Source organism: Paenibacillus sp. GM2, from assembly GCF_900069005.2.
Lineage (GTDB): Bacteria > Bacillota > Bacilli > Paenibacillales > Paenibacillaceae > Fontibacillus.
On record NZ_LN831279.1, the window covers coordinates 1,501,645 to 1,559,315 of the forward strand.

Below are 57,671 nucleotides of genomic sequence, written 5' to 3' on the forward strand. Positions count from 1 at the left end.
GGGGAGTGGACGATTTACTGCTGGACGACAAAGCGAAATCCAAGCAGGACGTTCTTGATTTCAAGCAGCACGGCGGGCGCACTATCGTGGATGCTACAGCCGTTGATTACGGACGGGATGTTCAAGCGGTTCAGGAGATCGCGGTAGAAAGCGGGATTCGCATCATTGGGACAGCTGGTTTTAATAAAAGCTTTTTGTGGGATGCCCAAATAAAAGAGGAGCTAAAACCACTGATCGGCGATTATGGAAGCTACGCGCAGTGGATCGAAGCGAAGAGCATTAACGAGCTGGCGGATTTTGTCATCCGGGAGGTGGAAGAAGGACTGGAGGGCACGCCTTTCAAAGCGGGCCAGGTTAAATTCGGGACAGGCTATAACCGCATTACGCCCCTGGAGGAGAAGACGCTGCGTGCAGTTGCCCGCGCCCATCACGAGACAAAAGCTCCCATCCATTCCCATACTGAGGTGGGCACGATGGCGCTAGAGCAAATTGAACTGCTGAGAAGCGAAGGGGTGGACCTGTCCTACTTGAGTTTGGGTCATATGGACCGGAATCCCGATCCGTACTACCATGAACAGATTGCAGCCACGGGAGCCTACCTGAGCTTTGACGGCATCGGCAAAATCAAGTATGCACCGGAGAGCACCCGCATCTCGCTCATCCTGGAGCTGGTCGGCAAAGGGTACGAAGACCAAATCCTGATCAGTGGAGATACAGCTCGGAAAAGCTATTACAAGCATTACGATCACGGCCTGGGGCTGGAGTACATTATATCCAAATGGGTCCCGCGCTTTGAGGATGAAGCGAACCGCAGCGGTTATGACGGACGGAAGCTGGTAGAGAAGTTTTTTGTAACCAATCCGGCCAACTGTTTCTCATTTAAGAAGTAAGGGGGGAAGCATGATGAAATTCGAGCTTGAAAATTCGGTTGAGGTGAAGGATAAAATTCGCAGTTTCCGCGCTGCCATACTTCCTATTGGGGCCGTTGAAGCGCATGGTCCTCATCTTCCGCTGGGCACGGATAATCTGCTTGCAACCCGGTTGGCGGATAAATTGGCGGAGCGGACGGAAAGTTTCGTGCTGCCGCCCTTCTCATATGGTCAGGTATGGAGCCTGCGCAATTTTCCGGGCAGCATCAACGTCTCCAACGAAGCGCTCATCCGGCTGCTTGCCGATATCGGCGAAAGTTTGTATCAGCAGGGATTTCGTATTTTTATTTTGCTGAACGGCCATCTGGGCAATGCGGTGGCGCTGAAGGAAGCTGCAAGAATGCTATACGAACGGGTACCCGAGCTGAAGGTGTTTTATTTCTTTTATCCGGGTACTAAGGAAGTCACCGCGCAGGTACGGGAAGCCACGGCAGCTCACAGCACCTACATGCATGCCGATGAAATCGAGACATCCTATATGCTTTACCTTGCGGACGAATATGTGGATATGACCAAGGCGATTGATGGGGCTCCGCAGATCCCGTTCGAAGCCGATTTCACACCTACGCCGTGGGAGGAAATGACATCTTCCGCCGTACTCGGGGATGCAACGCTGGCCACGAGGGAGAAGGGGGAGGCCATAATCGAGCGAAGCCTGGAGGTTATGACAGAGATCGTTCTTCGGGCGAAAAAGGGCATTATGAACTGAACCCTGTTCACAGCCGGAAAATAACGGATTGGAAAGTCTACTCAAGAACAACGAGGTGAAAGCAATGATGATGAATACCTATTTTGATGTTATTGACGGATTGTTTGAAAAAGTGCGAAACGAGCAAGCCAAATCGATTCATGAAGCGGCGGAGAAAGTAGCAGCCTGCATTCAGCAGGGCGGTATCATCCATTTGTTCGGCTGCGGGCATTCGCATATATTGACCGAGGAAGTCTTCTATCGCGCAGGCGGACTTGTGCCGATTCGCCCGATTCTTATAGAGAAGTTGATGTTGCATGAGGGTGCGGTGCGCTCGTCTGAACTGGAAAGACAGAACAACCTTGCTGCCGAATTTATGAAGCAGCAGGATATCCGCAAGGGCGAGGTCGTATTTGTGCTATCCACCTCGGGTCGCAATCCCGTTCCCGTGGATGTTGCTCTGATGGCGAAGGAGAAGGGAGCCTTCACAATAGGGATTACCTCCCTAGAATATTCCAGGAGTCAACCGTCCCGGCACAACAGCGGCAAACATCTGGCAGATGCCGTTGATTTGGTCATCGATAACTTCTCGGTCAAAGGAGATGCCGTATTAAGCCATCCGGACCTCCAGGTGCCGTTCACACCCAGTTCAACGGTTATCGGCGCCCTGATTTTAAATGCTCTATTCGCGGAATCCATTGAGATGATGATTGAGCAAGGTTTCAATCCTCCCGTGTTTCTTAGCGGCAACATCGATGGCTCCGACAAACACAACCAGGCATTAATTGAGGCTTATAAAGAACGGATTGCTTTATTGGCCTGATCAGAATTTACGGCGGGTAACCATCCGTTAATGATATACGAAAGATTATGGAGCATGATCTCCAACAACAAATAAAAGAAGCCGGCCTGGCAAGGATGGATGACATCCGGGAGGAAAGCTGCAGCGAGAAGCCTTGAGATTCTATGATCGCTGCAAGCTGCAAGTGATCTTATTCTCCGCCCGGGACGGTGACAGGATGAGGAGGAAAGACATGTTCGCACAAACCGTTACCATACAGAATGAGCAGGGCTTTCATGTTCGTCCGGCTCAGCTCTTCTCAGAAAAAGCAGGATCGTTTGAAGCAGAGGTGCGTCTAAAGACAGGCGAAGGACGCGCGGCGGATTGCAAAAGCATGCTGGAGCTGATGACACTCGGCATTGAACAAGGGGCCGTCGTGACCATTGAAGCCAGCGGGGATGGGGAACAAGAGGTTGTCAAGGCTTTGGTGCAGCTTATCGAAAGCAAGTTCGGTGAAGGCTGATGAAGAGGCTGCACATACAAGGACTTGGTGTTTCGGAGGGAATCCGCATCGCAAAGGCATATATTTACAAGCCTGTACAGGCAGTTATAGGCGAGGGCGTGCCCCCGGAAGATTGTATTCCGGGCAATCCTTCTGCTGTTGAAGCCGAGCTTCAGAAGCTTCGGAAGGCTAAAGCCGACTGCGTGGAGCAATTGGAAAAGCTGATCGGGAAAGCAAAGGAAGCCGTAGGCGAAGAGCAAGCCGGCATTCTGGCGGGGCAACGGAAACTTCTAGACGATCCCGCCTTTTATCCGAAGATGGAAGCCAGGATAAGAGAGCAGTTGGAGCCTGCACCGCGGGCCGTTGCCGAAATAGTTCGCCAGGTTGTTACTATGCTGGAAGGCATAAATAATGATTACATGAAGGAGCGCGCGGCGGATATTCGCGATATCGGCAGTCGTCTTCTTGCCTGTCTGTCACCCGGGCAAACCGGGAGCCTGGCCGAAATCGAAGGTCCGGCGATACTGGTTGCGGATGATCTGGCGCCGTCGGATACGGTGCAGTTGGACCCTGCTATCGTTATCGGCTTTATTACCCGTACCGGAGGAGCTACCTCGCATACCGCTATTCTTGCGCGTTCCCTCGGTATTGCCGCTGTCGTCGGGGCCGGTGACGGCGTAGGCGAGATTAAGGACGGGGATACCCTCGTCCTCGACGGGGCAGCCGGACTCTGCATCGTCCGGCCGGAAGTGCCGGAAGCGGAGCATTACCGGCTCCGCATGCGGCAGGAACTCGAGCGCAATCGCTCGCTCGAGGAGTACGCGGCACGCCCGGCCGTGACGGCCGACGGTACGCGTGTGGNGATACCGGTGCCAACGGTAATATATAGACAGCTATCCAATCCTCTGGCCGCTCCCCAGGTGGCTTCTCCCAGCGCCGCGGAGGCCGAAGCTGCCGTCCGGCAGGGCGCGGACGGCGTGGGGTTGTTCCGCACGGAGTTCCTGTTCATGAACGCCCAGGCGATGCCGGGCGAGGAGGAACAGTTCCGTGCGTACCAGGAGGCGGCCCGGAGCATGGAGGGCCGCTCTGTGATCATCCGCACGATGGACATCGGCGGTGACAAGGAGCTTCCGTATCTTCAGCTGCCAAAGGAAATGAACCCTTTTCTGGGTTATCGAGCGATACGGATAGGGCTTGATCGCCAGGAGCTCTTGCGTACCCAACTGAGGGCGGTACTGCGGGCCAGCGCCTTCGGAACGGTGAAGGTGATGTTCCCGATGATCTCCGGCCTGCAAGAATGGAGGCAGGCTAAAGCCATCCTTACGGAAGTGCAGGCTGAGCTGAGCCTGGATGGTGTGTCGTATGACAAGAATATGAAGGTTGGCATCATGGTGGAGATTCCGTCCACCGCCGTGTTGGCAGGAATGTTCGCGAACGAGGTCGATTTCTTCAGCATCGGCACTAACGATCTCGTTCAGTACACGGTTGCAGCAGACCGAATGAATGAGCACGTCGCGCATCTGTACGATTATTTCCATCCGGCCGTGCTGCACTTGATCCATGGGGTTATTGAGGCTTCCCACGCGGTCGGCAAATGGACTGGCATGTGCGGCAGTATGGCAGGTGACCCTTTGGCCGCACCGCTCTTGCTCGGTCTGGGGCTTGACGAGTGGAGCTTGGAGGCAAGCCGTCTCGGCGGGATGAAGGAAAGACTCGCTAGCCTGGATCGTCAGGAATGCCGTGAGCTGGCAAAGCGCATTTTGTGCCTTGATACACCTCAAGCCGTTCGTCAGGCGCTGGAGGAATTTCTCAACACCCGGGGGCAGAGAGATAACCCGTTATCCTTTCGGTGATCTTAGTGATGCAATATCCGTAATATAATCCGCTTAACAGCATAACCGTAAATGACATACTCCCATCATAGTAGCCATTGGAATCTATGAAATGAGTAAACATATGTTAATTGAAGAAGAGCAGGCTTGATTTGTTAACAGGCTTGCTCTTCTTTTTTATGAACAGGACGGCATTTTTATATTATAATTGAAAATGATTATCAATGATAATCAGCGGATAAAACGCTGAATCTATATACGCTGAAAAGAGGATGTTTATGAACAATATCGGACAACAGGCTTCCCGGATGCTTCGCTTTGCAGGTATCCATTCTTTCGAGCTCCCGATCGGAGGCGAAGTAATCTATCCGGCTTTCGATTCGCAGGCGGTTGTCCTGGGTTTAAGCGGGCGGGGCACGCTTGCATCCGTTGAAGAAATAAGGGCATTCGGCGAGGGCACAGCTTATTTTCTTGGGCCGGGAAGCTCGCTCAGATTATTCGCAGGCGATGAGCCTCTGATCGGGAGATTGATCTGTTTCGAGGCTTATGAATACTCTGATGAGCAGGATCTGCAGCGGATGGATTCATTTATCGTCGGGGCGCGCCACAGCCGTCATTTCAAACAACTTGCAGCCCTGGCTGAAAGCCTGCTTCAATGGCAGGAAGAAGGAACAGCACAATTCTACGTCGCGCAAGCGGAGTTATACAAGCTGATGTCCCTGCTTATAGAAGAGCCATCGATGCCGCAAGAAAATGAGACGACCGCGGCAGCCATTGCCCGGGTATCCAGATTTATGGACCAGCATCCGGAGCTAGAGCTGACACGACAGGAGCTGGCCCGATTAGCGGGGTTCAGCCCTGGCTATTTTACACGGATGTTTCAGCAGTATACAGGTCAGACCCCAACGGCCTATTTGATGGATTTGCGAATGGGAAGAGCGAAGCAGATGCTATTGTCCGGCAGCGGTGTGAAGGAGACGGCGTCGCGGCTCGGGTTTGAGGATGAATTTTATTTTAGCCGCCGTTTTAAACTGAAGACGGGCAGCTCTCCGGCGGCATTTGTGCAAAGCCGTCGCCGCAGTATCGCCAGTATCTCCGATCCGCTCTCCGGCAGCTTGCTTGCCCTTCATATCCTGCCGAAAGCCGCTGCATTCTATCCCCATCATGAGCTGTATAGGCGCATGATCCGGCTTCACTCTTACGAATATGGGGAGGGGCCGATTTGGGAGAAAAACCTGGAGATGCTGCAGACGGCTGCACCCGGGCTGATTTTCTGCACGGACACCCTGCCTGCTGAAGCCAAAGATCAGTTGAAGCAAATTGCGGACACGGTGGCGATTCCCTGGTTATCCGCTGACTGGCGGGAGCATTTGAGGATGATTGCAGAGGTGATGGAGCAGTCTGCGGAAGCCGGTCAGTGGCTGGCGGAGTATGATCATAAGGCAGCTGAAGCCGGTCGCCAACTTAGAAACAGCATTGGCGGAGCTACGATCAATATTTTACGCGTAACGGACACGGAATACCGAATCTATGGGAGGCGCAATGCCGGCGCTGTCATTTATAACGATTTTGGTTTACAGGCTACGCATCAGCTGGATCAGATTCAGGTGTTTCAACCCGTTGCAAGAGAGGAATTGCCCAGCTATGATGCCGATATCCTCCTGATCATGGTGGATTCCACGCAGCAGGCGGCCCGGCAATGGAAGGAGCTGCAGACGAGCCGAAAGTGGAATCAATTGACGGCTGTGCGCTATAGCCGGGTACATGTAATAGGAACGGAGAAGCTGTTTGAATATTCGGCCTGGTCCCATGACAGGGCTGTCTCTTATCTGGGCAAGGTTCTTAGTAATCAAAAATCCAGATGATAGTATCTTTAAATCCATGTTAAGCAAAGCGGAGGAATGCTATGCTCCTTATTGAGAAAGAAAATCATTATCAATAGAAAAAAAGGGGTGACCTGTTTTATTCCGATTATGCTGCCATGGGAAATGGAAAAATTATATCGCTTACCGGCCGTCTATCCGTTGCAACAGGATCAGAATCCGGAAGTCAAGGCGATTTTCTATCAAGGATTGCCTTATCGCGGGAAAGAAACTCGGGTATTTGCCTGTTACGGGGTTCCGCGCAGCGCATCTGCGGGAGAGCCGGTTCCCGCTGTAGTATTGGTCCATGGCGGGGCAGGGACAGCTTATCCGGTATGGGTTCAGCGCTGGACGGAGCGAGGGTATGCGGCTATCGCGATGGATCTTGAAGGGCAGCTTCCTTTGCAAGAAAGCAGGTTCGTGAATGTGGATCAATGCACAGTCCATCCCTGGAGCGGGCCTGTGAAGCAAGGCGTGTTTGCCGACTATCAGCTGCCGGTAGAGGATCAATGGATGTACCATGCTGTCGCCGCGGTCATCCTTGCTCATACGGTCATTGGTTCGCTGCCGGAGGTGGATTCGAGCAAGGTGGGCTTAACGGGTATTTCCTGGGGCGGGATCATCACAAGTCTGGTGGCAGGTATTGACCGCAGGCTTTGTTTTGCTATGCCCGTGTATGGCTGCGGATTCCTGTATGAGCCAGGCACTTTGTATGGACGGGGATTTGCGGCGATGCCTCCCGCGGATGCGGAGAGAATTCGCAAGCTTTGGGACCCGTCGTCCTATTTGACGAACAGCGCTTTGCCCATGTTATGGCTGAATAGCAGCAACGATACTCACTTTCCGCTGGCTATTTTTGATAAGTCATTTGCGCTTCAACAAGGGGGCCATACACAGAAAAGCATGATGAGCCTGCATTGTGGACTTAACCATTCCTATGCGGACGCTTGGACCTGTCAGGAGCTTTACGCATTTGCCGATAGCATCGTCAAGGACGGCCCTTCGTTGATTCAAGTGCTGGAATATGAGCAGCGAGGGGATTGGCTTGTCGTGCGATATGCTTCGCTGCTTCCCGTTGTCCAAGCCGTACTGTATTGGTGCGAAGATGAGGTGGACTGGAGAAATGCGAGCTGGGAGGCATACGCCGTCTGTCTATCGCAGGAGGATCATTGTGCCCGGGTCAGTTTGCCTCAAGCACGGGGCAAATTTTTTATGAATCTGACCAATGACAGAGGCTGGATAACCAGCACCCGGGTCCTGTCGGATAACAGGGAAACAAAAATTTAATATGCCGAAATAAGGAGAACTGACCAAACATGAAACCACATAAAAGAAAATTGTTTATTTTAACTATACTGCTTCTTGCCCTGTCGCTTACCGCTGCATGCAGTCAGCAATCGAAGCAAGCCAACTCGGACGGAGCTGCGGCTGGACAGGAGCAGAGCGCCACAGAACAAACCGCCACAGAACAAACTGCAGCCGGTGCCTTTGCATTTAAAGATAAAAACGGGAAACAGACTTTGAAGGAGCAGCCACAGCGGATCGCTACAACCGTGACTTATTTGACCGATCATATGATCGCTCTCGGAATGACCCCTGCCTCCACGGTAAAATCTCAGAATGAAGATTTTCCGGAATATTTGCAGCCTTATTTGAACCATGTGGAGATCATTGGAGAACAGGGCAAGGTAAGCATGGAGAAGCTCCTGTCGCTATCGTCGGATCTGATTATTACGGATACGAACAGTGAGGATATTTATGATCAATACGCCAAAATTGCTCCGACGGCGATGCTCGAGAACGGTTATATGGCACCGGATTGGGAGGAAGCCTTCCGTTGGACGGCCGCTGCGTTCGACAAGAGCGATGAAGCGGAGAAGATCATTCCGGATTATAACGAGAAAAAGGCGCAGTCCATCGCCGGCATCCATGATAAAGTGGCAGGGAAAACATTGATGGTGCTGCGAATCCGCAATGATATCCGTTATTACGGGGATATGGACTATAAGTGGCTTTATGATGATTTTGGGTTCTCCAGACCGGCCGTGTTCCCGGAGACAAGCGCGGATAGCCGCTATGAGGTACTCTCGAACGAGAAGCTGCCGGAGATTAATCCCGATTACATCCTGCTTATCAATGATAACGAGGAGCTCTATAACAAGCTGGAGGGTTTGGGAATTTGGAAAAATTTAAATGCGGTGAAGAATAACCAGGTGTACCGGGTGGCATCGGATTCCTGGTTCGGAGGTTACGGTCCGAATGCGGCCAGCTCGATGCTGGATGATCTCAACCGGATATTTAACCCGTGATGCCTGCGACACTATGGGAAGGGCTTGCTGAATTTTACAATATTTCGTTGGAGCACTGCAGCGGAGCTGTTGCATCTTTAGGCGGGACGGATCTCTACGACAGGGAGGCCATGGCCATTTTTCTGAACCTGTACAATCGCCGGATTGAAGGGATAGATACTACGGTAGCCGCAGCTTATTTCAGCAGCTGGTTCGGCGATATCGCCGCTTCACTTCATTATGCGGTGTCGGTTCATCATGCCGCGCCTGACTTTTCCGCGGAGAAGCTGATGGTTCACTTGATCCCGGAGACTGGCTACACCCGGCTCGGCTTTCAATTGACCCTGGCAGAGCTTGAGCAGGCGCCCCGGGATGCGGCAGAACGGGCCGCTTGGCGTGAAACGGTATTCATCGGCTTCTACAGCCGGACCGTCCGGCCGCTGATCGAGTGTCTCGCCGAGGCCTCGGGGTTAAATGCAGGCTTACTCTGGGGGCAGCTGCCTACAGCGCTGCAGAACCACCGCGAAAGGTTCCATGCGGCCTTTAAAGAAAATCAGCTTGCCTTGCAGCAGTATGGGGAGGATGAGCATTTTGTGCGCAACGGGCTGGACGCTGAGTGGTTCGGCAGAAGCCGGAACCCGCTGCGGGTGAAGGTCCGCTGGATCGATCACCCGCTAGAAGAGGGCAAGCGGCTGGCCATCAAAAATGTGTGCTGTATGCAATATTTACGCCATGGCCGCTCCTATTGTTATACTTGCCCACGCATTAGCCAGCAGGAGCGCAGTGAGTGGCAATGGTGATCCTACTCTATCGCATTGGACTACGCAGAAGGGTTATAAAAGAACCCTGGGCTAATTTAGCTCAGGGCTCTTTGTATACTATGTATACTATATATGGCTGCGCCAGCGAGAATTAAGAATGTAGTTGGCAAACCTTCTGGGTCTAGTCACGTACAGCTTACCCGCGGCAAGTGGAGTGGCAAATGAGCGGCTTGCATAATAGGCTGCATGCGATGTTGACCACATTCCCTTGCATCGGCCGGATGCTTATGACTTGTAGAGCAGAAAACGCGACGTTCTTTCATTCTAATGGTTACTTAGCCCTTTAGAGCAGAAAATGCGATATTCCTTCATTTTAATGGACACTTTTGTCTCTTAGCGGCTGACAGCAGTCTTCTACAGAGGATTTTATTACGTTTATGGCCATTAATGTCCGTAAGCCACCAATTCTGTTGGAAAGTTCCCTTTAAGGGACAGGAATGTCCGTTACAGCGATACCCCAGCTTTAGTTAGCTTTCTTCACTTTTGGATTCCAAGGAGATTCCAAAAATTCGGCAGGTTCTTCGATAATGGCTATCGCCTCATCCAAGCGGCGGCTTTTGAATAAATGAATGATGTCCTCAAGATCCTCTCTGTCCAACAGCTTGACACCGTTCACTGCGGCAAGGGTACGGGAACCTTCGGTATAGCGGCCTGAAGTCAGCACCAGTGCTCGATCCGCCTCGTAATAGCGCATGGAAGCATAGATTTCCTGAACGGCACCGAGCCCAACCGGATTGCTCTGCCCGTAGCGTTTGGCCTGCAGTACGTTCCTTCTTCCATCAAGTCCTCTGAATACCAGATCAGCTCCGAAATCCCGGCTGCCCGTCGTCTGATATACCTCTTCATAACCAAGCTCGCGGAACAGATGGAACAGGTATAGCTCAAACTCCGAACCGTCGGACATCAGATCTATGTCCTTAAGGGTAATTTTGCGCGGGTTGGCTTCTCGGCGGATGCGGCGCCGCCTGTTGCTGACCAGTCGAATTACGATCAGAACCAATAGCAAAGCGAGGATCGCGGCGGTTAATATCGTTGTTGCATTCCAGATCATTGGCATTGCGGTATACCTCACTATTCGAATGTATGTTCCTATTAATATACCAGACTGAGTGTAGTTGCGAAAGACCTTGCTTAGCCAACGGGGCTATGGAGACGGTCGCTCTATTTTTTTGTATGTGAAAAATCATCTTGACAAGAAATAACAATACATATAATATGATGAAAAAATATCCGAGTTAACTGATGGGAAATGTATTATATACAGAATAAACCGGATAAATTCAAACGGAAAAACATCCTCCTGCGGATTAACGGTATTGCTCCTTCCAAAGAGTTTATGGTCGAAGCGCAAGGGATGCACTGAAGAAAGGGGCTTTAAGATGGCAGAGATCTACCGAGTGGATTCAGTATGGCAATTGGCCGGCGTCTATGAAGTACGAACGAAGACTTTTGTTTACGGTCAAGGAATACCTAAAGAGCTTGAATTCGACGAAATTTATGGTCAGGTATACTGTTACATTCTGCTTGAGCAGGATCACACCGCTGTTGCTGCGGCTCGCATTAATACGAGTCATGCTGATTATGCCAAGATCGAAAGGGTCGCCGTCATTCCGGAGCTTCAGAATAAAGGTTGCGGGAGGCTTGTTATTGAGGCGGCTGAACGTTGGATTAGGGAGCTTGGATACCGCAAGATTGTCATTACAAGCCAGCAGCAAGCGGTGGGATTCTATGAAAGCCTGGGGTATGCTGCCAGACCGGATATTCGAGTGGAATCTACGATTCCTGTCGTCTATACCGAGAAAGAATTCTTGTGAAAAGAGGAGATCAAAATGACACAAAAGACCACCGCACTGGACACCCACATTGCCAATCATGAGATTGCCCATGAAATGACCCGGGAGGGTGCTTTTAACCGTCAGAAGAATCGCTTTACCACACCTTTTGGCGATCAGCCGGGGGAACTTTCGGTAGAAGCGGGACGCTATCGTCTGCTCTGGGCCAGGATTTGCCCTTGGGCGCATCGGGCTGTCATTGTACGGGAATTGCTGGGCCTGCAGGACGTAATTAGTCTGGGTACGGCAAGCCCAGTTCGTACAGAGAATGGATGGGAATTTTCCCTTGACGAAGGCGGTGTTGACCCGGTGCTTGGAATCCGCTATTTGCCTGAAATCTATGCTGAGACCGATCCGGAATATACGGGGAGAGCAACTGTTCCAACCGTGGTGGATGTGAAGACGAGAAAGGTCGTTAACAACGATTATTTTAGACTGACTAACGATTTTGAAACAGCGTTTAAGCCGTTCCACAAGGAAGGGGCGCCGGACCTATATCCGGTCGAATTGAGGGCAGAAATCGATGAGTTTAATGATCTTTTATTTCACGAGGTGAACAACGGGGTATATAAGGCGGGATTTGCCCAGTCCCAGACGGCCTATGAACAAGCCTATGATGCGTTATTCGCCAGATTGGACCAATTGGAGGAGCGCTTGTCCGGAAGCAGATATTTATTTGGCGATCGAATTACGGATGCCGATGTCCGCTTCTATGTCACTCTGGTTCGGTTTGATGCGGCCTATTATTCCGTATTCCGAACGAACCGCAACCGGATTATCGATTTCCCAAACATCTGGAATTATGCCAAGGATTTATATCAAACTCCCGGCTTTGGCGATACCACGGATTTTGACGCGATCAAGAGAGGTTATCAGCTTGGCAACCATGCGGAGAATCCGTATCAGATTCTGGCCAAAGGACCGGATCTGTCAATATGGAAAGAGGCTCATGACAGAGACAGATTCCAGGGGGGAGCCCAATGACAACGAAATCGGCTGAGATCGAGAACAATGGCAGCTTCAAGCGGCAAAGCAATCGCTTTGTCACCCCATTTGGAGATCAGGACGGAGAGCTTCCGGTCGAAGCCAATCGGTATCGCTTATTGTGGGCCCCGGTATGTCCCTGGGCGCATCGGGCGATGATTGCCAGGAAGCTGCTGGGTCTGGAAGAGGCCATCAGCGTAGGGACGGCAGACCCGTTGAGGCCGCGAATCGATCGGGTCGATTGGGCCTTTACCTGGGATGATAACGATGTAGATCCTGTGCTTGGCGTGCATTATATCAGCGAGGTATACCTGAATGCAGACCCGGAATACGCCGGCAGGCCAACCGTGCCCGCAATCGTTGATATCGCCAGCAAACAAGTCGTCAATAACGACTATCATGAACTGACCTATTATTTAGAGACGGTGTGGAAGCCATTCCATAAGGAGGGGGCGCCGGATTTATTTCCGGAGGCCCTGCAGCGGGACATTCGCGAGCTGAACGAACGTATTTTCCATGGAATTAATAATGGCGTCTATAAAGCGGGGTTCGCCCGTTCCCAGGAAGCTTATGAACAAGCCTATGACGGTGTGTTCGAGCTATTGGATGAATTGGAGGCAAGGCTGGACTCGCAGCGTTATTTATTTGGGAATCGGATCACAGATGCGGATATACGCCTCTACGTTACGCTTGCCCGCTTTGACATTGCCTACTATACCGCCTTTAGAGTCAATCGCAATCGGCTCGTTGAATTTCCGAATTTATGGGCTTATGCCAGAGATCTGTATCAAACTCCGGGATTTGGAGATACCACAGATTTTGCAGCGATCAAGAAGCACTATCATCTATCTATCACTCATGATCCAAACTATACCTTTTCCAGATTGCTGCCCAAGGGCCCGGATTTGTCCGGGTGGCTTACGGACCACGGCAGAGCAGAAAGGTTCAAATAAGATAAGCAAATCAATAGATTTGGAGGGGAAGCCATGACAAAGGAAGCAAATGTACGTATCAGACCGAAAGAGACCGAGCATGAAATCGATGAAAGAGGTTATTTTGTACGGCAGAAGAATCGGTTTACGACGCCGTTTGGAGATGGGGAAGGCAAGCTGCCTGTTGAAGCCGGACGCTATCGGCTGATCTGGGCGAAAGGCTGCCATTGGTCGAATCGGGCTTCGATCGTCAGAGAGTTGTTAGGACTGGAGGAGGCTATCAGCATTAATCTGGTGGGTCGCGGGCAGCATGTGCAGAACCTGGGCTGGGAATTTATCGATGACGAGGACCATACTGATCCGGTGCTGGGCGTGCAGTTCCTGAGCGAATTGTATGCGAACAGCGATCCTGATTACCAGGGCCGGCCAACTGTGCCTGCGGTCATTGATATTACCACCAAGCAAGTCGTGAATAATGACTACGTCTGGCTGACGAACTATTTGGAGAACGAATTTGCTCCTTTTCACAAAAAAGGCGCTCCCGATTTGTATCCGGCTCTGCTAAGGACGGAGATCGACAAGTATAATGACTTCCTGTTCGATAACGTCAATAACGGTGTGTATAAAGCGATGTTCGCCCAATCCATAGAAGCTTATAATGACGCGTTCGAGAAGCTCTATGCCGCCTTTGATACCATCGAGGACCGGCTGGAGTCTAACCGCTTCCTGTTCGGAGATTATGTGACGGATTCCGATGTGCGGCTCTTTGTAACCTTGGCTCGCTTCGACACTTATTATTTTAAGAACCTTGGTCCGATTCGCAATCGCATCGTGGATTTCCCTAATATATGGGGGTATGCCCGCGATTTATACGAGATCCCGGCGTTTAAAAATAATACTTACCTGCGGGATTTAGCGAAGTCAAACGGCAATAAAGATACGATCTTTATCGATTATAACACCCGGTTCTGGGATCAGATTGATTATGAGGGAATTTGGTCACAGCCGCATCACCGCAAAGAGAAGAGCTCCGATCCGGAGCATAAATTTAAAATTGGCTAGGTCAAATAGGGGGAAGAGAACATGGCAGCATGGAGAAAAGTAGGGTTGGGTTTGGCGGCAATAGTCTTACTGGTTGGAGTAGTAGCTTGCGGCAAAGAGAATTCATCCGCCAAGAATGGAGGCAGCGATGCGGCTGGCACTGATCAGATTGTCGTAAATATTGCGACAGGCGGTTCACCAAAACCGTTCTCTTATGTCAACGATAACAATGAGATTGACGGGTATGATATTCAGATTGTCAAAGCGATTTTCGAGGGCTTGCCGCAGTACAAAATTAATATCGAGAAGACGGAGTTCCCGTCGATCTTCGCCGGACTTGACTCGGACCGCTATCAAATTGGCGCCAATAACTTCGCCAGCAATGCGGAGAGGAAGGAGAAGTATATTTATTCCGATCCGATCTTCAAGAATCAATTCGTAATTGCCGTTGCTGAGAGCCGGGACGATATTAAAACTTTCGCGGATCTGGAAGGCAAGAAGACAACAGTAAGTCCCAGCGTGAACTACACGGTCGCTCTTGAAAATTATAACAAGGACCATGCCAAAACACCGGTGATCCTGAATTACTCTGAGGCGGAGCTGGCCACTGTACTGCAGAATGTGGAGAGCGGGGCCGATGATTTTAACTTGATCGACGCTGCCATGCTGCAGCTCTACATTAAAGAGTACGGCCTGAAGCTGAAAGCCATTCCGCTCTCGCAGGAGGACTCGGACCGCATCGGTGTGCCTTACAGCTACCTGATCCTGAGCAAAGGGAAGAACAGCGAGCAATTAACCAAGGATGTCAACGAGCGGATCAAAGCCTTGGTCCAAGCCGGGACGGTGTCAAAAATTAGCGAGAAGTACCTGAACGGTGACTTTGCACCAGACGTACAATAGGGGATGCATGCCTTATGCCGAACATATTTGATATTGAGCTAGTATTTACACTCATCCCCAAGCTGCTGAAGTATTTGCCGGTTACGCTCGAACTGACCGCGATATCGATGCTGGCAGGACTTTTGCTCGGCCTGCTGTTGGCTATTGTCCGAATCAAGAAGATCCCGGTTTTGTACCAGTTAAGCGTCGTATTTATCTCTTTTATTCGCGGAACGCCGATTCTGGTGCAATTATACCTGTCGTATGCAGGGATTCCGCTCCTGCTGAAATACTATAATTTCTATCATGATACGAGCCTCAACGTGAATTCGATTCCTTCGATCTTCTATGTGCTGCTGGCCTTATCTCTAAATGAAGCTGCTTATAACTCGGAAATCATCCGTGCTGCACTGCTGTCGGTGGATAAAGGACAGATCGAAGCGGCCCACTCTTTGGGGATGACCTATGGCCAGGTACTGCGGCGGGTCATACTTCCCGAAGCCTTTATCGTGGCGCTTCCGACGCTGGGCAATGCGTTGATCGGCCTAATGAAGGGGACCTCTCTGGCATTTGTCTGCTCCGTGGTGGAGATCACCGCGCAGTCGCGAATTTTAGCGGGAAATAATTTAAGATTTTTTGAATCCTATTGCTCGCTGGCCTTGATCTATTGGGGGATGACGATTTTGATCGAACGGGCGATTGCGCTGCTGGAGAGACGGCTGGACATCGATTTCAAGAGTCTGAGAAAACGGAAGGGAGAGGTTATCCTTGATTGAGATCCGCGGATTAACGAAGTCTTTTCATGGAAATCCCGTTCTGGATCACATCGATCTGACCATTCAGAGAGGCGATGTCGTTGCGGTCATAGGTTCTTCTGGCGCGGGCAAATCCACCCTGCTGAGATCCATCAATCTGCTTGAGACACCTGACGCAGGAACGATCAGGATTGATGAGCTTCGCGTAGATACAGCCAGAAAGACAAAGAAGGAAGTGCTGGAACTAAGGAAGAGCACAGCGATGGTGTTCCAGCAGTTCAATCTGTTCCGGCAGAAGACGGCTTTGGAGAATGTGATGGAAGGCCTGATTGTCGTCAAGAAGCTGGCGAGGGAAGAAGCGCGAAAAATAGCAGTGTCTCAGTTGGCCAAGGTAGGCTTGTCCGAGAGAGCCCATCATTACCCCAAGCAGCTCTCCGGCGGTCAGCAGCAGCGTGTAGCTATCGCCAGAGCTCTGGCGATGCAGCCGAAGATTCTGCTGTTCGATGAACCGACCTCGGCGCTTGATCCCGAACTGGTCGGAGAAGTGCTTGATACGATCAAGAAGGCAGCGGAGGAAGGAAATACGATGCTAATTGTATCGCATGAGATGAATTTTGTGCGCAAGGTTGCTACGCGCGTACTGTTCCTTGATCAAGGCCTGATCGTAGAGGACGGCACGCCGCAGGAGGTATTCTCCCAGCCGAAATCGGAGAGGACGAAGCAATTTCTGGCCAACTATTATCGGGATCAAGAGCCTGAATTTGCGATATAGAAGAGAGGTTTTCTATGGCATACACTTTTCAGAAGCACCGGGAAAATATCGACTGGGTGCAAGTGACGAATATATTGAACGGCTTCGGTCTCACTGATTTCACGCCGGAACAGACCCGAACGGCGTTCGAGAACAGTGCCGTGAACGTGTTCATCCTGGACGGGAGCAAGGTGATCGGCTGCGGCAGAGCGTTGTCCGATGGCATCTCCCAGGCAGCAATTTATAATATCGCGGTTGAGGAATCCTATCATCATCAAGGGCTTGGCAAGAAGCTCATTTCGTTGATTTTGGAAGAGACCTCTAGCTGCAACGTCGTGCTCTACACCCATCCGAATACGGTATCCTGGTACGAAGGGCAAGGCTTCCGCAAGATGAAGACGGGGATGGCGCTGTATCATCCCTCAAGTATAGAGGAATTAATCAGAATGGATTTTATCTAACAGCCTGCTATAAAGCTGTATATTAGAAAGGCCGCCCCATCAAGCTAATTTGCTTGGGGCGGCCTTGATATTATGACTTGAAGCTTTGCACCTCGTGGCGCCATTGATGCTGAGGCTGCCAGCCGAGCAGGCGCTTGGCTCTCTCATTGCTGAACAGCGTCTCGTAATCCTCTAGCGGCGCTCTGAAGTCCGTAACCTCCGGATAGCGTTGAGCCACCAGCTCCCGGCTGCGGATCGCCATGCTGGAATCGTCAGCGGCAATATTCAGAGCTACTGCTCCAAGGCCATCTGCCTCAATAGCCAGACGGCAGGCTGAGGCCGCATCACGAGTATCGATGTAGCTCCAGAGAATACGTTCCCGCTCCTCCGGCTTATGGATAAAGGAAGGGAAGCGTTCATACCATTCCGGCGGGATGACATTGCCGAGCCGCAAGGACACGACCTGCATTCCCGTTCGCCGATGGAACATCTCGGCCGTCTTCTCATTGACGATCTTGGATAAGCCATAGCTGTCTTGCGGCAGCTGCGGATGATCCTCGTCCAGCGGAACGTATTGTGGCGTAATTCGATGCTCGGCAAATACAATTCCATAGGAGGATTCGCTGGAAGCGATGGCTGCTTTGCGGATACCCAGTCCTGCAGCAGCCTCCAGCACGTTATAAGTCGACATGACGTTGTTGCGGAATGTAACGTCTGGCGTCCGAATATGCATCGCCGGAATCGCCGCCAGATGAACGACCGCATCGGCACCGCTCAGCACGCTGTAGGTCTCGCCGAGATTCTCGAGGTCGGCGATGAGCGTCGGGCATAGCGCTTCCTCCGGCCGACGTGTATCGACGTTCAATACCTCATATCCTTGCTCCACAAAATGGCGTACAACCCAGCGTCCGAGCATGCCGCTTCCGCCTGTAACGACTACCTTTTTCATATATGAATCTCCTTGTAAGAGGATTACTTCAAGATTTCTTCAATACGGTTCAGAACGTCTTCACTCAGCTCGATGCCGGATGCTTTGGCATTTTCGATCACTTGCTCAGGACGACTCGCACCGACTAGCGCACTTGCTACATTGCTCTGACGCAGAATCCAGGCCAGCGCAAGGTTGCCTACGGAGATGCCCAGCTCTGCCGCGATGCCTTCCAGCTGTTTCACCTTGGCGATCTTCTCTTCGGTAATGCCCTTGCGAACCCAATCCAGCTTAGCTGCACGGCTGTCTTCAGGAATGTCGGAAGCCGATGTATATTTACCGGTCAGCAGGCCTTGTGCCAGCGGTGAGAATACGACCTGACCGATGCCATGACGTTCACTGAGCGGGATGATCTCTTTCTCTATATAGCGCTCGAACATATTGTAGATCGGTTGGTTTACAACGATGTGATCGAGCAAGTGCTGATCGGCTACGCCAAGCGCCTCAGCAATTTGCGAAGCTTGCCACTCGCTTACGCCGACATACAGCACTTTGCCTTGACGGACAAGATCGTCGATAGCGCGAAGCGTCTCATACAATGGCGTCTCCGGATCATGACGATGGCAATAGAAAATATCGACATAATCATGGCCGAGCCGCTTCAAGCTGGCATTGGCCTGCTCGATGACATGCTTGCGGGACAAGCCGCGGTCATTCGGTCCATCGCCCATAGGCCAGAAAGCCTTGGTAGCCAGCACATAAGATTCGCGAGGGTACTCTTTAAGCGCTTTCCCAACGAGCTCTTCGGCCGCGCCTCTCTCATATACATTGGCCGTATCGAAGAAGTTAATGCCAAGATCGTAAGCGGTCTTAATAGAATTCACCGCATTCTCGCGTTCGACATAACCGCCATATGTAAGCCAACTTCCCAAGCTGATCTCACTCACTTTTAATCCGGTTCCGCCTAGTCTTCTGTATTTCATTGCAAAGGCCTCCTTTTTTAAACGCTCATTTTTAGTAAATATTCCAACACTTCTCATTCTATAGAATTTCATATACAATTTAAAGAAGTGAAATGTTTTTCACTTAATTATATCAGCTATAGATACTATATAATGTATAGTTAATATATTGGAGGTTGAGACGATGACCACAACAAAAAGCACGGCTAAAAAAGCAAGCAGCTATATTCCAAAGACACCGGAGCATATCGAGTGCAATATCGAAAAAACACTGGATGTGCTAGGGGGGAAATGGGCTTTCCTTGTTATTCGTGAACTGTTCTGCGGCACTCTTCGATTCGGTGAGCTGCAGCGCAAAATTCCAAGTGTCAGCCCGCGGGCATTAACGAGCACCTTACGGCATTTGGAGGAGCAGGGAGTTCTGGAGCGGAAGGTCTATCCGACGGTTCCCGTGACTGTAGAATATTCGTTAACCCCAAAGGGACAAGACCTTCACGTGATTTGCCATGAGATGAAGCTGTGGGCCGCACGCTGGACCTAGCGAATCTGCCGGTTGGCGACAAACCTACTGTCGGGTAAAAGTTTGTTTTAAGCGGAAACGGATTATATTGTGAGTCAAAAGTCCAAAGCTATGAGACAGATACATGAGTAGATGCATGAGTAGATACTGAATAAATGCATGGGTAGGTACATGATTAGAATAGATACATGAATAGATACATGAATAGATGCATGAACTAGTTGCATGAGTAGATGCATTGATAGTTGCGGGCAAGCGCGCTTTTGTTTTGCAGGATTTTTTATCATAATGGAGGCCTTGGAGTGGATAAAGTTGTTCCAGAGTGGGTAGAGTCCCGCTTCCCATTATATGCTGTCAGCAGCATTCATTCGCTATATTGCACTTCGAATTTGCCGGAGCATAACATGATTGATGAGCTGACCGTGCTGGTTGCTATTGCGGCAGGGAAGGGGACGCTGCGAATCGATGAGCGGGCGTATAAGCTGGAGACAGGAAGTATTATTGTTCTGCCGGCGCACGCTGATGCTGTTCTGGTCGCGGAGCTGCCGCAGCCGCTTCATGCCTACAAGCTGGTGATTCGAGGAGTCGAGCAGCATTCGGGTTCGGCTGCAGGAGCTATGATGCGAAGCAGCGAAATTGCCTCGACTGCCGCTGTACAAATTTATGCGGATGAACCTGGCATCGTTGCCGACATCGAAGAACTGTACACCCATCGTCTGCCTGTAAGCGAGATGCGTCATGTGCAGAATCAGATTATTTTCCATCAGTTGATTTATCGGATATTAGAGCGTCAGAATACGGAGCTGGAGAGCGACGAGCAACCGTCGATGGAGCGGAGTATCGCTTATCTCGAGCACCACTTTGCCGAGAAAATAACGCGGGAGCAACTGGCCAAGGCGGCCGGCGTTAGCACCTCTCATTTCTCAGTTCTGTTCAAGCAGCATACAGGTTTTTCACCGAGTGAATATTTATCGCGACTGCGTGTGCACCGGGCGAAGGAGCTGTTGATCAGCGGATCGGGCACGCTCCGGGAAATCGCGCTGAAGGTAGGCTATAAGGATGAATTTTACCTTAGTCGTCGCTTCAAGCAGCATACGGGCATTTCACCTTCCGACTTTACCAGGGGTAAAGTTCAGCAGGTCGCTGTGCTGCTCGCACCGTATGCCAGCCATCTGCTACTGCTGGGACTTGCGCCTACCGTGACGATTACGGAGACAAGTGAATATGTGCACACTGTGGAATCAGATCCGCAGGGGATGAATTTCATTGATATTCGCAGCTCTGCAGAGCAGATGAAGACGGTGCTGCTAAGCCGACAGGTTGAGCTGATCATTGCGGCAACGGAGCATCTTCGGGAGTATGGGCTTAACGCTGAGCAGTTGCGCGTGGTTGCCCCGGTTGTGGAGATAGCCTGGATGGAGATGGGCTGGAAGGAGCATTTGCGGTTGATCGCCAGGGCGATTCAGCGAAGCGAACGGGCAGAACAGTGGCTTGCCGAGTTCGAGCAGGAGGAACAGCAGGCGAGGCAGCAAATCAGGAACAACCCTGCCGGCGAAGAGATCATTTCGATCTTTGTTATCAAGCCTGAAGGCGTGTTCGTCTATGGTGCGCGTAATGTCGGTTATGTCTTCTATCGCTCATTAGGCTTGCGGCCGCCGGCGCTTATTGAAGCGGAGATTCGCAAGCAGGGGGATCAATTTCACTCCGTTCCCGTTGAGCTGTCTGAGTTGGATCTGTATGCGGGCTCGCAGGCGCGAATTTTGGTCATTGTGTATCCTGATGAGAAGGGGAACACCGTCCATTCGGAGCAGTTTTTTGAATCCTCCTATTGGAGCGGTCTGTCTGCCGTCAAGCAGAAGAAAGTGGACGTGCTCCATGTAGATGATTGGGTTCCATACAATCCGGTATCAGTTCGCCTTCAGCTTCAACGTGCGGTCGATCTATTGACGAGCTATCAATAGTGCAAGCTACTTTTCCAACAAAAAGGCATGGTTCGACCGTGGACGGCTCCATATAATAAATCTATGTAATTGAGAATGATTTTCATAATCAAAGATTAAATCATTCATCACATAGTATTCATTAAAGGGGAGAGTCATCATATGAAGAAGCTGTTTATTCCGATTGCCCTTGTGCTGGTCCTGGCACTTAGCGCTTGTGGCGGGAAGCAGGCGAACGATGCAGGCAATAGCAATAAAGGGAGTCAAGCGGAGACACCGGCTGCGAATGCAACGAATGGTGCGAATGAAGCGAGCGGAGAATCCGGTACATTTACTTACCAATCTGAAAATGGTCCTGTCGAGGTTCCAAAAAACCCACAGCGTGTCGTTGTGATCACAAGATTCCTGACGGGTAATGTGATGCTGCTCGGCGTACCTCTGGTCGGTGTGGATGAGATGTCCAAAGAGAACCCGAATTTTAAAGATAAGTTAAAGGACGTTGAGACGGTTACCGATGAGAGTCTGGAGAAAATTATTGAGCTGAATCCGGATCTGATTATCGGGCAGTCCGATATTCAGAATATTGACAAATTGAAGCAGATCGCACCAACGGTAACTTATACTTACGGTAAACTGGATTATCTTGCGCAGGAGCTTGAAATTGGCAAGCTGCTGAACAAGGAGAAGGAAGCCCAAGCCTGGGTTGATGATTTCAAGGCCCGGACGAAGAAGGCTGGCGAAGAGATTAAAGCCAAGATTGGCGAGAATGCAACGGTATCAGTGATTGAGACATTCAATAAGCAGCTCTATGTCTATGGTGATAACTTCGGCCGCGGTACAGAAATTCTCTATCAAGCATTTGGTCTCTCCATGCCGGAGAAGGTCAAGGAGGCGACAGAGAAAGATGGTTACATGGCCCTTTCGACAGAAGTGCTCAAGGACTACCTTGGCGAATACGTTATTTTCAGCAAAAACTCGGATGAGGACAACTCATTCCAAAACACAGAATCCTATAAGAACCTCCCGGCAGTCAAGAACAACCACGTCTATGAAGCCGACGCCAAAGCGTTCTACTTCAATGACCCGCTCAGCATGGAGTACCAACTGGACTTCTTCATCAAGAGCTTTCTTGGGGAGTAAATGATCGAAAACTCACGTTCGCAAGGGCGTGGGTTTTTTGTTGTTTGGTGGGGAGTGGGAGAGTCCCAATACGGGCATGCCGATGAAAATTGCTAGCTCTACGATATCGTGAAGGAGCTTTTTCACATCTAAAAATAAAAAATCGTTCATAAAGGTATGTCGCGTAAGGTTCAGTTGTAGAGATCATGACTGGCGACGTTCGACCGGCCTAGCGAGCTAAATCGAACGAACTCTTGGCCAGATTAGACTAACTTTGGGGAATGCTGATGCGAACTCAAAGCTAACATAAGATCACATGGCGGATTCGATATACGCAAGAAGGGCCTTCAATGGAGTAGTCAAATATTTATCCCGATGGTGAACTGCGATCAATTCATTTTTTAGCGCAAGCTCTTGAACAGAAATGGCAATCAATTTCCCTTGTGATAGCGACTCATTTACGAGAACATCGGGCAAAATCGTTATGCCTAACCCGGCCTTGGCAGCCTCTATTAATGCCAGAGAATTTACGCTCGTCCATACGGGTTGTACGGTATGCCCGGACAAATAGAGAACGCTGTCCAACGTATCGCGGATCGCACTCCCTTTTTCACGCAGCAATAGTTTTTCAGCGCAAAATTCTTGCAGAGTCAACTCCTTGTTCGAGCTGAGATAGTCAGGAGCGCACACAATAAATAACGGATAGGCTGCAAATGATGAACACGTAAACGGCCCTTGGGGCGCAGTTCCTTCAAGTAATGCAATGTCAGCTTTGCCGTTTCGCAAAACTTCAATCGCATTTGCCGCGCTGACCACATCAACATGGATCGGTATATCAGGCCAATCTTTTTGAAAGGCGGTCAGTATTTTGGGCAACCAGAACGCAGCAATTGTAATGCTGGAAACAATGTGAAGGGGCGCTCGATGTTCCAGACAGTTGAGACGTGATTCTAAAACCTCGCACGAAGACAGGATGGGAATAATCTCTTCCAGCAAAAGCCGGCCGCTTCTTGTAAGTTGTACGCTTTTGGATAGTCGGTCAAATAAGGCTGTGCCTGTCTTCTCTTCCAGCTCTCGTATGGCATGGGAGACCGCTGATTGGGTGATATACAGCTTTTCCGCAGCCCGTGTAAAGTTCCCCGTTTCCGCTACCGCCCGTAATATTTCAAAATGCCGAAGCGTTATCATAGCTGCTTCTCCTCCCATGAATAAAACTAATCATTATCGCAAAATATTATCATTTTACTAATCGATTGACAACCTCCATAATAGCAGGACGACAGGAGGCGGTTAGATGATAAGCCAAAGAACCAAACTGTATGTCTGGCTTCTAGGCATCAATTTGTTTATCAGCACATTTACGTTTGGAGGTGGGTATGTTGTTGTTCCAATGATTCGGAAGTATTTTGTATCTAGAAAAAAACTGCTCAGCGAAGCCGAGCTTATCGATATGGCCGCAATTGCCCAGTCTTCACCCGGAGCCATCGCAATCAACTTGTCAACTCTTGTAGGATTTCGGTTAGCGGGGATGGCTGGCGCTGTTATCAGTTGTATCGCTGCTGTCCTGCCATCGTTCGTCATATTGATATTTATCTCTATGTTCTATGCAGCTTTTTCGGCGAATCCGACCGTCATTTCAGTATTGAGGGGAATGCAGGCAGGTGTAGCCGCCCTGATTGTAGATTTCGTTACTGATATGTGCAAGATGATGATCAAGGAACGTTCTTTATTTCTTACTTTGTTGATACCGGCTGCATTTTTGGCGAATTTTATCTTTGGGATCAATGTGGCACTTATTCTTATAGCGAGCTGCTTCTTATGCTTTGTACGAGTGTGGCTTCACGAAAGGCGGGGGAAATAGTGGGGGAATTATGGCAGCTGTTGCTGGCCTTTTTACAGATCGGTTTGTTCAGTATCGGAGGCGGCTACGTAATCATCCCGTTCATTCAGGAACTGGCGGTTGAAAAATATGAGTGGATATCGCAGCAGGTTTTTACCGATATCATTACGATTTCGCAGATGACACCTGGCCCATTAGCAGTGAACACCTCTACGTTTGTAGGGCTTCGGATAGCAGGGATACCCGGGGCCATGATTGCTACCTTCGGTTGTGTGATTTCGGGTGTCGGTATTTCTATTTTGCTATATCGTTTCATTCAAAGATTCAACAAATCTGTCTATGTTTTTGAAACCTTAAACGTCTTGAGAGCAGTTACCCTGGGGCTTATTATTTCTGCTGCCGCAACCATATTGCTGCTCACGTTTCTGGGGATACCAGAAATAAGCATGGCCGCCAAAGTGGATTGGATGGCCGTAGCTTTTTTTGCGGTATCTTTGTATGTATTGAGAAAATGGAAAATCAACCCGGTTCTGCTCATGATTCTGACGGGAATGCTGGGAGGGATGATAATCCAATAACATCGGACTGTTGTAAGGAGGTGCGTGAAAGCCTCTTTTCGTCTGTAGTGCTGAACACTTGGGGATGCAGGTGCAGAGTGTACAGCTCTTGCGCAGCTCTAACGAACTCTACGGAACTCCAACTATTAAATTCTAACGAAACTCCATAACGCTATTGCCCCGCATTTCGAGCTAAAAAAATTCTAACGAAACGCCATATCGCTATTTGGGCGAAATGCGGGCTAAAAGTCGCTAAATTGTCCAAATAACGATCCCTTGTTTCGTTAGAATTTTTAGAGGGCTGTTTTGCTGCCAATAGCGATACCACGTTTCGTTAGAACGTTTCGCGGCGCTGGATAGGGCTGACAGCAAACGAACGAAACGTGGGCTTTGCGTTAAGCACCTGTGACGAATAAAGCACCTGAGCGAATAAGGCATATCCGAAAGAGTTTCTCAGATAGGAGGTACTCTTTTTTGCTTGGCTAGAGAGTTAGTCTTCTGGGTGAGGATAGCGAGTGCTGAACACCGGGGTGCTGGTGCAGAGCTGTATAGCTCTAACGAACTCTAACGAAACTCCATAACGAAACTCTAACGAAACTCTAACGAAATTCTAACGAAACTCCATAACGCTATTGCCCCGCATTTCGAGCTAATAAAATTCTAACGAAACTCCATATTGCTATTTGGGTGAAATGCGGGCTAAAAGTCGCTAAATTATCCAAATAACGATCCCTTGTTTCGTTAGAATTTTTAGAGGGCAGTTTTGCGGCCAATAGCGATACCACGTTTCGTTAGAACGTTTCGCGGCGCTGGATAGGGCTGACAGCGAACGAACGAAACGTGGGCTTTGCGTTAAGCACCTGTGACGAATAAAGCACCTGAGCGAATAAGGCAAACAACTCTAACGAAACTCCATAATGCTATTGCCCCGCATTTCGAGCTAAAAAAATTCTAACGAAACGCCATATCGCTATTTGGGCGAAATGCGGGCTAAAAGTCGCTAAATTGTCCAAATAACGATCCCCCGTTTCGTTAGAATTTTTAGAGGGCAGTTTTGGTGCCAATAGCGATACCACGTTTCGTTAGAATGTTTCGCGGCGCTGGGTAGGGCTGACAGCAAACGAACGAAACGTGGGCCTTGCGTTAAGCACCTGTGACAAATAAAGCACCTGTATGAAAAGGCACCTGTGCGAATAAGGCAAACCTCTGTGAATAGCCACCTGTGCGACTAGGGCAAACCCTAAAAAAGAGTCTTTCCTTATCTTTTAGAAGGTAGGAAGGACTCTTTTTGCTTAGATTAAGACCCATTTTCAAGGAGGTTGGAGGGGAGCAGTAGCTATACAACGCGCATGTGATATGTCAATAAGAATAGTATATAGAACTAAATGACATATATATATTGCAAAATGTCCAGTATATCGTTATACTCAAAATCACAAAGAGGAAATGATTGTGAAGGTGGTATGAGAGATGAAATGGTTTCAACGGAAGTCCGTGAAGGATGAGCGGATTGTGAATCTGAAGAATCAGATTGCGAAGGAAGCATGGGTACTGACATTGATGATCTGCAGTATATCGGTGATTGTGAAGACGTTTTTCTTCATGGAGGAGCAATCGGTATGGGTGGAGCTTGTTATTCTAATCGCAACGGGGCTTTACTCTATGATCCGGAGTGTCAGTTCAGGGGTATATTCTGACGAGGTGGAGGTGCATGATCAGACGCATCGATTCTCTGTGAGCAAAAAGCAGCTTATGACCGGACTTGCTTCAGGCCTGTTTCTGGCTTTGTTCTTTGGGTTCCGGAGTGCATATCTTTATGCGGATGGGGATGGTGCGCTGCAAGTGAAGTACTTTCTTAGTGTCTTTGCCGCCAGTCTGATTTTGTACATCCCTTTCTTCGTCATTCTTACGGCGGTTAGCCATCTGGTGATGAATAAGCTAAGCAAGCGCCGTTCAACCAGCGATCTTGATGATAACGATCTTAATGAATAAGAGCGTGGAGGACCGACATCATGAAAAATTTGAAAATGAAAATGGCGCGAGTGGAGAAGGATCTGTCCCAGGATGAACTAGCGCAGATTGTTGGTGTATCGAGACAGACGATAGGGTTGATTGAGCTTGGTAAATATAATCCTTCGTTAAGCCTTTGTGTTTCGATATGCAAAGCGTTGGGGCGCACGCTGGATGATCTCTTTTGGGAAGGTTAGAGTTTAACCGGATGGGGAGTATCGGGACTTTCTATGCACGTTAGTTTATCTTAAAAAATTTCGCAATTGAGGGATTACGATCATCACTGGCATAATGGCCGGCTAGCGTAAAACGTGTGACTGGTGAATGGCAGTATGAAAATAACAAGCGTAACAAAAGAAGAGAATCGTGCGCTGAGAGGGACATATTGGGTTGGAGAAATAAATTGGTATAGGGAAGCACATTGGGATAGAGAAGCACATTGGTATAGGGAAGTACATTGGGATAGAGAGACACATTGGTTTTGAGAAACACACAAAGAAAACACATTGGGATAGAGAAACACAATCGTATAGAGAAACACATCGCTTTGGAGAAACACACTGGTATAGAGAAGCACATTGGGTTGGAGAAACATATTGGTTTGGAGAAACACATAGAGAAAACACACTGGTATATAGAAATAAATTCGTATAAAGACACACATTGGTTGGAGAAACAGAGGGCGGAGACTAGTCAACAGGGTAACTTCAATAATCTTAAGGGGATAATTCATATGATGCAAATGAGTAAACGTAAGGTAGCTGGAGTTGTAGCAGCGGCTGTATTAGGCGCACAATTATGGGCAAGTGCGGTTCCGGTGTATGCCCAAGAGGTGAACTCGCTAAGCGAGACACCGACACACCAGGTTGCCCGGACCACCCAGGAGACGCTGGCTGATTGGGAGGCGTGGACCAGGGATCATGCTTATCGCCTGGAGACGATCAAGCCGGTGGAAGGAAAGATCGAGCCGGGAAGCTTCAAGGATCTTGACATGCTGAAGCCGCTTCTGCACGATAAGCGCATCGTATTTCTGGGCGAGAGCTCCCATGGCGTTGCCGAGTTTAACCAGGCCAAGACGAGGCTGATTCAATATCTTCATGAAGAGATGGGCTATAATGTGCTGGCCTTCGAGAGCGGACTAAGCAATACTTCGATTGCTTATGGCAATGCAGCCAGTCAGAGCGCAGAACAGACGATGAAGGATTCGATCTTTGGCGTGTGGTGGAGCAAGGAGATTCTCCCCTTGTTTAACTATCTAAAAGATACACAGACAAGTGAAAATCCGCTTATGCTGACAGGCTTTGATATTCAGATGCAATTTCCGCTCATGAATGGCAAGTGGCTTCAGGATGCGAAGCAGGCTGAACGATTGAAGCAGGCGGAGGAGAAGCTCGCCGCCTATGCGGGAGGAACCGACCTGGAAGGCTATCAGAAAGATAAAAACCACTTGATGGGTATCTACAACGAGACTCTTCGCACACTTAAAGCGAAAGGGAGCGAAGAGCACATCAAAGCGTTGTATCCGTCTAATCCTGCGCTCATAAAACAGCTGGAGCGGAGCCTTCAGGATCGAATTCGAGCAGCTGATGAATATGTAGAGCTATCTATAAAATCGAATCGCGGTTATGAAGAGGAGGACTATGCTGTTTATGCCGAATATCTGCTGAAGTCGATGGAATGGCGGGATCAAGCGATGCAGGATAACCTGATCTGGCTTGCGACCGAAGTATATCCGAACGAGAAGTTCATCGTGTGGGGGCATAACGATCATATTCAGAAGGCGCATAGTGAAGTGATGGGAACCTATTATCCAGTCAAGCAAATGGGAGAGCTCCTGCCTGAAGAGTGGAAGAAATACAGCTATGTGCTTGGTTTGTACCCGGTGAGCGGAAAGACGGCCGATAATACAGGTGCGATCCACGATGTTCTCCCATTTGAAGAAGGCTCTATTGAATCGATCGTATCCAAAGCCAGCCAATCTCCTTATACCTTTATTGATCTTAAGTATCGCAATAATGAGCGCGGCAATTCATGGATGTTCGAACCAAGGTATACCTACAGCTGGGGGATGATTCCGGAGAGTCTTGTGGCCAGAGATCAATATGACGGCCTGCTGTTGATTGATAATGTGCATCCGCCACAATATATACGTAACCACAAATAGTCTGATCCAGCTGCAAGGCTGGTAAAACACATAGTAGATCGTTCACCTTAATAGGGGGGCGGTCTATTTTCTTAGCTTAATTTACTTTGGTTCATCTTCCGATACTTTAGCGGCGGAATACCTACAATGGACTTGAAGATGCGACCGAAATGGGTTTGGCTTTCGAAGCCGACAAGCCCGGAGATTTCCGAGACGGTGAGTTTGCTGTTTTTCAGCAAGGTGCAGGCTTCCTTCATCCGGACATTGTTGACGTATTCAATAAAGGTGAAACCGGTGGATTCTTTAAAGATGCGACTTAAATGGGACAGACTCAAGTAGAACTTTTTTGAAATATCCTCCAATGTCAGACGCTGATTATAGTTTTCATGGATATGGTTGATAATTTGTGAGATTTGCCGATAGGTGCGGTTGGACTCGATAAAATAATCGTTTTGCCCGTTAACGCATTTTCGCTGAATGAAGATTAGCAGTTCCATCAGCCTCAGCCTCACGTAAAGCTCTGCTGAAGCGGACGGATTCGCGGGGTTGCTTGCGTTCGTATTTTCACGGATCAATTTATCAAATAGCTCCTCTACAAAATTTTGCTCATGGCCCCGCAGCTTGATCGCATTCGAATCCGAACGGAAGCAGCCAAACAAGTCAAGGTTTTCCGCTTCCGGCAGCAAAGATTGAAGAGCTTCTTTCTTGAACAATAAAGTGACCCTTTCATACTCGGCCCCGTTGGAATTGATTAATCGATGCACCTCATTCATATCGATCAATAGCAGGACCCCGCCGACCACCTGATAGGTCCGGTCCCCGATGAAATAATACAGCTCACCGGAAATAATATATAAAATTTCATAAGCATCATGATAATGATGGGAAGGGATGCTGGATTGAGTCTTTTTTTCACGGCTGATATAAAAGAGTTCTGATTCGTAAAAGTTTATTTCCACTTTCAATCCCTCCTTATGTCCAAAAGGCAGAATGCGCTTACATTGATCATAGCATGTCATGGTCCGGTTGGAATCACCTTTACACAATTTTACTGGCCAATCATCTCAAGCTTACATTCATGGTGGATAATAAGAGATCGCAAACGGTTGATGATTTTAGCAGGAAACGTTGAAAACCGGGGTTTTTGAGAAAATACGTTGAGAATATTTGTGAGCGCTTACGTTATAGTAAACTCAAGATCCGGCGAATCAACGTTGGCCAGCTTGCGAATATCTGATGAAGGGGGGAGGCAGGCCATAGAGAGGGCGCGTTATCCTGTAGTCGCCTAATCAGCAGAATCCTTTTTTGTCTCAAAAGTTAAAGCGCTTTAATTTTCAGGAGAGTGAGGTAATGAATGGCTAATGAAGAACCTAGTGAAGCCAAAATGGCGACGGCACCCATCTCTGTTACTAATCTTTATGCTGCTGTTCCAGCTGGCAGGAGTCGTATCTGCTGACGGGCCGCCGGTAGACCATGCAAAGGGTGTTGCACCAGAATATCTAGCGAACAATATGGAGGAGTGGATAGGGGAAGATGCCGCAGCTCCAATACTGGAATCCGTACAAAATGCGACGACTGATGCTGTATATGTTGCCCAGTCTCTTGACCAGGAGGTTATCGCGCAGTGGGTCTTTCAGAATGGCGGGGACAACGGCACGTTTGTTGCTACAGGCGGTCAGTATCAATCGGCATCGATACTGACCAATGTTGGCGGTGTATTCGAGAACTATAGCGGCAGCAAGCAGGAAATCAGCTACCAGGGCTGGGATCAGGGCAACGGCAAGAAGTACTGGTTGGTGACGATGTCTACGGCCGGATTTGAAAATATCGCCATATCCTCAGAACAGAATTCATCCGGTTCCGGACCTAATGATTTCAAGCTGCAGATGAGTACGGATCAAGCAACCTGGACAGATGTGAAGAACGGCATCATTCAGATGAATACAAGCTCCAGCTATAACTGCCCGCAAGATACATGCAAGCTGAAGAATCTTCCGCTTGATGGCGCGGACGATAAAGAATTGCTGTACATCCGCTGGGTTGTCAATTCTAACACACCGACGAATACGGTGGATAATCCGTCAGGCATCGGTGGCGGAGGCTCTAGTAGAATCCGCAATATTTACGTAACTGGCGATCCGATCGCAGGAAAGACCCCGGTCATCCCTACAATGGATCTCTCACAGCTTCCTAAGCATGGCGCAGAGAAAGTTGCAGTGGATGCGCCGTTAACTGTCAAGTTTAATAAGAATATTTCGATTAGTAAGCCGTCCGTAAGCATAATCGACGGGAATGGTCATGAAATTGAAGCGACCGCGGCAGTGAGCGGCGGCCATACGCTGCGCATTAATCACCCGGAATTTATGTATGGGGCTACATATACCGTGTCCATTCCGAGACAAGCGATCATGGCCGAAGATGGAGTCCCACTTGTCCGAGATATATCCTGGAGCTTTACGACACAGGATTCTCCGCTTATTCCAAAGCTGATTAACATGACCTTTAATGCGAAGCCGAAGACGGGAATCGCTTTTGCATGGTACACAGATATCATGACAGCTACGAAAGTACAGGTTGTTGAGGCTTCCAGAATGACGGGGGGAGCATTTCCGGAGCAAGAAGCGATGGAGTTTACAGGCACCGGGGAAGAGATCGGGACCTTTATGTCCAAGGCAGATCGCTCGACCGGGTATAAAGCGAAATTCATCAGCCACAAAGCAGCAGCGAACAACTTGAAGCCTGGCACCCGGTATCGCTTCCGTGTTGGCAACGGCCAGGAATGGAGCAAGGTGGGGTCCTTCACGACCGATACAGCGCAGCATCAGCCTTACCGCTTCATTGTCGGATCGGATTCACAGGCTTCCAGCAAGGAAGATTTCGAGCCATGGGCCGATACGTTCAAGAAGGCCCGCGACTATATCGGGGATCCGAAGTTCCTGATCAATGCGGGGGATTTGGTCGATAACGGAGACCTGGAGGAACAATGGCAGTGGATGCTAGGCGTAGCCCAGGATGAACTGCTGAATGTGCCGTTCGTCCCGGTTCTTGGTGGTCATGAGATTCAGGACTATGACGGGGATGAGACGACACCTAACAATAACTTCTACAATCATTTCAATCTGCCGCGGAAGGTGGTCGCAGCGACGCATGACGGTTCTGTCTATGCTTTTGAATACGGGGACGCGCTCTATATGGTCTATAACTCGCAGTTTGACGGCAAGCTGAATGAGGATGGAACCGTGAATTGGGACGACGACCAGCATGAGCAGTTCTGGAACCAGGTTGACTGGATGAGAAATACGGTTGCCAAGTCGGATAAGAAGTGGAAGTTCGTTACTTTCCATAAGTCCCCTTATGCGGCTGGCGATAATTCAGCTCAATGGGAAGGCGAGCGCATTGAATTTTATAAGAAAAATCTGATCCCGGTTTTTGATGAACTGGGCATCGATATGGTATTCGAAGCACATGATCACATGTACATGCGGTCATTCCAAATGTACGGCGATCAGATTATCGATCCGACCAGCCTGGATAAGGACGGGGAAGGCAATGTCATCAACCCGCAGGGTACGGTCTATCTTATGTCGAATGCTTTCGGGAATAAGTTCTACTATAAAAATTATCAGTACGAGTTAGATGAAAATTGGGAACCGCAGCTCATTTATGATGAGAACGGGGATCCGATCTGGTATGATGATTATTTTGCCGCGGTCGATGAACAGCCGGAGAAGAAAATGTTCACGGATGTCTCGATCTCCGATCAGGTAATGAAGTTTACAGCTTATACGGCTGCGGTGGAGGATGAAGGGAAAGCCGAAGCCGTCGGAAACGGCTTAATCGATTACGACCATTACGGGATCAAGCGGACAGATAGCAAACCGAACCCGGTGGAAGCAGCCAAAGTCACCTTGAAGGGGAGCAAAGCGGTGCTTACCTGGACGGTGCCTAAGAACAGCAAGGAACCCGTAAGAGGTTTCAGAATCTACGAGAAGAACGATAAAATCAAGACATATTGGAGCAAATATATAACGGTTAAAGACGGACAGACGGAATACAGTTACACTGTAGAGGGCATTAATCCGGAGAAAAACTATGATTTTATGATCAAATCCGTGGGCAGAAGGGATAATTCTGCTCCCGTTGAGATCAGCACGTTAGGAGGGCCAGTCAACCAGGAGCCGCCGTCCGAACCAGGCAATCTGAAAGGCACAGGAGCATCGGCGTTCCAGATTAATCTGACCTGGGAGGCATCTCCAGGCACAGTCAGCCCGTCCGGATACCATATCTATCGTGATGGGTCGCTTGCAGGAACAACGGAGGCGACATCCTATAATGATATCGGTCTCAAGCCGGATACGTCTTATCGTTATGTTGTCAAAGCTTTCAATGCCGAAGGCATTGAATCGCTGGGCAGCAATGAGATCGTGGTGAAGACAAAGCAGGCGCCAGCAGGGGAAGGGCCGCACAAAGCCTTCCCGCAGCACACAAGTTATGTACAAGGCTCGATCAAGCCGAATCATGTGACACAATCGCAGATGGATCAGACGGTAGGACGTTTGTATGATGAATGGAAGGCTAAATATTTGAAAAAGCATCCTTATCTCCAAAAAACAGATCCAGCCCAATATTATGTATGGTACGCCGATGGGGATTGGTTTGAAGAGGAGTATGATGAGGAGCTTGGTGTGGACTATATGGCCACCACAGTATCGGAAGCGCATGGTTACGGGATGCTGATCACGGCTCTAATGGGCGGGCATGATCCGGATGCGAAGCAGTACTTCGACGGCTTGTTCCGCTACTTCAAGGCGCATCCAAGCGAAATAAACCCGAATCTGATGGCCTGGAAGCAAGGCGATACAGGGACGGCGATCGTTGATGTCGATGGCGTCGATTCGGCAACGGATGGCGATATGGATATCGCTTATGCGCTATTGCTGGCTGACAGCCAATGGGGCAGCTCAGGAGAGATCAATTACTTGGCAGAGGCCAAAAGAATGATCAACGCCATTATGGACAACGAAGTGAACCAAAGCGATTGGATGCTCAGAATTGCGGATTGGGCCACGAGTGGGAAGTGGGCGGCCGCTACACGTCCTTCTGATTTTATGCTGCAGCATATGAAGGATTATCGCAATGTAACGGGCGATAGCAAATGGGATCGGGTCGTAGACACGACATATGGAATGATTCATGAATTGTACTCCGGCTATAGTCCAAATGCCGGCTTGCTTCCTGATTTCGTATTGAAATCCGGCGGCAAGTTCGTTCCTGCAGAGCCGAACTTCCTCGAATCGGATTATGATGGAGATTATAGCTATAATTCTTCACGGACGCCATGGCGGATTGGCACCGATTATCTTGTAACGGGGGATGTGCGGGCGAAGGATCAACTGAGCACGCTTAACCGCTGGATTCGTGGGATGACGAACGGCGATCCTGATCAGATCCTGGCCGGTTACAAACTGGATGGTTCCCAGGCCCTTGAGGAATATGGGGATATCACCTTCTCGGCTCCGCTTATGGTTAGTGCGATGATCGATTCCTCCAACCAGGAATGGCTGAATAAGCTGTGGGATCATAATGCGGCGGTACGGACCGAAGATGACGTCTATTTCGGCAATAATTTGCGCTTGCTTAGCATGATTGTGGTCTCCGGCAATTGGTGGACACCGACCATCGTTGATACCGAGGCACCTGCGGAGCCGACGATCGATAGAGCGGAGGCCGTGTCCGGTACGGCGGTGGACTTAAAATGGACACCGTCCGGGGATAATTTGGGCGTAGCCGGTTACAAAGTATACCGCAATGATCAGGTCATAAGCACGACGACAAAGACAGAATATCGAGATACAGGCCTTTCTGCGGGTACAACCTACAAGTACTTTGTCGTTGCATTTGATGCCGCGGGCAATCTGTCAAAGATGAGCAATATCAGATATGTTACGACGCTGCAATCTCCGGGCGGCGGAAGTCCTGGTGACAGCACAGGAGGAAGCAGCGACGGCGGCGCGAACTCTCCACCGAAGACAACAGACCCGGGGGCAGGCACGGATCTAACGTCAGAACCGGATAAGCAGCCTGAGACCTCGACACCGGCGAAGAAGAGCTTCCGCGATGTAGGGGAGAAATATGCGTGGGCGAAAAACGCGATTGAAGAACTTGCTGGCGCAGGCATCATAAAAGGAAAGACGGAGTCTACCTTTGAGCCGGGTAAACGTATTTCGCGGGCAGATTTTATAGTCCTGTTAGTTCGCGCACTTGGTCTGAAGGCCGACTTCGACGCTAACTTTGCGGATGTTGCTTCAGGCGCCTATTATTCCGAGGCGCTGGGAATTGCCAAGCAGCTCGGCATCGCTGTGGGAATCGGCGGCAATAAGTTCGAGCCAATGGCGCATATATCCAGGCAGGATATGATGGTGCTGACGGCAAGAGCGCTCAAGCTGGCCGGTAAAATGAACGAAGCCGGCAGCGCTGTTGATCTGGGTAAATTTACGGATAGCTCCAAGCTCGCTGAGTACGCAGTAGAGAGCGTGGCTTCTTTGGCCAAAGCAGGTATTATTCTGGGTGACGGCCGGGCGATTCATCCGGCACAGTCAGCAACCCGAGCAGAGGTTGCCGTGATGATCCATCGGTTCTATACAAGACCGTAATCGCTTATATGAACAGAACCCGAGGTTTCGACCTTCGGGTTCTTTCTGCTTCTGTACGTTTTCCTTACATTAGCGATCGCCTTACCTTACCGGATCTTCAGAATTAATTCAGATTTTTCGCAGCTTGATCTGAAGAAGTTTTCGTTATGATGATGAAAATGGTGAGGGGGAGACGATCAATGACTATAACTGTTAGTGAATTCATTCAAGAAAGAGCTATGTTTTTCTATAAATTTCTACGATCACCTGCACAGATTGGCAGCGTGACACCCAGCTCCAAATTTCTGGCCCGAGCGATGGTTCAATCGATATGCTGGGATAAAGTCAACAGTGTAGCCGAACTTGGCGCAGGAACAGGTGCGATTACAAAGTATATTCAAGCGGCGGCTAATGCGGATACCCGGGTGCTGCTATTTGAGAAGGACCCAGCTTTATACAGGGAACTGAGATTTCAATATGCACAATACGGATGTTACAGGGATGCCTGCCGCCTCCAATACATCATGGCTCAGGAGCAGTTGGAAGGAGCAGCACGCATACTACTCCCAGAATACAGTGATGGTCCATATTCGCAACCTTCGCGAGAAGATCGAAGCCAACCCGAGAAATCCTCAATATATTAAAACGGTATGGGGAGTGGGGTATCGCATTGACAAATAAATTTTGGGTAGCCCTCAGTGGCAAGAAGAGTATTCGTACCCAATTGACTTGGGCGATTTTTCTGAGCTTTCTGGTTACAACCCTTGTGATTTCCCTATTTCGGAATACCGTAACAAGCCTGATATTATTTATAGCTATATTTATCGTTTGTTTTATTATCCTTACTCGTCCTATCGTTAGATCGATCTGGCAAGTGGCGAACGGATTGATGGTCATTGCACGCGGGGATTTGAGTTACAGGCTTCCCGTGTCGAGACAGGATGAATTAAGGATCGTCTCCCAGAACGTAAATCATATGGCCCAGCAATTACAGGAGCAGGTTGAGCGTGAACGACAGCTGGAGATTTCACGGATGGATCTTATTACAAGTGTATCACATGATTTGAGAACTCGCTGACCAGCATTATCGGATATCTCGATCTGCTCAAGAAGCAAGCCTTTCAGGATGAGCAGGAAGAGGCGCGCTATATTAACAATGCATTCAACAAAACCCGGCAGCTCAAGCAGTTGATCGATGATCTGTTTGAGTATACGCGTCTATCCCATGGCGATGTTCAGTTGAATCTCCAGGAGGTAGATTTTCATAACCTCATGGAGCAATTGGTCTCGGAATTTGAACCGGTTGCGAGGGAACAGGGAATTACTTTGCTTCAGGAGCTAAGCCCCGAGCCGGTCATCATAAGTATGGATGTCGAACAGATGGTCCGGGCGATAGATAATCTGCTCATGAATGCAACGAAGTTCTCATTGCTGCCCGGTGAAGTGAAGATCGGCCTGATTACCGGTGAGAAATTTATCCAGCTATCGATCGAGAATCAAGGTCAACCGATTACTAAAGAGCAGGAAGAATTGCTCTTTCAACGGTTCTACAGGACGGAGCCTAAGCGGAGTGATATGTATATGCCTCCCGGATACGGATTAGGCTTATCCATCGCCCGAAATATTATCGAATTGCATAGCGGCCGGATTTGGCTGGATCATCAGCAAGGGGAATATCGATTCTGTATTGAAATGAAGAGGCCGATGCATGCAAACGCAGTACAGCAAGAGATTAGGCAATAATAAAAAATCCCAGGCACCTGCTCGGTACCTAGGATTTGTAGTTCTTCTGGATTTATGCGTGCAGCTTCTATACTCTAAATGATTCAAAAAGTCTGCATTTCAGCACTTTAGAGGATTGAATGAAGTTAGGGTCTGAGGAGCAGAACGTACATTATTGTAGGTGAGCACCGGAAGACCCAGCTTGAATTCAAGCTTCGATGTCGGATCCATTTCTTCATTCACTCGTGATCAAAATCGGACTAACCGATAAATTCTTGAACCCAGTAGCCGTTGTCATAAGCTACACCAATCTTGGTGAAGTTTGGACTCATAATATTTTGACGATGGCCTTCACTATTCATCCAGGCATTCATTACTTCAGCCGGGGTGCGTTGACCCTTTGCAATATTCTCGCCTGCGTAGCTATAGCTGACTCCAAATTGCTTCATCATATCGAATGGGGAGCCGTAGGTTGGCGATTGATGGTCAAAATAGTTGTTCTGACGCATATCCGCTGCCTTTGCTGCAGCCACTTTAGTCAGATTATCCTGAACTGTTAGCGGCTTAAGGCCGGCTTTGCTGCGTTCCTGATTAACCAGATTCACCACTTGCTCTGCGAAGGAAGCATTATCCGTTTGGCCGGAAGTGCCATTGTTATTATCGCTTGGTGCTGTTGGTGTAGTCGGCTTTGTTGGTGTTGTAGGTGTAGTTGGTTTTGTTGGTGTTTCATTATTATTGTTATTGGATGAGTCCGATCCTGTCGACGGCTTTTGGTCCGGGTTGCTTGGTTTCTCGCTCGGAGTAGTTGGCTTTTGAATCTCCGGCAGGTTAGACAGATCAAGATTAGGGATCTGCGACAGCAGAGATTTCAAATCATCCAGATTGCCATTCCAGTTTAATTGCACTAATTTTTGCTGAACCTTTTGAACCTGCTGAGTTGGCTGATTGCAATTTATATTAGAAGCAGAGGCTGCTTCCGCTTTTCCTCCTTGTGGCAAGACTACTCCGGCTGCAATAACTGCTACCGCCATACTTCCTGTTAATAGAGTTTTCAGATTCTTATTGGTCATATTCTTAATTCCCTCCAAGTTATCGAATTGAGTTCGCGACGGAATTCAATAATGACATCCCGGTTACAATGTTGTAACTTTTCGCAATTTCATTCTAACATGTCCGGAAGGAGAATAGGGCAGGTAAGTTATGGATGGGAGATTCTCTCATTTACCTCAGTGTTAATCCTAGACTTATAGGAAGTCCATAATCCCGGTACAGAATAATTCTCAGTACGCTTGTATCGCGACCCAGATGGCAAAGCCCATACAGAATATTCCGCCAGCTTTACACATGAAATAATAAAAATCACTAGGTTCAGGGTCTTTCACCCAAAGCCTTTGAGCTGAGAGGTTGAACATAATGTCCTGAAATTTCTTATATCGAAAAGAGCACCATCCATAAATGAGTATAGCTAATGCCAGAAACAAAAACCCCGGTGCCCCTGGAGTATTATGATATTCCGGGTAAGCGGCCGTTACAAGCATCGCAGGGGTAAATTCCTCTTCGCCTTCTTGAATGATTCTTTGGTTGTTCACATAAGCGAAGACCTCAAGCACTAAATCGCCATTTTCATCGAAACTCCATAAATTACCGGATTCATCTCTTACTTCGTAATTACGACCGTTTGGATATGCCACGTTATATGTTGTATTAGAACTGTATTTCGTTATGTAATACTCCATATGATTAATAATTACTGTGCGCCCATCATCTTCAATACGCACCTGAATCGGCGCAGCCGTTTTACTTTGATAAGCGACCAGGTTGTCATGCTCGCTCGCGAAATGGTACTTATTCAGGTTTATGGAGTAGACAGGCTCTGTGAAGTAAGGTCTGGACAATACAGCGACGATCACGGACAGGATGATGACACAGGTAAAGAAAATAACGGTGGGGGACAAGACTTTTCTGAATTTCGCCGCCATATCGATCTATCTCTTCCTTTCGGTTTTATACAGTTAATACGCCAGAGCTTGAAATTGGTTTCGATGGCTGGGCATAGATTCATGACCTTAAAATGACCGGAATTATGACCATGACTCGACAGACAAAGAGGCTCTAATTTGTGAACAAAGTTTGTGAAAGTGATAACATTCACAAAATAATGTGGAATATTGTGCTATCCTTTGTTTCTGTAGTGCACAGTACTGTAAAGCTGCAAATAAAATCAACAACTAACAACATGGAAAGACAAGGGGAAAATCAGAAAATGATGAAGATGAAGAGGATTGGGAGCCTTACTCTTATCCTAAGCTTAGTCGTAATGCTGGCAGCATGCGGCAGCGGGAACAAGGGCAAGGAGGCCGGTAACGGAGCCGGCCAAAACGGCATCGTTACTTCGATCGGTGAAGGCGATGGCAAGCATGGCACGATTAAGGTAGAGGTTACATTTGAGGACAATGAAATCAAGAATATTAAGGTTCTTGAGCAGAAAGAAAACGAAGTTCTGGCTGAGCCTGTATTTAAGGAGCTCGGTGATACGATCATCGCCTCCAACAGTGCAGAGGTGGACGCGATAAGCGGTTCAACAGTGACGAGCACAGGTTATATCAATGCAGTTAAGGATGCGATTGCGAAGTCAGGATTAACGCTGCTTGCGAAGCAAGCGGCAGGCAAGACGGAAACTGATGAACCGACAGAACAAACTTACGATGTAGTAATTATCGGGGCTGGCGGCGCCGGATTCAGTGCAGCTCTGGAGGCCAAGCAGGCTGGCGCATCTGTAGTTCTGTTGGAGAAGATGCCAAGCGTAGGCGGCAACACATTGATCTCCGGTGGCGAGATGAATGCGGCCAATAACTGGGTACAGAAAAAAATGGGCATCAAAGACAGTGTGGATTTGTTCGCGCAGGATACGCTAAAAGGCGGCGATAATGTCGGTGATCCGGAAATGGTTCGCGTACTCGCAGAGAACGCAACAGCGGCCGCAGAATGGCTGAAGAATGATATCAAGGTTAATTTCCTTGAAGATAACCTGTTCCAATTTGGCGGTCACTCTGTGAAGCGTGCGCTTATCCCTGAAGGACATACCGGCGCTGAGTTGATTACCAAGCTGAAAACAAAGCTGGACGAAATGAAAATTGATCTGAAGACAAACACGAAGGCTGATAAATTGCTGACAGATGATCACGGCAAGGTAGTCGGCGTAGAAGCAACGGGAGCAAATGGAAATACGATCACTTTTCATGCAAACAAAGGTGTTGTTATTGCATCGGGCGGCTTTGGCTCCAATATTGAAATGAGAAAGCAGTACAATCCTGAATACGATGAGAAATATATGACTACAGATGCTCCAGGTTCGACTGGCGACGGACTCGTAATGGCGCAAGCCGTTGGCGCTGCCTTGACGAATATGGAGAGCATCCAGACTTATCCGGTATGCGACCCGGTGACAGGGGTTATTTCGCTCGTTGCAGACAGCCGTTTTGATGGAGCGATTCTCGTTAACCAGAGCGGCAAACGCTTTGTTGAAGAGCTGGAACGCCGCGACGTTATCTCCAAAGCGATTTTGGCTCAAGAAGGCAGCTATGCTTATCAATTGTGGAATCAGGAAATCGGAGACATCAGCAAGACGGTGGAAGTTCATAAGGACGAATATGATTCGCTTGTGAAGGAAGGCGTGCTGTACAAAGCGGATACGCTGAAAGAAGTTGCCGAATTCTTCAAAATCGATCCGAAGGCGCTGCAGGAAACGATCGATCGCGTCAATAAATTTGCGAAATCAGGCAATGATGAAGACTTCCATCATCGTCAAGGTTTGCATGATATGAGCAAAGGTCCTTACTACATCGAAAAAGCGGTACCTTCTGTTCACCATACCATGGGCGGACTTGTCATTAACAAGACCACGCAAGTTATGAACGAGAAGGGTGAGCCGATCCCTGGCCTGTTTGCTGCCGGTGAAGTAACGGGTGTCATTCATGGCACAAACCGTCTTGGCGGTAATGCGATTGCCGATGCTATTACATTCGGACGGATCGCCGGACAAGAAGTGGTTAAATAATATTTAATCGGGCCGAACCGTTGGAAGGGGCTGACCTGCTATTTGATATAGCGGGCCAGCCCCTTTTTGGGATTAAAAAAACCGTTACACGCGTTGATGGAGGATTGCTGAACCATCTTCTCATGGAACGGTTTTTTATTTTGAGAGTATCAGTTATTGTTCACGGCTTAAGCTTCTAACGTCTGCCTCTGCCGCCGCCGCGATTGCCGCCTGACGGATTCTGGCGACCGCTGCCTTGCCTGCCACCTTGTCCGCTATTGCGTCCGTCATTACCGCGGCGTCCTTGCCGTCCGGCGTCCTGGCGTTCACCACGGCCAGCGCGTCCCGATTCCCGGCCTCCGGGACTGGAACTGCGGCTGCTGCGAGAATAGTCGCGCTCGCCGGAACGTCCTGATCCGGAGCGTCCGGCGCTGGAGCCGCGCTCATCTCTCGACGGTCCGCGTTTTGCACTACGTCCGGCACCATATTCACCTGTACCGGTGTTTCTGCCGGTACGTGCGCTATCGGCACCGCTGTTTCTTTTGCGAGAATCTCTAGCTGGCGCAGCTATGGAGCCTTCAATACGTCTCAGCCCTGATTCGCCAAGCTGGCGCTTCGGTATCGTCATTTTGATGCCGCGTTCGATCGCTTCCAGGACTCCGCGATCATGGGCTGTTACAAATGTGATCGCCACCCCGGTGTTTCCGGCACGGCCTGTTCGTCCGATGCGGTGGATGTAATATTCGGCATCGGCAGGAATGTCATAGTTGAATACATGGGTAACGCCTTCAATATCCAACCCGCGTGCAGCCATATCGGTAGCGACTAGGATTTGCAGCTTAGCCTCCCGGAATCTCTTCATGACCTGTTCACGCTTGGCCTGCGACAAATCGCCATGCAGCTCGTCCGAAGCGTAGCCTTGCTCCTGCAGCTCCTGATTCAATTTGCTGGCCCGCCGCTTGGTACGGCAGAAGACAACTGCAAGATAAGGATGCTGTTGTTCAATAAGAGTACAGAGATCCTTGAATTTGGAGCGATCTGTGACCTGAACCGCTATTTGCGAAATTTCCGTGAGCGTTATCTGTTGTGTCGGAATCTTCACTTCCTCGGGCTTCTGCATGTATGCTTGGGCCAGCTGTCGAACCTGGTGTGGCATCGTCGCCGAGAAGAGCAGCGTCTGACGGCGCACAGGGGTTTGCTCCACAATATTCTGGACCTCAGGGAGGAAGCCCATGTGCAGCATTTGATCGGCTTCGTCAAGGACGAGCATTTTCAGCTTGCCGAAGTGGATTGAGCCGCGCCGCAGATGATCCAGCAATCGGCCGGGAGTAGCGACAACGATATGGATTGCGCCCTCAAGCTTGCGCAGCTGGCGTTCCACATCTTGACCGCCATAAGCGGCAAGCACGCGTGCTCCAACCACGGATGCCAGCTTCTTGAGCTCGCTAGTAATCTGAATGGCCAGCTCCCGGGTAGGGGTTAGAATCAGCCCCTGAACCTCCGGACTGTTCACATTGATGCTCTCAAGCATCGGCAGGATGAATGCCAGCGTCTTGCCGGTACCGGTCTGTGCCTCGCCAATAATATCATGTCCGGCTTGTATATAAGGGATCGCTTCCGCTTGAATCGGAGTGGGTGTGGAGATCCCCAGTTCTTGCAATTGCTGTACCAGCTCGGCACGGATGCCCAGCTTCTGGAATGATTTCGTCATGTAATTTGTTAAGCTCCTTATTATTAATTGCGTCTAATACCTTTAGCTATTGTAACATGAGCGGCGCGTGATACAAGAGCAGCTGGGCAGCGGTTATGAATATTGCGCGTCAAATCCTATGATCCTGTTATGCCATCCTTTTAAGCTATCCTTCTAACGGAAATTCATGCCGCTATTCGCATTAAAGTAAGATATCTTGAACTATAACGGAAATAGGAGCCGTTATATTGCATTCTAATTGGGTTTTTGGGTCTTGCTGAAGCAAAGAAGTGCGCCTATTTCCATTAGAACATGTAACATAGGTATTTCTAATCAAATAGAGCATTATATTTCCGTTAGCGGGGTCTCGACGGTTCAGCAGACTAAAAAAATAATAGAACGAAGGGCGGAAAGAATAGATCAAGCATTCATAGCCCTTCGTTCTATTTTGTGAATAGCATCTGAATATGATTACGCGCCAAATAGCTTCAGTAACACATTACTCCACATGAGGAACAGCAACGGCTGGGTCAATATCTGCTTCATAGTCGATTCCCTCTATCTCGAAGCCGAATAGCTGGAAAAATTCTTTACGGTAGCCGGAGAGATCGGACAGATCGAAAATGTTGTTGGTATCCATCAGCTCCCATAGCTTCGCAACCTCTTCTTGTACATCCTCACGCATTTCCCAATCATCAATACGGATGCGTCCTTTTTCATCTACAGGCACGATATCCGGGCCATATAGCCGTTCGGAGAATAAACGATATATCTGTTCGATCGTTCCTTCGTGAATGCCTTTCTCCTTCATCACTTTATATAAAGCGGACATGTAAAGCGGCACAACCGGAATGGCAGAACTGGATTGAGTCACAAGCGCCTTGCTGACGATGACATAAGCATGTCCGCCGATGTTGTTCAGCCGCTGATCCAATTCGTGGGCGGTACGTTCAAGATCATCCTTCGCTTGCCCGATCGTACCGTCGCGGTAGATGGGCTGAGTGATCTCCGAGCCAATATAGGAGTAGGCGATCGTAACCGCATTATCAGCGAGTACCCCGGCTTCTTCCAGGGTGTCGAGCCATAGCTTCCAATCCTCTCCGCCCATGACAGCAACCGTATCCGCGATTTCTTGCTCTGTTGCAGGTTCCAGTGTCACTGGGCTGATTTCACCTGTGTGAAAATTAACTGTCTTGTTGGTATACGGCTGACCGATTGGCTTCAAGGTAGAATTGAAGGTTTCACCTGTTCGCGGATTTGTGCGGCGTGCTGTTGCAACGCTATAGATAATCAGATCAACTTTGCCGAGCTTCTCCGCAATGACTTTTGCTGTTTTGGCTTTGATCTCGTCTGTAAAGGCATCCCCTGTCACGCTGTAGGATTTGAGACCCGCTGCTTCAGCTGCCTGTTCAAAAGCCGCGGAATTGTACCAGCCGGCGGAAGCGGTTCGTGAAGCCGTTGCCGCACTTGGGCGATACACACCGATCGTGTTTGCCCCGGCTCCAAAAGCTGCGACTACGCGCGAAGCCAGTCCATAACCGGTCGAAGCTCCGATGACGAGCACATTTTTTGGTCCATCTATGGTGGGTTGCTTGGAGACATAATCAATTTGATGTTGTACCTGCTTGGCGCATCCAACTGGATGAGCGGTTGTACAGATGAATCCGCGAGTCCTAGGTTTAATAATCATGAATTGTCTTTCCTTTCATTCTGGAATTGCTGTGTAATGAATCCATGTGAGCGTAGAGTCATTGAGGCGGGATAACCTCTTTAAATCTAATAATTTAAAATTACTTTAATCTATTTTATTGTACCCGTATAATCCGAAGCCAACAACTCTTAAGAATACCAGTGTGATAAGCGGGGTAATAATTATATAGCAAACCAAAGACAAACGATTTCGCTTCTATATTGAATCGAGGGTGTTTGTCTTTTGGTCTGAACTATTTGTGTAATTTGGGACAAAAATACTCTATTTGGAGTGAGATGAATTTTTTTTCGTTTCTCATCTGGTATACTACGACAAATAATAAAGGGTACTGCTGAATTTGATGAGGTTGAACAATTTTATAAAAAGGCCAGTGAAAGGTTTCCCGATCGATGGAAGGCAAAAATAAAGATTGGTGAACTTTACTATAACTATGATAAATATGATGAGGCTTTTTCTTTTTTTTGGAAGTTAAAGGATCAATACCCTGATCAAACCGATATTAGTATTGGCTAGCTAGAATGTATAACGATTTGGGAGCCATGGACAAGGCTAAGCAGATACTGGCTGAGGATGCGTTACAGGTGGGTCATATTATATGGATCAAGGTTTATATATAGCAGCTATCCCCTATTTTGAAGAGGCTATCGAATTAGCTCCAGAGGATCAAGAGGGTTATGTTAGCAAGATTAAAGCGCTGCATTGGGGCAAAAGATATTATCGTTGTGTCGAGTTTGGAGAAAAGGCGGATCAGCTTACGTTTGAAAGAAATGCAGATATAGCTTGGTTTATTGGCGATAGTCAGTATCAGCTTGGTAATTATGAGCAGGCTGTCATTTATCTGAAGCAAGCGACAGACCGTAATCCTGATGATCCTGAGTTAGGGTCTGGTTTAGCTAGGGCGTATTTAGCTCTAGAAGATGATGCAAAAGCCGTGGAATCTTACAAAATAGCCCTTAAACTGAATCCAGAGAACTGGATGGCCCTCAATGTAGTGATGTCCAATATGAAGTGAGAGATGATGTTCATTATTTCAGGATAAAGGATTTTAGCATGACTACAGATGATCAATTTATTCAATACGCTGATCGCATTATTTTTGTGGATGAGAATACAGCTAGCGCAGCAGAGCTGCTAACATGGGACTTGAAGACATACTTGAGTAATGTGGTTATCGTTGGGCGTAGTACTTTTGGTAATGGGGTTGGTCAGAAAGTATTTGAAGATGCCAAACAGCGGATCATGGTGTACGTAGTTAGTCACTATTGGAATGTAATGCGGAACAATGTATCTAACTTGTGTATTACCCCGGATATCAAAATTAAGGGAAAATCTTTAGACAGTTATATGAAGCAGGTTCGATGACCAATCAGAAAAGGACTGCACTAAGTTGAAAGTCGGTATTGTTAACAGTGAAGGGAAGACAACTTGGTCATAAGACAAATTTCAGAAACTGGAGGACACTTATCTTTAGAAGCAGAAAAGGCAGTGATTCAAAGAATAACAAGTGTGATGAATCCGTGCGAAATAAGGCTTGATATAAAAAATCAAGCGCGAGTACATCTTTGGTATAAAGAGCATTTCGGATATGACATAATTCCATATAATTCTATTGAGAATGCGATTAATTCTTGGCCTACAACCGCAACTTCAATAGGTGTCCGTATGGGAAACAACAAATTAAAGGTGTATGCTCCATTTGGATTAAATGATTTATTCGGGATGATTGTCAGAGCAAACAAAACTCAAATTACGGAAGAAATATATTTGCAAAAAGTAAAAAAATGGAGTGAACGGTGGCCCTCGCTTACCGTCATCCCATGGTAAATAAAATGAACAGTATAAGCATTTTCGGCAGTTGTACATTGTAAACCATTGTAGGTTTGATAACGATATTTTTGAATATGGAGAATTTCTGAATAATGGAATGTGTAATATGCCAAACCCCGCTGATGCTTTTGACAAGGCTCTCAGTATACTCAGATGCAGATTTACTTATCGTTAAAATTCCGTTCCCAATAAGCAGAATACTATAGCGTTCGCCTTCACAAAAACGAATGAACCAACTTCGGGCCAGATTGGACAAGTCGAGTAATAAGGATTGATACAGATGGCTCTATAGAAGCACTTGTTGAATGAGGATTTGAAAACATATGTGCTCCTATTGCGAAAAAGCGAATAGAAAGGAGATGTGGTTTTGAATAAAAGTAAAGGCTTCCTATCATGGTTTCTTATATGCAATATTGCCATTGTCGTATCAACATTTATTCATGAGTGTGCGCATGGATTGAGTAATTGGCTGGCTGGTTATTCCGTCAGCACAGGATTTAATCGCGTCGGAAATGTATATATGTATCCTCGTGATGCTGATTTTCGCACAGGCTGGACAGGCGGCGAAATCCTAAAAGACATGGGCCCAGCTGTTACACTATTATTGGCAATCATATTTACGATAATTTTCCTACGGTTAAAGTACCGGAATACATTATTGCATAAAAGCATTTTGGCAGTGGCGTTCAGTAATGCCATTATCAGGCTTATCCCATGTGTAATCGTTATTATACGCATGATTGCATTCAGCAGTGGAATGGAGGATGAAACGCAACAGGGTGAAGCATGGGCACAATATTTTGGTTGGTCTTTTTTTAGCTATATCCCCTTAATAATGTCAATCGCTGTTTCACTTCTATGCTTATTTCTGATCTATCGAAAATTCTTTTCCATCAAAGCAACCAAAAATATAATTGTTAATCCCTCATGGGTGTGGCTAGCATATGTCTCATCGTTTATCATCTTGAATATTCTGGACAATTTTATACGTATCAACTGGGTTGCCTAAGATACAGAAAGTGTTTGAACTATCCATTATGAGTATAATGAGTATTCCAATTATTTATATAAATGCAGTAGAGGGGGAACTATGGCAAATATTCTGATGATAAACGTCCCTTACTCAGGGCATACGAATCCAACTTTGCCGCTGGCTGCCGAACTGGTAAAGAGGGGCCATTCAGTTGTGTACGTCAATTCACCTGTATATAAGGATAAGATTGAAGCAACGGGCGCTGAATTTGTCCCCTATTCCGATTTTCCGGAGGGGTTGACGGAGCAACAAGTAAAAACTCGCTGCTTCAAGGCGGCTTTTGATACGGCAATACAACTTACAAGGAAGTTTGATTTGCTGATCTATGAAATGCTATTTTACCCGGGCAAGGTTATAGCCGAGAAATTGGGTATTCCATGTGTGCGACAGTTTTCACAGCCCGCATGGAGTTCTGAAACGATGGGCGATGCAAGTCCGGTCTTTAAATTTTTCTGTAAGCTAATCGACATGCAAGTGATGGGAAAGAAAAACGCGGACGAGATGGGAATGAGCGGGAAAACGTTGATTGATTCTGTGCTCAATGACAGACCTGAGCTGAATGTGGTGTATGTGCCAAAGCTGTTTCAATCAAAACATGAAAGCTTTGACGAGCGTTATGTTTTTGTCTGTCCGCCCATGAAAGCTGCGATTGCTTCCCATGAGCAAATTCCATACGATGCTATGAAGAAGCCTATTATTTATATCTCAATGGGGAGCATAATCAGAAGTAGGATTTTTTGTAGACGGTGTATAAAGGCATTTGCAGGCAAAAATCTTTCCGTAATCCTGAACACAGGGAAAATAGATCCGAAAAAGCTTGGTCCTGTATCCCGGAATATTTTCGCTTACTCTTTTGTGCCGCAGCTTGAGGTTTTGCAAAAAGCCGATTTGTTTATCACGCATTGCGGGATGAACAGCGTTAACGAAGCTATGAGCTTTGGCGTTCCTATGCTCGCAATGCCTATTATCAATGACCAGATCGCTAACGCCAAGCGAATAGCCGAACTTGGGATAGGAATGCGCATACGTACATTTTACATGACGGCAAATAAACTTTATAGAAACGCCCTGCAAGTTTTGAACGATACAGAGCTAAAGAAAACAGCTTATTTGTTAAAAGAAAAAATACTTGAAGAAAACAGCTTTTCAGATGTTGTTACTAGAGTTGAAGAATGTATTAAGTAAAATCAGGGCGTAGTTGGAAGCTGACAAATTACAATTTTGTAGTTGTAACTGTAGATTGTTTCTATTTGGAGGTGCTATGCATGATAGAAAAATTCGCCTGTAAATTGGGGCGTAATGATGAGGTGCCCAGTATTCAATTGCAGAACGCGTTTTGTCAAGGGGTGACATGAGATTTTTATCTTGTTCTTTGGGAAAGGCAGTGGGTGCGGGGCGCATAGCGCCGTAAAGCCTACAATTAACCGCACCATAGTGCAGATGGTTTTGCCGTACACTTGAATTTAGAGGTAATGGATATTAATTTGAAGCGAGGGTACACATGGATATTGATTTTGTAAACTTAACAATAGAAAACCTTGTCAATGAGCATTTATGCTGCATTATCCGCAGTAAAAAGCCCCATCCAGGTATTGACGCAAAGAAGCAATGGCTTTCTGACCGATTAAAGGAAGGTCATGTCTTTAGAAAGTTAAATGCAAAAGCTACTGTTTTTATTGAGTATGCTCCTCTTGAAACAGCTTGGGTTCCCATAACTGGTGATAACTATTATTATCTGTATTGCTTATGGGCTACCGGAAGCCACAAAGGAAAAGGGTATGGAAAATTGCTGATGGAATATTGTTTGGCTGATGCTAAAGAAAAGGGTAAATCCGGCGTTTGTATGCTTGGAGCAAAAAAACAAAAATCCTTTCTTTCCGACCAATCATTTGCAAAGAAGTTCGGCTTTGAGGTTGTTGATACTACCGATAATGGCTATGAATTACTTGCACTTTCTTTTGACGGAACAACACCAAAGTTTGCACAAAACGCTAAAAAAGAAGAAATCGAAAGCCAAGAGCTAACCATTTATTACGATATACAGTGCCCCTTCGTCTATCAAAACATGGAGACGATAAAACAGTATTGTGAAACGAATGATGTTCCGGTATCTTTCATTCATGTGGATACGCTACAAAAAGCAAAGGAATTGCCTTGTGTTTTCAATAACTGGGGCGTGTTTTATAAAGGAAGTTTTGAGACGGTGAATTTGTTGGATATTCCCTACCTAAAGAGAATACTCAAAAAATAGAAATACAATTTCTTCTTTTTTCCATTGATTATTAGGTCTATATTTTAATCATTCTGCCGGCTTTGGAGTAAAAAGCTTGCCTTATATGATAGAGAGCTCATAAATTAGAACTAATAAGGAGACCTATTATTACATCTAATTGGTTGGAGGGAAGTATATGAATGCGAATATCATCCTTGATTATTTATCAGGTTTGGAGAACCACAATAACCGTGAATGGTATCACGCAAATAAAGAACAACTCAAAAAGGCAAATCAAGAATTTGAGGACTTGATACAGTCCCTCCTACTTGAAATAGGCAGAACCGACAGCAGTGTCCTTCATAATGCACCTAAAGATCTAACCTTCAAGCTGGTTCGTGATACAAGGTTTAGTGCGGATAAAACCCCATATAATCCTTCTTTTAGAGCATGTATATCGTCGAAAGGGAAATTACCAATACCTGTCGGATATTACATATTCATTAAGCCTAACGGACGTTCATTCTTGGGTGGCGGTTTATTTGCAGATATGTTCAAAGATGCTACCACAATGATCAGAGATCACATTGTAGAAAACGGTGAGGATTGGAGGCGCATTATAACCGATCCAACATTTAAAAAGCATTTTACGGTTAAAGGTAATACACTGAAGAATGTTCCCCGCGGATACGATAAGGAACACCCGCAATCTGAATACCTAAAAAACAAAAGCTGGTATCTGGAATATACTCTTACGGATGAGCAGATTACAGATGATAGATTTGTGCATTTGGCTGCTGAGATATTTGAAGCAATGCAGCCTTTTAACGCTTTTTTAAATCGAGCCTTGGAGAAATTCGAAATGCCCAAACACCCATAGGAAAGGAGAAATTTATTTGGTTATTAGTCCTATGTTGATAGAAGATTATACCCCGTTTTTCATTTATGAGCTACTACCACAGGAATGGGAATCCTACCCTGGATGACTCATTAGAGGGTATCACAAAATTTTTGGCTCGGATCTCCAATACCTGCTTCGCGGCGGAATTTGATAATCAAATTGTAATACCCCTGAATGTACCAGTCTTCGCCTTTCAGTAACAAATGTAGATTCGCTATGGAGAGGATACAAGGGCAACATCAACTGTGTAACTATAAAGGAGTACATTAACAGAAAATTTCAAAGGAGGATATATTTATGGATTCAATTAGAATAGGCATAATTGGTGATTATGATGCACGACCGTCACATATTGCTACTAATGAAGCCATTAGGCATTGTGCTGCGTTCTTAGGCCTGAAGCAGGAAACGCAATGGGTTTCTACCAACTCGTTAGAGTCCGACTTCAAAGAGAAATTGAGCACTTTCAACGCTTTTTGGGGTGCGCCGGGCAGCCCATATAAAAGTGCACAAGGAGCAATGAATGCGATTCAGTTCGCAAGGGAGAATAACTTCCCCTTTATCGGAACATGTGGAGGCTTTCAGCATGTTGTATTAGAGTTTGCACGCGATGTATTTGATTTACCGGAAGTTAAGCGCCCGGATTTTGACCCCTACATGCCTAATGTGTTTATCTCCGGCTTAAGCTGTTCACTCGTTGGAGAAACACAAAGAATTTTATTGTCCGACGGTACTAAGGTTGCTCAAATTTATGGCTTAGTAGAAACGGAGGAGCGGTATAATTGCAGCTTCGGGCTAAGCAGTAATTTTGCGGATCAGTTGACTTCACACGGTGTTGTCATTGCTGGAACGGATGAAAACGGAGACGTAAGGATACTCGAAATACCACAGAACCGATTTTTTGTAGCTACTCTTTTTCAACCGCAGTTAAGTTCAACGCCGGAAAGCCCGCATAAGCTAATCCTTGCATATTTAAAGGATGCAGAAGTTTTCAGGCTAGAATATATGTAACTCTGGTCAAGCCGCTACGCTTATCCAGCCAGTTAAAGGCTGAGTAGTATTTTACTGACGCATAATCTCCACTCTTGCAGCATATTAGCAGGTGCTTTTGTGCATATGATGTCTAATTTTTTAACAAGCCAGTTGCTCTCTCCTTATTCCAGCGAAGTAAGCAATGTCATTCGGTATGTAAGCATGGTTTTCGGTAGTGTGGTTCTTATCTATTGCTTTGTTCGGGAAAATTCAAAAACAAGGTACAATTGGAAGTAGGGAAGATTAAAGAGGAATGTGAAAGATTTAGTACAGAAAAAACGTAAAGAACGAACGGAGGCTGGAACTATGATTGCAATGCAGTACAATGTTAAATTACCTTCCGATTATGACATGAGCATAATAAAAAACCGAGTGAAGAATAATGGCTATAAAACCGATGGCTTTTTGGATCTATTCATGAAAGCATATCTCATTGCGGAGTTTGGCAAACATGGCAATATACAAAATGAATACGCTCCATTCTATCTTTGGAAAGGTGCAGAGGGGATGAATCATTTTTTATTGGATGGCCCCTTTAATAATATTCTCAACTCCTTTGGCTGGACACCGGTAAACACATGGGTGGTACTTCATCAAAAGATAGAAAAGCATGACTCTAAGCAGTATGCGGTAATCACAAAATCGCCGGTATTGCCCCGCTTGGATTTCTCTGACCTGCAAGACAAGGCAAAGCGCATCTTTGATACAGACTGTAATAATGCATCAACTACTTGCTCTATCGTTGCATACAATCCGACTACGTGGCAGCTATGTCATTTTCTTCTCTCGGCGGATTCGCAAGAAATGGAGCATAGAGCAACAGGAACGTCATTGGTTTATCAATTACTTCATCTATCTTAAACATAAGATGAAGGAAAGTGTAAGGAGATTACCTTGTGGATATAAGAAAAGCAACCCCTGCTGACAAAGAACAGATATTTTACTTAGTAAAGGATTTTGCCACCTCTTACATAACAGAACAGCACCTGTTTGAAAAAGTGTTTGACGAGCTTTTCCACAATCCAACAGCCTATATTTTTGTTGCAGCGGATGAATGCAATATCGTTGGTTTATTGTCTTGGCTTTGTTCATAACGCTTTCTATGCCAACGGCAACGTGGCTTGGTTGGAAGAAATAATGGTGTCAGAAGAGCACCGTAAAAAAGGGATCGGAAAAAAGCTGATGCAGGCTTTTGAAAGTGCAGCGAAACAAGCCGACGCAAAACTTGTTGCCTTGGCCACTCGCAGGGCAGCAGCCTTCTACAAAGTTATTGGCTACCAACCGTCTGCGGAATATTATAGAAAGCTATTATAGTAAACACAATCGGCACAATCCAGCCGATTTCGTCTGTTTATAGCGGTACATTCGGGACTTAAATTATTGCTCCTCAATGCCGGTTTGTAACATAAAACACCGGGTTCATGACATTTTGATTCATTGCAGGCTGAAATTTTATATGTTGATATATGAATTTTATTATTAAGAAGTACAGTTCGCGAACAGGAATAAGGTCATAACAGGGAATATTTGTAAAGTGAAAGAGGCAATCAAGGCTTGTAGGCTATGTGGAAAATTTTGTGTTGGGATCAAGGGGCAAAGGAAGCGCATTAACCAGTGAGGAGTTCGCAGACTTTATTAGTAAAAATAAAATAGGTGAGTTCTTCATAGCAGGAGCAGATGCCGTTGCTTGTGTTAAATGAACCTGTTTCAACATGCGCAAAGCTAACTATGGTGTTAATGTCCTATCAGATTGCATTACCAGTTATGTATAGAAGGAAAATTGACGAAATGCTCGCCTACTATGAAAGTAAAGGCGGTAAAATCATTAGTTTAAATGACTTTATCACTTCGGGCTACTAAAGCATAGCGGCTCGGTTGTCTTGTTCATTTTTGCTTTATTACTTTTATTCAAAAAGGCTTGATTTTGCTTAGTTGGGCTGGTTAGCGAAACGCTTAATAAGTTGATTTCAAGGATACTTTTAAGATGTCCAATAATTAAAAAGCAGTATGGTAAACAAGAAATATATGATTTAATTAAAAACCAATAACCATGATATTTTACTTTGAAAAATAAGGGGGAACAATTTGATCACTCAAAATGACAAGCAATTCAATATGTACCCCTCTCATGTGGGGCTGAGAAAATATATCCTATATTACAACATCGTATTTCCAGCGAGTGATATGTTTGTGGAAAACTATACGCTCATGCCAAATGCTTGCGGAACATTATCGCTTGCTTTTGATGGAACCGCTATAATCGCCGAACTATGGGGAGCATCCCTAACGCCTGTTTTGTTAGGCATGGAACCAAATAGTTACCATGTCCTGTTACTTATTCAGTTTTCGCCCTATGGCTTGTATCAAATCACACGCCAGAGCCAAGCAGAATTTGCTGACAAACGCCTTTCACTTGCAGATATCGACAGCGAACTTTTTAATTCGCTGCACCAAGCCTTTGTAATATCAGAAACCATAATAGAGTTGGTAAACACTTGCGATAAAATTTTATATAGGCGCATGGAAAAGCAGGTTATTTCAGATGCTTTGTTATTAGCAACTACAGTGATTTCTAATAGTCATGGACAAGTACAAGTGAAAGAAGTCGCCCGGCAATCCAGTTATAGTGAGCGACAGCTAAACCGCATGTTTCTTATGCAAATTGGAATGAATATTAAAGACTATGCACGCTTAACTCGCTTTAACTATGTGTTAAAGCAAATTCAGAAATCGCCTTGTTTTTTTGCGGCATTGTCACAACAAGCCGGATATTTCGACCAGGCCCATTTTGATAAAGATTTTAAAGCGATTAGTGGTGTTAGCCCTCAAAAATATATGAAAACCATGTCGGATTTTTACTATGACGGAACGGAAATATACAATACAATTTCCTCAAAGGAGGAATGAAAAATGAAATATCAAGGTTGCCTTTTAGCGGTTAGGGATATATCCGCTTCCAAGCATTTTTATGAAAAAGTGCTTCATCAAAATATCGTAATGGATATTGGCGCACATGTAACCTTTGAGGGCTTTTCTCTGCAACAAGGATATGCTGAATTCTTTGGGATAGCGGTCGATCGTGTAAAAGAACAGTCACACAACTTTCAAGTCTATTTTGAAGTGGAAGATTTAGACAAAGTATACGCCGAAATGAAAAGCATACCCGACTTGCAATGGGTCCATGAAATAAAGGAATACCCATGGGGGCAGCGTGGCATTCGGGTATATGACCCGGACAAGCATATTGTGGAGATTGCAGAGGATATGATTACCGTTATCAAACGCTTTTTTAGTCAGGATATGTCGGCTGAAGAAGTTGCCAAGCATACTATGTTTCCCCTTGAAGTCGTGAAACAGTATATCGGGCATTAAAAAGAAATGGGTATTGAGCCTTGTTTATGCCAATAAAGCTAGCACATTATTATGAGAAAAAATTCACAATGTCATTCTACTTTATACCTTAAGATATAGATAACAATATTTTTAGGGTATTTTTGTAGTGGAGGGATCGTATGAGATATTCTATCGGTGAATTTGCATCAATTATCGGCGTATCGGCGGATACTTTACGGTTATACGAGAAACAGGGCATTATAAGGCCACTTAAGGATCACAGCAACAATTACAGGTATTATAATGATCTGGATGTTAGGAGCTTGCTGATGAGCCGCTTGTACCGGAGCTTGAATATTCCGCTGCAGGACGTATCCGAATTGATTAACGGTGCGACGGCGCAGCAGGTTCAACAGCAGCTCCTTCAGTCGAAGACGAATCTGGATGAGCAAATTCGCAGGAGTACGCTGCTCCTGAAGAAGATGGACGAAATCGAGACTGAACTGGGGCAGATTGAGGAACGATTGCATCAGTGTCGGATCAAGCTATTGCCGCCCAGATACCGGCTCAAGCAGACAAGTCAGGACCGATTGTTGAAGGAGCCTTATTTAAAAGAAACGGTTAACGAATGGATGGAACTGCTGCCCTTCACATACTTTTGCTTCCGGATCGAGAACTGGAATGATGCGCCAGACAATTATCCCCTCAAATACAGCTGGGGAATGACTTTGACGCAGGACGATATGCTGAATTTAAATGTCAGGGTTAGCGATGGTGTGGAAAACCTTCCCTCCGTTCGCTGCCTATCTTCGGTAATCCGGACTTCGGCGGAGGACAGCTTCACGGTTGAGGCTTTCCAGTTTATGCTGGATGAATTGGCTGCGCAAGGGTATAAGGCTAAGGGAGATATTACAGGGAAATTGTTGTTGAATGAATATATTCAGAAGGCTCCTGGTTCTTATCTGGAAGTCAATATTCCTTTTTAATTATTGATTTAATTTGGCTAATCAGTTTGTGATCAAGACATTGTCATATATCTAACGAAGGATTAAATCTCAAGGTAAGCCAATTTATTGGCCTACTTTGAGATTTTTTTCACATAATCTTCATTGACCTTGGAGCTGCACCAATGTTTATGCTTTGGCTGTAACCTTTGGGACAAAAGAAGAGGGGCTGCATAACCAAAAGGAGGAGGATTAAGAAATGCGCAGAAAATCCGTCTACAGATTTGCGATCGTTTCAGTATGTTTGATTATGATTCTGGCGATGCTGGGGGGCTGCAAAGGAAATTCAGACAAGCCGCAAGCGGAAAATTCAGCGAACAGTAATTCGAAACAGGTAACAAAGCAAAATGAAAATAACGTAAACAAGATATCTTTTACACCTGGGACCTATACGGCGGAGTCCAAGGGGAAAGAGGGATCGATTCAGATCGAGGTTACCTTTACAGAGGATCAACTTACGGATATTAAAGTGCTAAGTCAAGGTGAAACCGCAGGAATTGGCGATGCCGCGATCGACACCTTAAAGCAGCAAATTATTGATGGACAGACGTTAGCTGTAGACGCCGTATCCGGGGCATCCGAGACAAGCGCCGGTTTGCTGGCTGCGGTAGAGGATGCCGTAAAGCAGGCGGGAGGGGATGTTGCAGCTTTTAAGTCTAATGTAGTCAAGAAGCCGGGCGAAGGTTTAACTGAACAGCTTACGGCGGACGTAGTTGTCGTAGGCGCTGGTGCATCAGGTGTATCGGCAGCCGTATCGGCAGCAGACAAAGGGGCCAAAGTCATTATTATTGAGAAAACGGCAACGATCGGCGGTGCGAGCAACTTGTCCTGGGCCGGTAAATTTTATAATTCTTCCGCATCGGTGAATGAAGGCTTGAAAGTTAACGTAGAGCAGGAAATAGCCGACTGGATATATAACAATCACTGGCGCGTTGATGCTGCTGCAATTCGGCAATATGTCACGAAGTCTGGAGAAACGTATGACTGGCTGGCGGATAAAGGTTATAAGACCATGTTCATGAATTTCGCCGGTGAGCCGCTGCACGTACTGCCAGCTTATGATGCCCGTCAGGAATTATTGAGGAACATGCTGGCGGAATCCGTTGAGAAAAACGGGGGCCAGGTGATTACTGAGACGACCGCCAAAAAGCTGATAACCGGAACGAATGGCGAAGTTACGGGAGTGGTAGCCGAGAAGAAGG

At 47.2% G+C, this 57,671-nt stretch carries 53 protein-coding genes and 2 pseudogenes (1 of these 55 running past the window's edge); 46 read left to right on the forward strand and 9 right to left on the reverse strand.

Annotated features, from left to right (window positions below):
* The 9 genes from BN1360_RS16515 to BN1360_RS16555 all read left to right on the forward strand — a co-directional run.
* Positions 1-890 (forward strand): phosphotriesterase family protein (locus BN1360_RS16515; protein WP_068780966.1); only part of this gene is annotated, 890 nt, incomplete at its 5' end.
* A 13-nt stretch (positions 891-903) separates the two neighbouring features.
* Positions 904-1,638 carry a creatininase family protein gene (locus BN1360_RS16520; RefSeq protein ID WP_068780967.1) on the forward strand — a complete coding sequence of 245 codons (735 nt, stop codon included), beginning with the start codon at positions 904-906 and terminating at the stop codon, positions 1,636-1,638.
* A 67-nt stretch (positions 1,639-1,705) separates the two neighbouring features.
* Entirely contained in the window at positions 1,706-2,440 is a 735-nt protein-coding gene (locus BN1360_RS16525; protein WP_068781468.1) for an SIS domain-containing protein, read from the forward strand.
* Positions 2,441-2,651: 211 nt separating this feature from the next.
* On the forward strand, positions 2,652-2,921 hold the full coding sequence (locus BN1360_RS16530; RefSeq protein ID WP_068780968.1) for an HPr family phosphocarrier protein: 270 nt from the start codon (positions 2,652-2,654) through the stop codon (positions 2,919-2,921).
* A complete protein-coding gene (gene ptsP, locus BN1360_RS16535) occupies positions 2,921-4,753 on the forward strand; it encodes a phosphoenolpyruvate--protein phosphotransferase (RefSeq protein ID WP_068780969.1) in 1,833 nt (610 codons plus the stop codon). Before BN1360_RS16530 ends, ptsP begins: the two co-directional genes overlap by 1 nt.
* Before the next feature lie 257 nt (positions 4,754-5,010).
* Complete coding sequence (locus BN1360_RS16540; RefSeq protein ID WP_068780970.1) at positions 5,011-6,597, forward strand: helix-turn-helix domain-containing protein; 1,587 nt, start codon at positions 5,011-5,013, stop codon at positions 6,595-6,597.
* Positions 6,598-6,720: 123 nt separating this feature from the next.
* Positions 6,721-7,881: an alpha/beta hydrolase family protein gene (locus BN1360_RS16545; RefSeq protein ID WP_229521023.1), complete on the forward strand. Its 1,161-nt coding sequence runs from the start codon at positions 6,721-6,723 to the stop codon at positions 7,879-7,881.
* Between the two features lie 29 nt (positions 7,882-7,910).
* Complete coding sequence (locus BN1360_RS16550; RefSeq protein ID WP_068780972.1) at positions 7,911-8,903, forward strand: ABC transporter substrate-binding protein; 993 nt, start codon at positions 7,911-7,913, stop codon at positions 8,901-8,903.
* Entirely contained in the window at positions 8,903-9,682 is a 780-nt protein-coding gene (locus BN1360_RS16555; protein ID WP_068780973.1) for an IucA/IucC family C-terminal-domain containing protein, read from the forward strand. The genes BN1360_RS16550 and BN1360_RS16555 overlap by 1 nt, the downstream gene beginning before the upstream one ends.
* A 484-nt stretch (positions 9,683-10,166) precedes the next feature.
* On the opposite strand, the gene BN1360_RS16560 is transcribed toward BN1360_RS16555, so the two are convergent.
* Positions 10,167-10,754 carry a restriction endonuclease gene (locus BN1360_RS16560; RefSeq protein ID WP_068781469.1) on the reverse strand — a complete coding sequence of 196 codons (588 nt, stop codon included), beginning with the start codon at positions 10,752-10,754 and terminating at the stop codon, positions 10,167-10,169.
* A gap of 328 nt (positions 10,755-11,082) precedes the next feature.
* Between BN1360_RS16560 and BN1360_RS16565 the strand changes: the two genes are divergently transcribed.
* From BN1360_RS16565 to BN1360_RS16600, 8 genes are read left to right on the forward strand one after another with little or no spacing between them, the layout of a single operon-like run.
* Positions 11,083-11,517, forward strand: a complete 435-nt coding sequence (locus BN1360_RS16565) for a GNAT family N-acetyltransferase (RefSeq protein ID WP_068780974.1) — start codon at positions 11,083-11,085, stop codon at positions 11,515-11,517.
* Between the two features lie 15 nt (positions 11,518-11,532).
* Positions 11,533-12,519 (forward strand): glutathione S-transferase family protein, encoded by a 987-nt coding sequence (locus tag BN1360_RS16570; RefSeq protein WP_068780975.1) that lies wholly within the window; start codon positions 11,533-11,535, stop codon positions 12,517-12,519.
* Positions 12,516-13,472, forward strand: coding sequence for a glutathione S-transferase family protein (locus BN1360_RS16575; RefSeq protein ID WP_068780976.1), 957 nt, complete (start codon positions 12,516-12,518; stop codon positions 13,470-13,472). The genes BN1360_RS16570 and BN1360_RS16575 overlap by 4 nt, the downstream gene beginning before the upstream one ends.
* 33 nt (positions 13,473-13,505) lie before the next feature.
* Positions 13,506-14,513 carry a glutathione S-transferase C-terminal domain-containing protein gene (locus BN1360_RS16580; protein ID WP_068780977.1) on the forward strand — a complete coding sequence of 336 codons (1,008 nt, stop codon included), beginning with the start codon at positions 13,506-13,508 and terminating at the stop codon, positions 14,511-14,513.
* Positions 14,514-14,534: 21 nt separating this feature from the next.
* Entirely contained in the window at positions 14,535-15,392 is an 858-nt protein-coding gene (locus BN1360_RS16585; RefSeq protein ID WP_068780978.1) for a transporter substrate-binding domain-containing protein, read from the forward strand.
* A gap of 14 nt (positions 15,393-15,406) precedes the next feature.
* The gene (locus BN1360_RS16590) at positions 15,407-16,147 is read left to right on the forward strand and encodes an amino acid ABC transporter permease (protein ID WP_068780979.1); all 741 of its coding nucleotides are present in this window, start codon (positions 15,407-15,409) and stop codon (positions 16,145-16,147) included.
* Entirely contained in the window at positions 16,140-16,898 is a 759-nt protein-coding gene (locus tag BN1360_RS16595) for an amino acid ABC transporter ATP-binding protein (RefSeq protein WP_068780980.1), read from the forward strand. The genes BN1360_RS16590 and BN1360_RS16595 overlap by 8 nt, the downstream gene beginning before the upstream one ends.
* A 14-nt stretch (positions 16,899-16,912) precedes the next feature.
* The gene (locus BN1360_RS16600; RefSeq protein WP_068780981.1) at positions 16,913-17,338 is read left to right on the forward strand and encodes a GNAT family N-acetyltransferase; all 426 of its coding nucleotides are present in this window, start codon (positions 16,913-16,915) and stop codon (positions 17,336-17,338) included.
* Positions 17,339-17,408: 70 nt separating this feature from the next.
* Here the strand turns inward: BN1360_RS16600 and BN1360_RS16605 are convergent, their stop codons facing one another.
* Together BN1360_RS16605 and BN1360_RS16610 are read right to left on the reverse strand one after the other, a co-directional pair.
* Positions 17,409-18,266, reverse strand: a complete 858-nt coding sequence (locus BN1360_RS16605; RefSeq protein ID WP_068780982.1) for an NAD-dependent epimerase/dehydratase family protein — start codon at positions 18,264-18,266, stop codon at positions 17,409-17,411.
* A 23-nt stretch (positions 18,267-18,289) separates the two neighbouring features.
* Positions 18,290-19,228 (reverse strand): aldo/keto reductase family protein, encoded by a 939-nt coding sequence (locus tag BN1360_RS16610; RefSeq protein WP_068780983.1) that lies wholly within the window; start codon positions 19,226-19,228, stop codon positions 18,290-18,292.
* Positions 19,229-19,391: 163 nt separating this feature from the next.
* Here BN1360_RS16610 and BN1360_RS16615 point away from each other — a divergent pair, with 163 nt between their 5' ends.
* The 3 genes from BN1360_RS16615 (at position 19,392) to BN1360_RS16625 (ending at position 22,807) form a co-directional block, all read left to right on the forward strand.
* Positions 19,392-19,748, forward strand: coding sequence for a winged helix-turn-helix transcriptional regulator (locus BN1360_RS16615; RefSeq protein WP_068780984.1), 357 nt, complete (start codon positions 19,392-19,394; stop codon positions 19,746-19,748).
* A gap of 281 nt (positions 19,749-20,029) precedes the next feature.
* The gene (locus BN1360_RS16620) at positions 20,030-21,688 is read left to right on the forward strand and encodes a helix-turn-helix domain-containing protein (protein ID WP_068780985.1); all 1,659 of its coding nucleotides are present in this window, start codon (positions 20,030-20,032) and stop codon (positions 21,686-21,688) included.
* A 141-nt stretch (positions 21,689-21,829) separates the two neighbouring features.
* Positions 21,830-22,807, forward strand: a complete 978-nt coding sequence (locus tag BN1360_RS16625; RefSeq protein WP_068780986.1) for an iron-hydroxamate ABC transporter substrate-binding protein — start codon at positions 21,830-21,832, stop codon at positions 22,805-22,807.
* 291 nt (positions 22,808-23,098) lie between these two features.
* On the opposite strand, the gene BN1360_RS16630 is transcribed toward BN1360_RS16625, so the two are convergent.
* Complete coding sequence (locus tag BN1360_RS16630; protein ID WP_229521024.1) at positions 23,099-23,974, reverse strand: LysR family transcriptional regulator; 876 nt, start codon at positions 23,972-23,974, stop codon at positions 23,099-23,101.
* A gap of 106 nt (positions 23,975-24,080) precedes the next feature.
* Between BN1360_RS16630 and BN1360_RS16635 the strand changes: the two genes are divergently transcribed.
* The 5 genes from BN1360_RS16635 to BN1360_RS16655 all read left to right on the forward strand — a co-directional run bounded on the left by BN1360_RS16635 (position 24,081) and on the right by BN1360_RS16655 (position 29,357).
* Positions 24,081-24,647, forward strand: a complete 567-nt coding sequence (locus BN1360_RS16635) for a chromate transporter (protein ID WP_068780987.1) — start codon at positions 24,081-24,083, stop codon at positions 24,645-24,647.
* Entirely contained in the window at positions 24,647-25,204 is a 558-nt protein-coding gene (locus tag BN1360_RS16640) for a chromate transporter (RefSeq protein ID WP_229521025.1), read from the forward strand. Before BN1360_RS16635 ends, BN1360_RS16640 begins: the two co-directional genes overlap by 1 nt.
* A gap of 1,449 nt (positions 25,205-26,653) precedes the next feature.
* Positions 26,654-27,175: a DUF6773 family protein gene (locus BN1360_RS16645; protein ID WP_068780988.1), complete on the forward strand. Its 522-nt coding sequence runs from the start codon at positions 26,654-26,656 to the stop codon at positions 27,173-27,175.
* A gap of 20 nt (positions 27,176-27,195) precedes the next feature.
* Positions 27,196-27,390, forward strand: a complete 195-nt coding sequence (locus BN1360_RS16650) for a helix-turn-helix transcriptional regulator (protein ID WP_068780989.1) — start codon at positions 27,196-27,198, stop codon at positions 27,388-27,390.
* Positions 27,391-27,926: 536 nt separating this feature from the next.
* Positions 27,927-29,357 carry an erythromycin esterase family protein gene (locus BN1360_RS16655; RefSeq protein ID WP_148466598.1) on the forward strand — a complete coding sequence of 477 codons (1,431 nt, stop codon included), beginning with the start codon at positions 27,927-27,929 and terminating at the stop codon, positions 29,355-29,357.
* Between the two features lie 71 nt (positions 29,358-29,428).
* Here the strand turns inward: BN1360_RS16655 and BN1360_RS16660 are convergent, their stop codons facing one another.
* Entirely contained in the window at positions 29,429-30,295 is an 867-nt protein-coding gene (locus tag BN1360_RS16660) for an AraC family transcriptional regulator (protein WP_068780990.1), read from the reverse strand.
* Positions 30,296-30,709: 414 nt separating this feature from the next.
* Between BN1360_RS16660 and BN1360_RS16665 the strand changes: the two genes are divergently transcribed.
* The 5 genes and pseudogenes from BN1360_RS16665 to BN1360_RS16680 all read left to right on the forward strand — a co-directional run bounded on the left by BN1360_RS16665 (position 30,710) and on the right by BN1360_RS16680 (position 37,711).
* Positions 30,710-35,989: a glycosyl hydrolase family 8 gene (locus BN1360_RS16665; protein WP_229521026.1), complete on the forward strand. Its 5,280-nt coding sequence runs from the start codon at positions 30,710-30,712 to the stop codon at positions 35,987-35,989.
* A gap of 543 nt (positions 35,990-36,532) precedes the next feature.
* Positions 36,533-36,649 (forward strand): annotated as a pseudogene (locus BN1360_RS16670) (winged helix-turn-helix domain-containing protein); the annotation flags it as partial.
* Positions 36,639-37,046: a HAMP domain-containing protein gene (locus tag BN1360_RS16675; RefSeq protein WP_068780992.1), complete on the forward strand. Its 408-nt coding sequence runs from the start codon at positions 36,639-36,641 to the stop codon at positions 37,044-37,046. The pseudogene BN1360_RS16670 and the gene BN1360_RS16675, both read left to right, overlap by 11 nt.
* Before the next feature lie 23 nt (positions 37,047-37,069).
* Positions 37,070-37,138: pseudogene (locus BN1360_RS26450) on the forward strand (hypothetical protein); the annotation flags it as partial.
* A gap of 18 nt (positions 37,139-37,156) precedes the next feature.
* Entirely contained in the window at positions 37,157-37,711 is a 555-nt protein-coding gene (locus BN1360_RS16680) for a sensor histidine kinase (RefSeq protein ID WP_148466599.1), read from the forward strand.
* A gap of 239 nt (positions 37,712-37,950) precedes the next feature.
* On the opposite strand, the gene BN1360_RS16685 is transcribed toward BN1360_RS16680, so the two are convergent.
* Positions 37,951-38,760: a CAP domain-containing protein gene (locus BN1360_RS16685; RefSeq protein ID WP_068780994.1), complete on the reverse strand. Its 810-nt coding sequence runs from the start codon at positions 38,758-38,760 to the stop codon at positions 37,951-37,953.
* Positions 38,761-38,970: 210 nt separating this feature from the next.
* Positions 38,971-39,669: a DUF6199 family natural product biosynthesis protein gene (locus BN1360_RS16690; RefSeq protein ID WP_068780995.1), complete on the reverse strand. Its 699-nt coding sequence runs from the start codon at positions 39,667-39,669 to the stop codon at positions 38,971-38,973.
* Positions 39,670-39,953: 284 nt separating this feature from the next.
* Here BN1360_RS16690 and BN1360_RS16695 point away from each other — a divergent pair, with 284 nt between their 5' ends.
* Positions 39,954-41,747 carry a flavocytochrome c gene (locus BN1360_RS16695; protein ID WP_068780996.1) on the forward strand — a complete coding sequence of 598 codons (1,794 nt, stop codon included), beginning with the start codon at positions 39,954-39,956 and terminating at the stop codon, positions 41,745-41,747.
* 175 nt (positions 41,748-41,922) lie between these two features.
* On the opposite strand, the gene BN1360_RS16700 is transcribed toward BN1360_RS16695, so the two are convergent.
* Together BN1360_RS16700 and fabV are read right to left on the reverse strand one after the other, a co-directional pair.
* On the reverse strand, positions 41,923-43,437 hold the full coding sequence (locus BN1360_RS16700; protein ID WP_068780997.1) for a DEAD/DEAH box helicase: 1,515 nt from the start codon (positions 43,435-43,437) through the stop codon (positions 41,923-41,925).
* Positions 43,438-43,915: 478 nt separating this feature from the next.
* Entirely contained in the window at positions 43,916-45,106 is a 1,191-nt protein-coding gene (gene fabV / locus BN1360_RS16705) for an enoyl-ACP reductase FabV (RefSeq protein WP_068780998.1), read from the reverse strand.
* A gap of 616 nt (positions 45,107-45,722) precedes the next feature.
* Between fabV and BN1360_RS16710 the strand changes: the two genes are divergently transcribed.
* From BN1360_RS16710 to BN1360_RS16780, 15 genes are all read left to right on the forward strand, one after another.
* Positions 45,723-46,139, forward strand: a complete 417-nt coding sequence (locus tag BN1360_RS16710; protein ID WP_068780999.1) for a tetratricopeptide repeat protein — start codon at positions 45,723-45,725, stop codon at positions 46,137-46,139.
* Between the two features lie 38 nt (positions 46,140-46,177).
* Entirely contained in the window at positions 46,178-46,489 is a 312-nt protein-coding gene (locus tag BN1360_RS16715; protein WP_068781000.1) for a S41 family peptidase, read from the forward strand.
* A gap of 63 nt (positions 46,490-46,552) precedes the next feature.
* On the forward strand, positions 46,553-46,951 hold the full coding sequence (locus BN1360_RS16720) for a nucleotidyltransferase family protein (RefSeq protein WP_068781001.1): 399 nt from the start codon (positions 46,553-46,555) through the stop codon (positions 46,949-46,951).
* Between the two features lie 370 nt (positions 46,952-47,321).
* On the forward strand, positions 47,322-47,963 hold the full coding sequence (locus BN1360_RS16725; protein WP_068781002.1) for a hypothetical protein: 642 nt from the start codon (positions 47,322-47,324) through the stop codon (positions 47,961-47,963).
* A gap of 81 nt (positions 47,964-48,044) precedes the next feature.
* Positions 48,045-49,172, forward strand: a complete 1,128-nt coding sequence (locus BN1360_RS16730; protein WP_068781003.1) for a macrolide family glycosyltransferase — start codon at positions 48,045-48,047, stop codon at positions 49,170-49,172.
* Between the two features lie 316 nt (positions 49,173-49,488).
* Positions 49,489-50,238: a GNAT family N-acetyltransferase gene (locus tag BN1360_RS16735; protein ID WP_068781004.1), complete on the forward strand. Its 750-nt coding sequence runs from the start codon at positions 49,489-49,491 to the stop codon at positions 50,236-50,238.
* Between the two features lie 157 nt (positions 50,239-50,395).
* On the forward strand, positions 50,396-51,079 hold the full coding sequence (locus BN1360_RS16740) for a DUF2461 domain-containing protein (protein ID WP_068781005.1): 684 nt from the start codon (positions 50,396-50,398) through the stop codon (positions 51,077-51,079).
* Between the two features lie 318 nt (positions 51,080-51,397).
* Positions 51,398-52,111: a CTP synthase C-terminal region-related (seleno)protein gene (locus tag BN1360_RS16745; RefSeq protein WP_068781006.1), complete on the forward strand. Its 714-nt coding sequence runs from the start codon at positions 51,398-51,400 to the stop codon at positions 52,109-52,111.
* Between the two features lie 327 nt (positions 52,112-52,438).
* On the forward strand, positions 52,439-52,993 hold the full coding sequence (locus BN1360_RS16750) for a DUF4865 family protein (protein ID WP_068781007.1): 555 nt from the start codon (positions 52,439-52,441) through the stop codon (positions 52,991-52,993).
* 35 nt (positions 52,994-53,028) lie between these two features.
* On the forward strand, positions 53,029-53,226 hold the full coding sequence (locus tag BN1360_RS16755) for a GNAT family N-acetyltransferase (protein ID WP_148466600.1): 198 nt from the start codon (positions 53,029-53,031) through the stop codon (positions 53,224-53,226).
* Positions 53,183-53,446 (forward strand): GNAT family N-acetyltransferase, encoded by a 264-nt coding sequence (locus tag BN1360_RS16760; protein ID WP_148466601.1) that lies wholly within the window; start codon positions 53,183-53,185, stop codon positions 53,444-53,446. The genes BN1360_RS16755 and BN1360_RS16760 overlap by 44 nt, the downstream gene beginning before the upstream one ends.
* Positions 53,447-54,217: 771 nt before the next feature.
* Positions 54,218-55,039 (forward strand): helix-turn-helix domain-containing protein, encoded by an 822-nt coding sequence (locus BN1360_RS16765; RefSeq protein WP_068781008.1) that lies wholly within the window; start codon positions 54,218-54,220, stop codon positions 55,037-55,039.
* 3 nt (positions 55,040-55,042) lie between these two features.
* A complete protein-coding gene (locus tag BN1360_RS16770) occupies positions 55,043-55,504 on the forward strand; it encodes a VOC family protein (protein WP_068781009.1) in 462 nt (153 codons plus the stop codon).
* Between the two features lie 140 nt (positions 55,505-55,644).
* A complete protein-coding gene (locus tag BN1360_RS16775) occupies positions 55,645-56,451 on the forward strand; it encodes a MerR family transcriptional regulator (RefSeq protein WP_068781010.1) in 807 nt (268 codons plus the stop codon).
* A gap of 217 nt (positions 56,452-56,668) precedes the next feature.
* On the forward strand, positions 56,669-57,671 hold the 5' portion of the coding sequence (locus tag BN1360_RS16780) for an FAD-dependent oxidoreductase (RefSeq protein WP_068781011.1). Its footprint extends 98 nt past the window's final position; 1,003 of the gene's 1,101 nt are visible here — the first part of the coding sequence; its start codon is at positions 56,669-56,671; its stop codon lies off the right edge, out of view.

What these genes read in the sequence shown, in the direction of transcription:
- BN1360_RS16520 (WP_068780967.1), top strand. Translation starts at nt 904, where the DNA reads ATGAAATTCGAGCTTGAAAATTCGGTTGAGGTGAAGGATAAAATTCGC.
- BN1360_RS16525 (WP_068781468.1), top strand. Translation starts at nt 1,706, where the DNA reads ATGATGAATACCTATTTTGATGTTATTGACGGATTGTTTGAAAAAGTG.
- BN1360_RS16530 (WP_068780968.1), top strand. Translation starts at nt 2,652, where the DNA reads ATGTTCGCACAAACCGTTACCATACAGAATGAGCAGGGCTTTCATGTT.
- BN1360_RS16540 (WP_068780970.1), top strand. Translation starts at nt 5,011, where the DNA reads ATGAACAATATCGGACAACAGGCTTCCCGGATGCTTCGCTTTGCAGGT.
- BN1360_RS16545 (WP_229521023.1), top strand. Translation starts at nt 6,721, where the DNA reads ATGGAAAAATTATATCGCTTACCGGCCGTCTATCCGTTGCAACAGGAT.
- BN1360_RS16550 (WP_068780972.1), top strand. Translation starts at nt 7,911, where the DNA reads ATGAAACCACATAAAAGAAAATTGTTTATTTTAACTATACTGCTTCTT.
- BN1360_RS16555 (WP_068780973.1), top strand. Translation starts at nt 8,903, where the DNA reads ATGCCTGCGACACTATGGGAAGGGCTTGCTGAATTTTACAATATTTCG.
- BN1360_RS16560 (WP_068781469.1), bottom strand. Translation starts at nt 10,754, where the DNA reads ATGATCTGGAATGCAACAACGATATTAACCGCCGCGATCCTCGCTTTG.
- BN1360_RS16565 (WP_068780974.1), top strand. Translation starts at nt 11,083, where the DNA reads ATGGCAGAGATCTACCGAGTGGATTCAGTATGGCAATTGGCCGGCGTC.
- BN1360_RS16570 (WP_068780975.1), top strand. Translation starts at nt 11,533, where the DNA reads ATGACACAAAAGACCACCGCACTGGACACCCACATTGCCAATCATGAG.
- BN1360_RS16575 (WP_068780976.1), top strand. Translation starts at nt 12,516, where the DNA reads ATGACAACGAAATCGGCTGAGATCGAGAACAATGGCAGCTTCAAGCGG.
- BN1360_RS16580 (WP_068780977.1), top strand. Translation starts at nt 13,506, where the DNA reads ATGACAAAGGAAGCAAATGTACGTATCAGACCGAAAGAGACCGAGCAT.
- BN1360_RS16585 (WP_068780978.1), top strand. Translation starts at nt 14,535, where the DNA reads ATGGCAGCATGGAGAAAAGTAGGGTTGGGTTTGGCGGCAATAGTCTTA.
- BN1360_RS16590 (WP_068780979.1), top strand. Translation starts at nt 15,407, where the DNA reads ATGCCGAACATATTTGATATTGAGCTAGTATTTACACTCATCCCCAAG.
- BN1360_RS16600 (WP_068780981.1), top strand. Translation starts at nt 16,913, where the DNA reads ATGGCATACACTTTTCAGAAGCACCGGGAAAATATCGACTGGGTGCAA.
- BN1360_RS16605 (WP_068780982.1), bottom strand. Translation starts at nt 18,266, where the DNA reads ATGAAAAAGGTAGTCGTTACAGGCGGAAGCGGCATGCTCGGACGCTGG.
- BN1360_RS16610 (WP_068780983.1), bottom strand. Translation starts at nt 19,228, where the DNA reads ATGAAATACAGAAGACTAGGCGGAACCGGATTAAAAGTGAGTGAGATC.
- BN1360_RS16615 (WP_068780984.1), top strand. Translation starts at nt 19,392, where the DNA reads ATGACCACAACAAAAAGCACGGCTAAAAAAGCAAGCAGCTATATTCCA.
- BN1360_RS16625 (WP_068780986.1), top strand. Translation starts at nt 21,830, where the DNA reads ATGAAGAAGCTGTTTATTCCGATTGCCCTTGTGCTGGTCCTGGCACTT.
- BN1360_RS16630 (WP_229521024.1), bottom strand. Translation starts at nt 23,974, where the DNA reads ATGATAACGCTTCGGCATTTTGAAATATTACGGGCGGTAGCGGAAACG.
- BN1360_RS16635 (WP_068780987.1), top strand. Translation starts at nt 24,081, where the DNA reads ATGATAAGCCAAAGAACCAAACTGTATGTCTGGCTTCTAGGCATCAAT.
- BN1360_RS16645 (WP_068780988.1), top strand. Translation starts at nt 26,654, where the DNA reads ATGAAATGGTTTCAACGGAAGTCCGTGAAGGATGAGCGGATTGTGAAT.
- BN1360_RS16650 (WP_068780989.1), top strand. Translation starts at nt 27,196, where the DNA reads ATGAAAAATTTGAAAATGAAAATGGCGCGAGTGGAGAAGGATCTGTCC.
- BN1360_RS16655 (WP_148466598.1), top strand. Translation starts at nt 27,927, where the DNA reads ATGATGCAAATGAGTAAACGTAAGGTAGCTGGAGTTGTAGCAGCGGCT.
- BN1360_RS16685 (WP_068780994.1), bottom strand. Translation starts at nt 38,760, where the DNA reads ATGACCAATAAGAATCTGAAAACTCTATTAACAGGAAGTATGGCGGTA.
- BN1360_RS16690 (WP_068780995.1), bottom strand. Translation starts at nt 39,669, where the DNA reads ATGGCGGCGAAATTCAGAAAAGTCTTGTCCCCCACCGTTATTTTCTTT.
- BN1360_RS16695 (WP_068780996.1), top strand. Translation starts at nt 39,954, where the DNA reads ATGATGAAGATGAAGAGGATTGGGAGCCTTACTCTTATCCTAAGCTTA.
- BN1360_RS16700 (WP_068780997.1), bottom strand. Translation starts at nt 43,437, where the DNA reads ATGACGAAATCATTCCAGAAGCTGGGCATCCGTGCCGAGCTGGTACAG.
- fabV (WP_068780998.1), bottom strand. Translation starts at nt 45,106, where the DNA reads ATGATTATTAAACCTAGGACTCGCGGATTCATCTGTACAACCGCTCAT.
- BN1360_RS16710 (WP_068780999.1), top strand. Translation starts at nt 45,723, where the DNA reads ATGGATCAAGGTTTATATATAGCAGCTATCCCCTATTTTGAAGAGGCT.
- BN1360_RS16715 (WP_068781000.1), top strand. Translation starts at nt 46,178, where the DNA reads ATGACTACAGATGATCAATTTATTCAATACGCTGATCGCATTATTTTT.
- BN1360_RS16730 (WP_068781003.1), top strand. Translation starts at nt 48,045, where the DNA reads ATGGCAAATATTCTGATGATAAACGTCCCTTACTCAGGGCATACGAAT.
- BN1360_RS16735 (WP_068781004.1), top strand. Translation starts at nt 49,489, where the DNA reads ATGGATATTGATTTTGTAAACTTAACAATAGAAAACCTTGTCAATGAG.
- BN1360_RS16740 (WP_068781005.1), top strand. Translation starts at nt 50,396, where the DNA reads ATGAATGCGAATATCATCCTTGATTATTTATCAGGTTTGGAGAACCAC.
- BN1360_RS16745 (WP_068781006.1), top strand. Translation starts at nt 51,398, where the DNA reads ATGGATTCAATTAGAATAGGCATAATTGGTGATTATGATGCACGACCG.
- BN1360_RS16750 (WP_068781007.1), top strand. Translation starts at nt 52,439, where the DNA reads ATGATTGCAATGCAGTACAATGTTAAATTACCTTCCGATTATGACATG.
- BN1360_RS16760 (WP_148466601.1), top strand. Translation starts at nt 53,183, where the DNA reads ATGAATGCAATATCGTTGGTTTATTGTCTTGGCTTTGTTCATAACGCT.
- BN1360_RS16770 (WP_068781009.1), top strand. Translation starts at nt 55,043, where the DNA reads ATGAAATATCAAGGTTGCCTTTTAGCGGTTAGGGATATATCCGCTTCC.
- BN1360_RS16775 (WP_068781010.1), top strand. Translation starts at nt 55,645, where the DNA reads ATGAGATATTCTATCGGTGAATTTGCATCAATTATCGGCGTATCGGCG.